This window comes from Escherichia sp. E3659, from assembly GCF_005781135.1.
Classification (GTDB): domain Bacteria; phylum Pseudomonadota; class Gammaproteobacteria; order Enterobacterales; family Enterobacteriaceae; genus Escherichia.
In genome coordinates this window covers 86,891-143,767 of record NZ_VATQ01000002.1, presented here as the reverse complement: position 1 = coordinate 143,767, position 56,877 = coordinate 86,891, and the positions used below count along the sequence as shown (strand labels likewise).

The 56,877-nt window shown below is 50.5% G+C and carries 58 protein-coding genes and 2 tRNA genes (1 of these 60 running past the window's edge); 31 read left to right on the top strand and 29 right to left on the bottom strand.

The window, feature by feature from the left end:
• The 9 genes from menI to ldtE all read left to right on the top strand — a co-directional run.
• On the top strand, positions 1-338 hold the 3' portion of the coding sequence (gene menI, locus FEK47_RS01395) for a 1,4-dihydroxy-2-naphthoyl-CoA hydrolase (RefSeq protein WP_000637986.1). The gene continues 73 nt to the left of window position 1, outside the view; the window shows 338 of its 411 coding nt (coding positions 74-411); the start codon falls outside the window, past its left edge; it ends in the stop codon at positions 336-338.
• 98 nt (positions 339-436) lie between these two features.
• Positions 437-625 carry a YdiH family protein gene (locus tag FEK47_RS01390; protein WP_088376204.1) on the top strand — a complete coding sequence of 63 codons (189 nt, stop codon included), beginning with the start codon at positions 437-439 and terminating at the stop codon, positions 623-625.
• 553 nt (positions 626-1,178) lie between these two features.
• Positions 1,179-1,547, top strand: coding sequence for a Fe-S cluster assembly scaffold SufA (sufA, locus tag FEK47_RS01385; RefSeq protein ID WP_135487723.1), 369 nt, complete (start codon positions 1,179-1,181; stop codon positions 1,545-1,547).
• 8 nt (positions 1,548-1,555) lie between these two features.
• On the top strand, positions 1,556-3,043 hold the full coding sequence (gene sufB, locus FEK47_RS01380; protein WP_135487724.1) for a Fe-S cluster assembly protein SufB: 1,488 nt from the start codon (positions 1,556-1,558) through the stop codon (positions 3,041-3,043).
• Between the two features lie 9 nt (positions 3,044-3,052).
• Positions 3,053-3,799: a Fe-S cluster assembly ATPase SufC gene (gene sufC / locus FEK47_RS01375; protein ID WP_135487725.1), complete on the top strand. Its 747-nt coding sequence runs from the start codon at positions 3,053-3,055 to the stop codon at positions 3,797-3,799.
• Complete coding sequence (gene sufD / locus FEK47_RS01370) at positions 3,774-5,045, top strand: Fe-S cluster assembly protein SufD (RefSeq protein ID WP_135487726.1); 1,272 nt, start codon at positions 3,774-3,776, stop codon at positions 5,043-5,045. Before sufC ends, sufD begins: the two co-directional genes overlap by 26 nt.
• Positions 5,042-6,262 (top strand): cysteine desulfurase SufS, encoded by a 1,221-nt coding sequence (sufS, locus tag FEK47_RS01365; RefSeq protein WP_135487727.1) that lies wholly within the window; start codon positions 5,042-5,044, stop codon positions 6,260-6,262. Before sufD ends, sufS begins: the two co-directional genes overlap by 4 nt.
• Positions 6,263-6,274: 12 nt before the next feature.
• A complete protein-coding gene (gene sufE, locus FEK47_RS01360) occupies positions 6,275-6,691 on the top strand; it encodes a cysteine desulfuration protein SufE (RefSeq protein ID WP_130257781.1) in 417 nt (138 codons plus the stop codon).
• 148 nt (positions 6,692-6,839) lie between these two features.
• Complete coding sequence (gene ldtE, locus FEK47_RS01355) at positions 6,840-7,844, top strand: L,D-transpeptidase LdtE (RefSeq protein ID WP_135487728.1); 1,005 nt, start codon at positions 6,840-6,842, stop codon at positions 7,842-7,844.
• Positions 7,845-7,907: 63 nt separating this feature from the next.
• Here ldtE and lpp read toward each other — a convergent pair whose 3' ends face one another.
• The 3 genes from lpp to FEK47_RS25625 form a co-directional block, all read right to left on the bottom strand.
• Complete coding sequence (lpp, locus tag FEK47_RS01350; RefSeq protein WP_000648420.1) at positions 7,908-8,144, bottom strand: murein lipoprotein Lpp; 237 nt, start codon at positions 8,142-8,144, stop codon at positions 7,908-7,910.
• A 310-nt stretch (positions 8,145-8,454) separates the two neighbouring features.
• Positions 8,455-9,867, bottom strand: a complete 1,413-nt coding sequence (gene pykF / locus FEK47_RS01345; RefSeq protein WP_135487729.1) for a pyruvate kinase PykF — start codon at positions 9,865-9,867, stop codon at positions 8,455-8,457.
• A gap of 7 nt (positions 9,868-9,874) precedes the next feature.
• On the bottom strand, positions 9,875-10,069 hold the full coding sequence (locus tag FEK47_RS25625) for a hypothetical protein (protein WP_242664678.1): 195 nt from the start codon (positions 10,067-10,069) through the stop codon (positions 9,875-9,877).
• 350 nt (positions 10,070-10,419) lie between these two features.
• Between FEK47_RS25625 and fumD the strand changes: the two genes are divergently transcribed.
• The 7 genes from fumD (at position 10,420) to ydhT (ending at position 16,831) form a co-directional block, all read left to right on the top strand.
• Positions 10,420-10,629 (top strand): fumarate hydratase FumD, encoded by a 210-nt coding sequence (gene fumD, locus FEK47_RS01340; protein ID WP_000528337.1) that lies wholly within the window; start codon positions 10,420-10,422, stop codon positions 10,627-10,629.
• 459 nt (positions 10,630-11,088) lie between these two features.
• Positions 11,089-11,715 carry a ferredoxin-like protein gene (locus FEK47_RS01335; protein WP_130208224.1) on the top strand — a complete coding sequence of 209 codons (627 nt, stop codon included), beginning with the start codon at positions 11,089-11,091 and terminating at the stop codon, positions 11,713-11,715.
• Positions 11,652-13,838 (top strand): aldehyde ferredoxin oxidoreductase, encoded by a 2,187-nt coding sequence (locus FEK47_RS01330; protein ID WP_240730967.1) that lies wholly within the window; start codon positions 11,652-11,654, stop codon positions 13,836-13,838. Before FEK47_RS01335 ends, FEK47_RS01330 begins: the two co-directional genes overlap by 64 nt.
• A 12-nt stretch (positions 13,839-13,850) precedes the next feature.
• The gene (locus FEK47_RS01325; protein ID WP_135487730.1) at positions 13,851-14,501 is read left to right on the top strand and encodes a YdhW family putative oxidoreductase system protein; all 651 of its coding nucleotides are present in this window, start codon (positions 13,851-13,853) and stop codon (positions 14,499-14,501) included.
• Positions 14,502-14,564: 63 nt separating this feature from the next.
• Positions 14,565-15,233 (top strand): 4Fe-4S dicluster domain-containing protein, encoded by a 669-nt coding sequence (locus FEK47_RS01320; protein WP_135487731.1) that lies wholly within the window; start codon positions 14,565-14,567, stop codon positions 15,231-15,233.
• Positions 15,230-16,015, top strand: coding sequence for a thiosulfate reductase cytochrome B subunit (gene phsC / locus FEK47_RS01315; RefSeq protein ID WP_130218953.1), 786 nt, complete (start codon positions 15,230-15,232; stop codon positions 16,013-16,015). The genes FEK47_RS01320 and phsC overlap by 4 nt, the downstream gene beginning before the upstream one ends.
• Before the next feature lie 3 nt (positions 16,016-16,018).
• Positions 16,019-16,831, top strand: a complete 813-nt coding sequence (ydhT, locus tag FEK47_RS01310) for a protein YdhT (RefSeq protein WP_135487732.1) — start codon at positions 16,019-16,021, stop codon at positions 16,829-16,831.
• Positions 16,832-16,841: 10 nt separating this feature from the next.
• On the opposite strand, the gene FEK47_RS01305 is transcribed toward ydhT, so the two are convergent.
• The 4 genes from FEK47_RS01305 to FEK47_RS01290 form a co-directional block, all read right to left on the bottom strand.
• Positions 16,842-18,446 (bottom strand): FAD-NAD(P)-binding protein, encoded by a 1,605-nt coding sequence (locus tag FEK47_RS01305; RefSeq protein WP_135487733.1) that lies wholly within the window; start codon positions 18,444-18,446, stop codon positions 16,842-16,844.
• A 125-nt stretch (positions 18,447-18,571) separates the two neighbouring features.
• A complete protein-coding gene (locus FEK47_RS01300; protein ID WP_130218959.1) occupies positions 18,572-18,877 on the bottom strand; it encodes a monooxygenase in 306 nt (101 codons plus the stop codon).
• Between the two features lie 113 nt (positions 18,878-18,990).
• Positions 18,991-19,067, bottom strand: a tRNA-Val gene (locus FEK47_RS01295).
• A gap of 4 nt (positions 19,068-19,071) precedes the next feature.
• A tRNA-Val gene (locus FEK47_RS01290) sits at positions 19,072-19,148 on the bottom strand.
• 308 nt (positions 19,149-19,456) lie between these two features.
• Between FEK47_RS01290 and FEK47_RS01285 the strand changes: the two genes are divergently transcribed.
• Positions 19,457-20,713: an AIDA repeat-containing protein gene (locus FEK47_RS01285; protein WP_138183075.1), complete on the top strand. Its 1,257-nt coding sequence runs from the start codon at positions 19,457-19,459 to the stop codon at positions 20,711-20,713.
• 38 nt (positions 20,714-20,751) lie between these two features.
• Here FEK47_RS01285 and mdtK read toward each other — a convergent pair whose 3' ends face one another.
• On the bottom strand, positions 20,752-22,125 hold the full coding sequence (gene mdtK / locus FEK47_RS01280; RefSeq protein ID WP_130218963.1) for a multidrug efflux MATE transporter MdtK: 1,374 nt from the start codon (positions 22,123-22,125) through the stop codon (positions 20,752-20,754).
• 215 nt (positions 22,126-22,340) lie between these two features.
• Here mdtK and FEK47_RS01275 point away from each other — a divergent pair, with 215 nt between their 5' ends.
• Positions 22,341-22,958 (top strand): riboflavin synthase, encoded by a 618-nt coding sequence (locus tag FEK47_RS01275; protein ID WP_064530047.1) that lies wholly within the window; start codon positions 22,341-22,343, stop codon positions 22,956-22,958.
• A 51-nt stretch (positions 22,959-23,009) separates the two neighbouring features.
• Here FEK47_RS01275 and cfa read toward each other — a convergent pair whose 3' ends face one another.
• Positions 23,010-24,158: a cyclopropane fatty acyl phospholipid synthase gene (gene cfa / locus FEK47_RS01270; RefSeq protein ID WP_130208204.1), complete on the bottom strand. Its 1,149-nt coding sequence runs from the start codon at positions 24,156-24,158 to the stop codon at positions 23,010-23,012.
• A 288-nt stretch (positions 24,159-24,446) separates the two neighbouring features.
• Positions 24,447-25,658 (bottom strand): purine nucleoside transporter PunC, encoded by a 1,212-nt coding sequence (gene punC, locus FEK47_RS01265; protein ID WP_130224719.1) that lies wholly within the window; start codon positions 25,656-25,658, stop codon positions 24,447-24,449.
• A 112-nt stretch (positions 25,659-25,770) separates the two neighbouring features.
• Between punC and punR the strand changes: the two genes are divergently transcribed.
• On the top strand, positions 25,771-26,703 hold the full coding sequence (gene punR, locus FEK47_RS01260; protein WP_135487734.1) for a DNA-binding transcriptional activator PunR: 933 nt from the start codon (positions 25,771-25,773) through the stop codon (positions 26,701-26,703).
• Here punR and purR read toward each other — a convergent pair.
• The gene (purR, locus tag FEK47_RS01255) at positions 26,700-27,725 is read right to left on the bottom strand and encodes an HTH-type transcriptional repressor PurR (RefSeq protein WP_000190978.1); all 1,026 of its coding nucleotides are present in this window, start codon (positions 27,723-27,725) and stop codon (positions 26,700-26,702) included. The genes punR and purR overlap by 4 nt on opposite strands.
• A gap of 298 nt (positions 27,726-28,023) precedes the next feature.
• On the opposite strand from purR, the gene cydH reads away from it, so the two are divergent.
• Positions 28,024-28,113 carry a cytochrome bd-I accessory subunit CydH gene (gene cydH / locus FEK47_RS01250; RefSeq protein WP_000102278.1) on the top strand — a complete coding sequence of 30 codons (90 nt, stop codon included), beginning with the start codon at positions 28,024-28,026 and terminating at the stop codon, positions 28,111-28,113.
• 171 nt (positions 28,114-28,284) lie between these two features.
• Positions 28,285-29,454, top strand: coding sequence for an MFS transporter (locus FEK47_RS01245; protein WP_130208198.1), 1,170 nt, complete (start codon positions 28,285-28,287; stop codon positions 29,452-29,454).
• Positions 29,455-29,609: 155 nt separating this feature from the next.
• Here the strand turns inward: FEK47_RS01245 and sodB are convergent, their stop codons facing one another.
• Both sodB and mepH read right to left on the bottom strand, forming a co-directional pair.
• Entirely contained in the window at positions 29,610-30,191 is a 582-nt protein-coding gene (sodB, locus tag FEK47_RS01240; protein ID WP_135487735.1) for a superoxide dismutase [Fe], read from the bottom strand.
• Between the two features lie 127 nt (positions 30,192-30,318).
• On the bottom strand, positions 30,319-31,149 hold the full coding sequence (mepH, locus tag FEK47_RS01235) for a peptidoglycan DD-endopeptidase MepH (protein WP_130208194.1): 831 nt from the start codon (positions 31,147-31,149) through the stop codon (positions 30,319-30,321).
• Between the two features lie 334 nt (positions 31,150-31,483).
• Here mepH and grxD point away from each other — a divergent pair, with 334 nt between their 5' ends.
• Positions 31,484-31,831 carry a monothiol glutaredoxin 4 gene (grxD, locus tag FEK47_RS01230; RefSeq protein WP_000108172.1) on the top strand — a complete coding sequence of 116 codons (348 nt, stop codon included), beginning with the start codon at positions 31,484-31,486 and terminating at the stop codon, positions 31,829-31,831.
• 48 nt (positions 31,832-31,879) lie between these two features.
• Here the strand turns inward: grxD and FEK47_RS01225 are convergent, their stop codons facing one another.
• The 5 genes from FEK47_RS01225 to nemR all read right to left on the bottom strand — a co-directional run bounded on the left by FEK47_RS01225 (position 31,880) and on the right by nemR (position 39,559).
• Positions 31,880-36,496 carry an ATP-dependent helicase gene (locus FEK47_RS01225; RefSeq protein WP_135487736.1) on the bottom strand — a complete coding sequence of 1,539 codons (4,617 nt, stop codon included), beginning with the start codon at positions 36,494-36,496 and terminating at the stop codon, positions 31,880-31,882.
• A 92-nt stretch (positions 36,497-36,588) separates the two neighbouring features.
• Positions 36,589-37,236 carry a ribonuclease T gene (gene rnt / locus FEK47_RS01220; RefSeq protein ID WP_001282281.1) on the bottom strand — a complete coding sequence of 216 codons (648 nt, stop codon included), beginning with the start codon at positions 37,234-37,236 and terminating at the stop codon, positions 36,589-36,591.
• Between the two features lie 102 nt (positions 37,237-37,338).
• On the bottom strand, positions 37,339-37,746 hold the full coding sequence (gene gloA / locus FEK47_RS01215) for a lactoylglutathione lyase (protein ID WP_001237796.1): 408 nt from the start codon (positions 37,744-37,746) through the stop codon (positions 37,339-37,341).
• Positions 37,747-37,826: 80 nt separating this feature from the next.
• Complete coding sequence (gene nemA / locus FEK47_RS01210) at positions 37,827-38,924, bottom strand: N-ethylmaleimide reductase (RefSeq protein WP_135405853.1); 1,098 nt, start codon at positions 38,922-38,924, stop codon at positions 37,827-37,829.
• A 35-nt stretch (positions 38,925-38,959) separates the two neighbouring features.
• On the bottom strand, positions 38,960-39,559 hold the full coding sequence (nemR, locus tag FEK47_RS01205) for a DNA-binding transcriptional regulator NemR (protein WP_130257796.1): 600 nt from the start codon (positions 39,557-39,559) through the stop codon (positions 38,960-38,962).
• 294 nt (positions 39,560-39,853) lie between these two features.
• Between nemR and FEK47_RS01195 the strand changes: the two genes are divergently transcribed.
• From FEK47_RS01195 to sodC, 3 genes are all read left to right on the top strand, one after another.
• The gene (locus tag FEK47_RS01195; protein WP_024258169.1) at positions 39,854-40,093 is read left to right on the top strand and encodes a DUF1289 domain-containing protein; all 240 of its coding nucleotides are present in this window, start codon (positions 39,854-39,856) and stop codon (positions 40,091-40,093) included.
• Positions 40,094-40,141: 48 nt separating this feature from the next.
• On the top strand, positions 40,142-41,038 hold the full coding sequence (locus FEK47_RS01190; protein ID WP_130218984.1) for an aldo/keto reductase family oxidoreductase: 897 nt from the start codon (positions 40,142-40,144) through the stop codon (positions 41,036-41,038).
• Between the two features lie 79 nt (positions 41,039-41,117).
• Complete coding sequence (gene sodC, locus FEK47_RS01185; RefSeq protein ID WP_135487738.1) at positions 41,118-41,639, top strand: superoxide dismutase [Cu-Zn] SodC; 522 nt, start codon at positions 41,118-41,120, stop codon at positions 41,637-41,639.
• Here the strand turns inward: sodC and FEK47_RS01180 are convergent, their stop codons facing one another.
• Genes FEK47_RS01180 through FEK47_RS01170 form a run of 3 tightly spaced genes read right to left on the bottom strand, consistent with a single transcriptional unit; the run spans position 41,640 to position 44,748 of the window.
• Positions 41,640-43,652: an FUSC family protein gene (locus FEK47_RS01180; RefSeq protein ID WP_135487739.1), complete on the bottom strand. Its 2,013-nt coding sequence runs from the start codon at positions 43,650-43,652 to the stop codon at positions 41,640-41,642.
• The gene (locus FEK47_RS01175) at positions 43,652-44,509 is read right to left on the bottom strand and encodes an HlyD family secretion protein (protein WP_135487740.1); all 858 of its coding nucleotides are present in this window, start codon (positions 44,507-44,509) and stop codon (positions 43,652-43,654) included. Before FEK47_RS01175 ends, FEK47_RS01180 begins: the two co-directional genes overlap by 1 nt.
• Positions 44,510-44,511: 2 nt before the next feature.
• Complete coding sequence (locus tag FEK47_RS01170) at positions 44,512-44,748, bottom strand: DUF1656 domain-containing protein (RefSeq protein WP_130208178.1); 237 nt, start codon at positions 44,746-44,748, stop codon at positions 44,512-44,514.
• A gap of 200 nt (positions 44,749-44,948) precedes the next feature.
• Here FEK47_RS01170 and slyA point away from each other — a divergent pair, with 200 nt between their 5' ends.
• Positions 44,949-45,383, top strand: coding sequence for a transcriptional regulator SlyA (gene slyA / locus FEK47_RS01165; RefSeq protein WP_064530079.1), 435 nt, complete (start codon positions 44,949-44,951; stop codon positions 45,381-45,383).
• Positions 45,384-45,429: 46 nt separating this feature from the next.
• On the opposite strand, the gene slyB is transcribed toward slyA, so the two are convergent.
• Positions 45,430-45,897, bottom strand: coding sequence for an outer membrane lipoprotein SlyB (gene slyB, locus FEK47_RS01160; RefSeq protein WP_064530029.1), 468 nt, complete (start codon positions 45,895-45,897; stop codon positions 45,430-45,432).
• A gap of 274 nt (positions 45,898-46,171) precedes the next feature.
• Between slyB and anmK the strand changes: the two genes are divergently transcribed.
• The 5 genes from anmK to pdxY all read left to right on the top strand — a co-directional run bounded on the left by anmK (position 46,172) and on the right by pdxY (position 50,748).
• The gene (gene anmK, locus FEK47_RS01155) at positions 46,172-47,293 is read left to right on the top strand and encodes an anhydro-N-acetylmuramic acid kinase (RefSeq protein ID WP_135487741.1); all 1,122 of its coding nucleotides are present in this window, start codon (positions 46,172-46,174) and stop codon (positions 47,291-47,293) included.
• Between the two features lie 85 nt (positions 47,294-47,378).
• Complete coding sequence (gene mliC, locus FEK47_RS01150) at positions 47,379-47,708, top strand: C-type lysozyme inhibitor (RefSeq protein ID WP_130208174.1); 330 nt, start codon at positions 47,379-47,381, stop codon at positions 47,706-47,708.
• 58 nt (positions 47,709-47,766) lie between these two features.
• A complete protein-coding gene (gene pdxH, locus FEK47_RS01145) occupies positions 47,767-48,423 on the top strand; it encodes a pyridoxamine 5'-phosphate oxidase (protein ID WP_130224736.1) in 657 nt (218 codons plus the stop codon).
• Positions 48,424-48,551: 128 nt separating this feature from the next.
• Positions 48,552-49,826 carry a tyrosine--tRNA ligase gene (tyrS, locus tag FEK47_RS01140; protein WP_053264059.1) on the top strand — a complete coding sequence of 425 codons (1,275 nt, stop codon included), beginning with the start codon at positions 48,552-48,554 and terminating at the stop codon, positions 49,824-49,826.
• A 61-nt stretch (positions 49,827-49,887) separates the two neighbouring features.
• A complete protein-coding gene (gene pdxY, locus FEK47_RS01135) occupies positions 49,888-50,748 on the top strand; it encodes a pyridoxal kinase PdxY (RefSeq protein WP_130219000.1) in 861 nt (286 codons plus the stop codon).
• A 44-nt stretch (positions 50,749-50,792) separates the two neighbouring features.
• On the opposite strand, the gene gstA is transcribed toward pdxY, so the two are convergent.
• From gstA to FEK47_RS25285, 7 genes are all read right to left on the bottom strand, one after another.
• Positions 50,793-51,398 carry a glutathione transferase GstA gene (gstA, locus tag FEK47_RS01130; RefSeq protein WP_130219002.1) on the bottom strand — a complete coding sequence of 202 codons (606 nt, stop codon included), beginning with the start codon at positions 51,396-51,398 and terminating at the stop codon, positions 50,793-50,795.
• A 105-nt stretch (positions 51,399-51,503) separates the two neighbouring features.
• Complete coding sequence (dtpA, locus tag FEK47_RS01125) at positions 51,504-53,006, bottom strand: dipeptide/tripeptide permease DtpA (RefSeq protein WP_064530078.1); 1,503 nt, start codon at positions 53,004-53,006, stop codon at positions 51,504-51,506.
• Positions 53,007-53,615: 609 nt separating this feature from the next.
• A complete protein-coding gene (gene nth / locus FEK47_RS01120) occupies positions 53,616-54,251 on the bottom strand; it encodes an endonuclease III (RefSeq protein WP_130257801.1) in 636 nt (211 codons plus the stop codon).
• Entirely contained in the window at positions 54,251-54,946 is a 696-nt protein-coding gene (gene rsxE / locus FEK47_RS01115) for an electron transport complex subunit RsxE (RefSeq protein ID WP_064530022.1), read from the bottom strand. The genes nth and rsxE overlap by 1 nt, the downstream gene beginning before the upstream one ends.
• 3 nt (positions 54,947-54,949) lie before the next feature.
• On the bottom strand, positions 54,950-55,570 hold the full coding sequence (gene rsxG / locus FEK47_RS01110) for an electron transport complex subunit RsxG (RefSeq protein ID WP_135487742.1): 621 nt from the start codon (positions 55,568-55,570) through the stop codon (positions 54,950-54,952).
• Positions 55,571-55,573: 3 nt separating this feature from the next.
• Positions 55,574-56,632: an electron transport complex subunit RsxD gene (rsxD, locus tag FEK47_RS01105; RefSeq protein ID WP_135487743.1), complete on the bottom strand. Its 1,059-nt coding sequence runs from the start codon at positions 56,630-56,632 to the stop codon at positions 55,574-55,576.
• Positions 56,633-56,877, bottom strand: a 245-nt coding sequence (locus FEK47_RS25285; RefSeq protein WP_240730966.1) for a hypothetical protein, incomplete at its 5' end; no start/stop codon positions are given.

Genomic DNA, 56,877 nt, shown 5'->3' with positions numbered 1-56,877 from the left:
ATATTCGTTTTGAACATATTGGTGATGACACCCTTGAAGCGACAATGCCAGTAGACTCGCGGACAAAGCAGCCTTTTGGGCTGCTACATGGCGGGGCATCCGTGGTGCTGGCCGAAAGTATCGGTTCCGTTGCCGGGTATTTATGTACCGAAGGCGAGCAAAAAGTGGTTGGCCTGGAAATCAATGCTAACCACGTCCGCTCGGCACGAGAAGGGCGGGTGCGCGGCGTATGCAAACCGTTGCATCTCGGTTCGCGTCACCAGGTCTGGCAGATTGAAATCTTCGATGAGAAAGGGCGTTTGTGCTGTTCGTCACGATTGACGACCGCCATTTTGTGACGTTGTCACCAGAAAAGTGTGATGCATATTGCTTTTGGTTATTATCTGCGCAGTAAACGGTGGTATACTGTGCAGGTCTTGTCTAAAGCGAGGATGCTATGTCTACTCAACTTAATCCCACCCAGCTGGCTATCGAATTTTTACGCCGTGACCAAAGCAATCTTTCACCCGCTCAATATCTCAAGCGTCTGAAACAACTAGAACTTGAATTTGCTGATCTGCTTACTCTTTCGTCTACGGAACTGAAAGAAGAAATCTACTTCGCCTGGCGTCTGGGCGTGCATTAATCCCTACTGAACATAGTCTGAACGCCCATCGACCTGGATTAACATCTGTCCAGGTCTGACGATTATTTTCTGACCGTCCTCCCGTTGTTACCTGCCTGATATTGCTCAAAAATAATACAAATCGCAGTTTGTGTTAAAACGGCGACGTAGTCTTATGAGATTATTCTTATCGCCCCTTCAAGAGCTAAGCCACTATGAGTGCCGGAGATAAGCGCCGGATGGGGTAGAAGCCCTTAAGCCTGTGATGCACAGACTTAAGGGTTTTCTTATTTCTGAACTCGCCACTTTTTTACCTATCTCTTAAATAGTCATTTTCGATACAACTTTTTCTTTTCCATCACAGCCTTAACGCCAGTTCGATAATAATCATTATCTAACAATGAGATACCTAATTCTTAGCATGCCTGTTAACCCTCTCATCAGGGTCTATGCTTATTAAATACAGGAAAAAAGCATGTTTTACGCTAAAGCCCCTGCGTTTGTTGGGTTGAACTGATAATCATTATCACTAACATGCTGTTATACGCTGAAAGCGATGAAGTGAGGTAAATCGATGGACATGCATTCAGGAACGTTTAATCCACAGGATTTCGCCTGGCAAGGCTTAACGTTAACACCCGCAGCCGCGGCGCATATACGTGATTTAGTCGCGAAGCAGTCGGGCATGGTTGGCGTGCGTTTAGGCGTCAAACAAACAGGCTGCGCGGGCTTTGGCTATGTGCTCGACAGTGTTTGCGAGCCAGAGAAAGATGATCTGCTGTTTGAACACGACGGCGCGAAGCTGTTCGTTCCGCTGCAAGCGATGCCGTTTATTGATGGCACGGAAGTCGATTTCGTTCGCGAAGGACTCAATCAGATATTCAAATTTCACAACCCGAAAGCCCAGAATGAATGTGGCTGTGGCGAAAGCTTTGGGGTATAGGCGGTACTATGTCTCGTAATACTGAAGCAACTGACGATGTCAAAACCTGGACCGGCGGCCCGCTGAATTATAAAGAAGGATTCTTCACCCAGTTAGCCACCGATGAGTTGGCAAAGGGGATAAACGAAGAGGTGGTGCGCGCAATTTCGGCGAAGCGTAATGAGCCGGAGTGGATGCTGGAGTTTCGTCTCAGCGCCTATCGCGCATGGCTGGAGATGGAAGAGCCGCACTGGCTGAAAGCGCACTACGACAAGCTGAATTATCAGGATTACAGCTACTACTCGGCACCATCGTGCGGTAATTGTGACGACAACTGCGCGTCTGAACCCGGCGCGGTGCAGCAAACTGGCGCGAACGCCTTTTTAAGTAAAGAGGTGGAGGCGGCGTTTGAGCAGCTAGGCGTTCCCGTGCGGGAAGGCAAAGAGGTGGCGGTGGATGCCATTTTCGACTCTGTTTCGGTTGCCACCACTTATCGCGAAAAGCTGGCGGAGCAGGGAATTATCTTCTGTTCCTTTGGCGAGGCGATTCACGATCACCCGGAACTGGTGCGTAAATATCTCGGCACCGTGGTGCCGGGGAATGACAACTTCTTTGCCGCGCTTAATGCGGCGGTAGCCTCTGACGGTACGTTTATTCATGTGCCTAAAGGCGTGCGCTGCCCGATGGAGCTCTCCACCTATTTCCGCATTAACGCGGAAAAAACCGGGCAGTTTGAGCGCACCATTCTGGTGGCCGATGAAGACAGCTACGTCAGCTACATTGAAGGCTGTTCCGCTCCGGTGCGTGACAGCTATCAGTTACACGCGGCGGTGGTGGAAGTCATCATCCATAAAAACGCCGAGGTGAAATATTCCACGGTACAAAACTGGTTTCCTGGCGATAACAATACCGGCGGTATTCTCAATTTCGTCACCAAGCGTGCTTTGTGCGAAGGCGAAAACAGCAAAATGTCATGGACGCAATCAGAAACCGGGTCAGCGATTACGTGGAAATATCCCAGCTGCATTTTGCGCGGCGATAACTCCATTGGTGAGTTTTACTCAGTTGCGCTGACCAGCGGTCATCAGCAAGCGGATACCGGTACCAAGATGATCCACATCGGTAAAAACACCAAATCGACCATTATCTCGAAAGGGATCTCTGCCGGACATAGTCAGAACAGTTATCGCGGCTTAGTGAAAATCATGCCGACGGCAACCAATGCGCGCAATTTCACTCAGTGCGATTCAATGCTGATTGGCGCTAATTGTGGGGCGCATACCTTCCCGTATGTCGAATGTCGCAATAACAGCGCACAACTGGAGCACGAGGCAACGACATCACGTATTGGTGAAGATCAACTGTTTTACTGCCTGCAACGCGGGATCAGCGAAGAAGACGCTATCTCGATGATTGTTAACGGCTTCTGCAAAGACGTATTCTCGGAACTGCCGCTGGAATTTGCCGTTGAAGCACAAAAACTCCTCGCCATCAGTCTTGAACACAGCGTCGGATAAGGAATAAACATGTTAAGTATTAAAGAGTTACACGTCAGCGTGGAAGATAAAGCTATCCTGCGTGGATTAAGCCTCGACGTTCGTCCCGGTGAAGTTCACGCCATTATGGGGCCAAACGGTTCGGGTAAAAGTACCTTATCGGCAACGCTTGCCGGGCGCGAAGATTATGAAGTGACGGGCGGCACGGTTAAGTTTAAAGGCAAAGATTTGCTTGCGCTGTCGCCGGAAGATCGTGCAGGTGAAGGCATTTTTATGGCCTTCCAGTATCCGGTGGAAATTCCCGGCGTCAGTAACCAGTTTTTTCTGCAAACGGCACTTAATGCGGTGCGCAGCTATCGCGGCCAGGAAACGCTCGACCGCTTTGATTTTCAGGATTTGATGGAAGAAAAAATTGCTCTCCTGAAGATGCCGGAAGATTTACTCACGCGTTCGGTCAACGTTGGTTTTTCTGGTGGTGAGAAAAAGCGCAACGATATTTTGCAAATGGCGGTGCTGGAACCGGAACTGTGCATTCTTGATGAGTCGGACTCCGGGCTCGATATCGACGCATTAAAGGTGGTCGCCGATGGCGTGAACTCGCTGCGTGACGGCAAGCGTTCATTCATCATTGTTACGCACTACCAACGCATTCTTGACTATATCAAGCCTGATTACGTCCATGTTCTGTATCAGGGGCGAATTGTGAAATCCGGTGATTTCACGTTGGTCAAACAACTGGAGGAGCAGGGTTATGGCTGGCTTACCGAACAGCAGTAACGCGCTGCAACAGTGGCATCACTTGTTTGAAGCTGAAGGGGCGAAACGTTCTCCAGAAGCACAGCAGCATTTACAACAATTGCTGCGTACCGGGCTGCCGACACGTAAACATGAGCACTGGAAATATACGCCGCTGGAAGGGCTGACCAATAGCCAGTTTGTCAGCATTGCGGGTGAGATATCCCCGCAACAACGCGATGCCTTAGCGTTAACGTTAGACGCCGTGCGGCTGGTGTTTGTCGATGGACGTTACGTGCCCGCGCTGAGCGATGCAACCGAAGGCAGCGGGTATGAAGTGAGCATTAACGACAACCGTCAGGGATTGCCTGATGCCATTCAGGCGGAAGTGTTTCTGCATCTGACGGAAAGTCTGGCACAAAGCGTTACGCATATCGCTGTCAAGCGCGGTCAACGGCCTGCGAAGCCATTGCTGTTAATGCATATTACCCAGGGCGTGGCAGGTGAAGAGGTAAACACTGCCCATTACCGGCATCATCTGGATCTGGCGGAAGGTGCCGAAGCAACGGTGATTGAACATTTTGTCAGTCTTAATGATGCTCGTCATTTCACCGGCGCACGGTTCACTATCAACGTCGCAGCGAACGCCCACTTGCAGCATATCAAGCTGGCGTTTGAAAACCCGGTCAGCCACCACTTTGCGCATAATGACTTGCTGCTGGCAGACGATGCCACGGCATTTAGCCACAGTTTCCTGCTTGGCGGCGCCGTGTTACGACACAACACCAGTACGCAACTCAATGGCGAAAACAGCACGCTGCGCATCAATAGCCTGGCGATGCCGGTGAAAAACGAAGTGTGTGATACCCGCACCTGGCTGGAACACAATAAAGGTTTTTGCAATAGCCGCCAGCTGCACAAAACTATCGTCAGCGACAAAGGTCGCGCGGTGTTTAACGGTTTGATCAACGTCGCGCAGCACGCCATCAAGACTGATGGCCAGATGACCAACAATAATCTGCTGATGGGTAAACTGGCGGAAGTGGATACCAAACCACAGCTGGAAATCTATGCTGATGATGTGAAATGCAGCCACGGTGCGACGGTGGGGCGTATTGATAACGAACAGATGTTCTATCTGCGTTCGCGCGGGATCAATCAACAGGATGCCCAGCAGATGATTATCTACGCCTTTGCCGCCGAACTGACGGAAGCATTGCGTGATGATGGGCTCAAACAGCAGGTGCTGGCCCGAATCGGTCAACGGCTGCCGGGAGGTGCAAGATGACTTTTTCCGTCGACAAAGTGCGGGCCGACTTTCCGGTGCTTTCGCGTGAGGTGAACGGTCTGCCACTGGCTTATCTCGACAGCGCCGCCAGTGCGCAGAAACCGAGCCAGGTGATTGACGCCGAGGCCGAGTTTTATCGTCACGGCTACGCGGCGGTGCATCGCGGTATTCATACCTTAAGCGCCCAGGCGACCGAGAAAATGGAGAACGTGCGCAAGCGTGCGTCGCTGTTTATTAATGCTCGTTCGGCGGAAGAGCTGGTGTTCGTCCGCGGCACGACGGAAGGGATTAACCTGGTCGCCAATAGCTGGGGCAACAGCAATGTGAGATCAGGCGACAATATCATCATTAGTCAAATGGAACATCATGCCAATATTGTTCCCTGGCAAATGCTTTGCGCCCGTGTTGGCGCAGAGTTGCGTGTGATCCCGCTTAACCCTGACGGCACGCTGCAACTGGAGACGCTGCCTACGCTGTTTGATGAGAAAACTCGCCTGCTGGCAATTACTCATGTCTCCAACGTGCTTGGCACAGAAAATCCGTTGGCGGAAATGATCACGCTTGCGCACCAGCATGGCGCAAAAGTGCTGGTGGATGGCGCTCAGGCGGTGATGCATCATCCGGTGGATGTTCAGGCACTGGATTGCGATTTTTACGTGTTTTCCGGGCATAAACTGTATGGTCCCACCGGCATTGGCGTGCTGTATGTCAAAGAAGCCTTGTTGCAGGAGATGCCGCCGTGGGAAGGTGGCGGTTCTATGATTGCCACCGTCAGCCTGAGTGAAGGCACTACCTGGACCAAAGCGCCGTGGCGGTTTGAAGCCGGTACGCCCAATACCGGAGGTATTATTGGCCTTGGCGCGGCGCTGGAGTATGTTTCGGCGCTTGGGCTTAATAACATAGCCGAGTATGAACAAAATCTGATGCATTATGCATTGTCGCAGTTGGCTGTGGTGCCGGATCTTACGCTCTATGGTCCGCCGGACAGACTTGGCGTTATTGCCTTTAATCTCGGTAAACACCACGCCTATGACGTCGGCAGTTTTCTTGATAACTACGGTATTGCTGTGCGTACCGGACATCACTGCGCAATGCCATTAATGGCCTATTACAACGTCCCCGCGATGTGTCGGGCGTCGCTGGCAATGTACAACACCCATGAAGAAGTGGATCGTCTGGTAACTGGATTGCAACGTATTCATCGTCTACTGGGGTAAAAGGGAGGCTCTATGGCTGTATTGCCGGATAAAGAAAAATTGCTGCGTAACTTTTTACGCTGCACCAACTGGGAAGAGAAATATCTCTACATTATTGAACTGGGACAGCGTCTGCCGGAATTAGGCGACGAAGACAGAAGCCCGCAAAATAGTATTCAGGGATGCCAGAGTCAGGTATGGATTGTAATGCGCCAGAATGCGCAGGGAATTATTGAATTGCAGGGCGACAGCGATGCGGCCATTGTGAAAGGGCTTATTGCGGTCGTTTTTATTCTCTACGATCAAATGACGCCGCAGGATATTGTTAATTTCGATGTGCGCCCGTGGTTTGAAAAAATGGCGCTCACCCAACATCTCACTCCATCACGCTCACAAGGTCTGGAAGCGATGATTCGCGCAATTCGCGCCAAAGCCGCTGCACTTAGCTAAACTAAAGGAACAGCTTTCATCCGGTAGGCTCACTTTGCCGGGTGGTCGATGTTTACACTGGCCTGCACAGGAGTGTTTCGGTTTCAGGTAAACATAAGCGCCATCCGTCGTTTCAGCGTGAGCCACCGGCAAATACAGGAGGTTTACAATGAAACGCGCGTCTTTACTAACACTGACTCTTATCGGCGCTTTCAGCGCCATTCAGGCAGCCTGGGCGGTAGATTACCCGCTCCCACCAACCGGAAGCCGACTGGTTGGGCAAAATCAAACCTATACGGTGCAAGAGGGGGATAAAAACCTTCAGGCTATTGCCCGTCGTTTTGATACTGCGGCAATGTTGATCCTTGAAGCCAATAACACAATTGCTCCGGTGCCAAAACCAGGCACGACAATAACCATTCCTTCGCAACTGTTATTACCTGATGCACCGCGCCAGGGGATAATTGTGAACCTTGCGGAACTGCGTCTTTATTATTATCCGCCGGGAGAAAATATCGTGCAGGTCTACCCGATAGGCATTGGCTTGCAGGGGCTGGAAACGCCAGTGATGGAAACACGGGTAGGGCAGAAAATCCCCAATCCTACCTGGACGCCCACGGCGGGTATTCGTCAGCGTTCACTGGAGCGAGGCATCAAATTACCGCCAGTTGTTCCAGCCGGGCCGAATAACCCTCTGGGACGCTACGCACTGCGCCTGGCGCACGGCAACGGCGAATACCTCATTCATGGCACCAGTGCGCCGGACAGCGTCGGTTTGCGCGTCAGTTCAGGCTGTATGCGTATGAACGCGCCGGACATTAAAGCACTGTTCTCCAGTGTGAGAACGGGAACGCCGGTAAGAGTGATCAACGAACCGGTAAAATACTCTGTAGAACCGAACGGGATGCGTTATGTTGAAGTGCATCGACCGTTATCGGCAGAAGAACAGCAGAACGTTCAGACAATGCCGTACGCACTGCCTGCAGGCTTCACGCAATTTAAAGACAATAAGGCTGTAGATCAGAAGTTAGTCGATAAAGCATTGTATCGTCGGGCAGGGTATCCGGTTGCGGTAAGCAGCGGGGCGACACCCGCAGCCAGCAATGCGCCTGCAGTAGAGTCTGCGCAGAATGGTGAACCAGAGCAAGGAAATATGTTACGAGCGACGCAATAGGCGTAATTAGCAGGCAAAAAAAATGGCGCACAATGTGCGCCATTTTTCACTTCACAGGTACTATTACTTGCGGTATTTAGTAGCCATGTTGTCCAGACGCTGGTTAGCACGAGCTGCGTCATCTTTAGCAGCCTGAACGTCGGAACGCATTGCGTTCACGTCGTTGCTCAGCTGGTCAACTTTAGCGTTCAGAGTCTGAACGTCAGAAGACAGCTGATCGATTTTAGCGTTGCTGGAGCAACCTGCCAGCAGAGTAGAACCCAGGATTACCGCGCCCAGTACCAGTTTAGTAGCTTTCATTATTAATACCCTCTAGATTGAGTTAATCTCCATGTAGCGTTACAAGTATTACACAAAGTTTTTTATGTTGAGAATATTTTTTTGATGGGAAGGCACTTATTTTTGATCGTTCGCTCAAAGAAACATCGAACGCTTGGTTTTAGATAAAAAAATTGAGAGAAAACAGGATGGTTCCATCGGATTCATCTTAGATAAAGTGAGATTATATAGTGAAATCCGATTTGATTTTTTATTGCTTCTGGTTATCGATTAAATAAAAAAAGCGCCCATCAGGGCGCTTCGATATACAAATTAATTCACAAAAGCAATATTACACGACGTGAACAGATGCGGTGTTAGTAGTACCGCTCGGTACCAGCGCGCCAGAAACCATGACTACGACGTCGCCTTTGTGCGCCAGACCGCTCTGCAGCGCCAGTTCTTTACCCAGACGGTAGAAATCATCAGTAGAGGTAATTTCTTTAACCAGCTGCGGTACAACGCCTTTGCTCAGTACCAGCTGATGAGCCGTTTTTTCGTTGGTGGTCAGCGCCAGAATGGTTGCATCCGGGAAGTATTTACGTACTGCACGAGCAGATTTACCACCCTGGGTCGCTACGACGATCAGCGGAGCATCCAGTTTTTCAGCAGTTTCAACTGCGCCACGGCAAACCGCTTCGGTGATACGCAGTTTACGGTTGTCGTTGTTGAACTCGAGACGGCTGTTCATCACGCGATCGGTACGTTCGCAGATGGTCGCCATGATAGAAACAGCTTCCAGCGGATATTTACCTTTTGCGGATTCACCAGACAGCATTACTGCGTCGGTGCCGTCGAGGATGGCGTTGGCTACGTCACCGGCTTCTGCGCGAGTCGGACGTGGGTTTTTGATCATGGAATCCAGCATCTGGGTCGCAGTGATAACGACTTTACGTGCACGGATACATTTTTCGATCATCATCTTCTGGGCGAAGATAACTTCTTCAACCGGAATTTCTACACCCAGGTCGCCACGTGCAACCATGATGCCATCAGATGCTTCGAGGATTTCGTCGAAGTTATTGAGGCCTTCCTGGTTTTCGATTTTGGAGATGATTTGGATGTTTTCGCCGCCGTGCGCTTTCAGGTGCTCACGGATTTCGACAACGTCAGAACGTTTACGGATAAAGGAAGCAGCAACAAAGTCTACGCCTTGTTCGCAACCGAAGATCAGGTCCTGTTTGTCTTTTTCTGCCAGTGCCGGCAGGGCGATGGAAACGCCAGGCAGGTTCACACCTTTGTTCTCGCCCAGGTCACCGTTGTTCAGTACTTTACAGATAACTTTGTTACCTTCGATAGCGGTAACTTCCATACCGATCAGACCATCGTCAACCAGTACAGTGTTGCCGACGGACAGGTCGGTGGTGAAACCTTCATAAGTTACCGCAACCATTTCGCTGTTGCCGATAACAGATTTGTCAGTGGTGAAAGTAAAGGTCTGGCCTGCTTTCAGAGAAACGTCGTTACCGCCTTCCAGTTTCATGGTGCGGATTTCCGGACCTTTGGTATCGAGCAGGATAGCGGCAGTTTTACCGGTTTTGCTCATCACGTTGCGCAGGTTCTGAATGCGCTGACCGTGTTCTGCATAGTCACCATGAGAGAAGTTCAGACGCATGACGTTCATGCCCGCGTCCAGCATTTTAGCTAACATCTCTTCAGATTCGGTTTTTGGGCCGATGGTGCAAACAATTTTGGTCTTTTTCATGACAGTCTTAGTCTTTAAGTTGAGAAGGATAGGAGAAACTTGCTTTCTGGGCGCACTGCCGGAAAGCGAATCCGGTATTACGAAAGTGATGGTGCCTCGCTCTAAGGATAGGTGACATCGAAAAAGCGTGCAGAGGAATGTGTGCTTGTGTCTCAGCCCAACGTGAGTGCCTGTTTTTGAGTCGTTGAGTTCTACAGTCCAAAGTGCTGAAACCATTCAAGAGTCAATTGGCGCGGATTATACGCTGAATTTAATCAAAAAGGAAAACAAAAACAGCGTTTCAAAAACATTCATGCATATACACAATAAACTGTTATCAAAGATTTAACGTCCTCGATAGCAGATTACGCAAAATCATCGCTGTTTGCGCAAAGGGAAGGAGATGGTTGGAAGGTAGAGGATGACTGGAGTAAAGACAGAGTGCATACCCTCGTTACACAACAGATGCAATTATAATAATTTATCGAGTTATTTGTTTGATTTTGTTTGTTTTTTGTTTAAGTAATGAGATTGATATATGCTGATAACTGGCATGATAAATGGGTGTGAATAATGGGCAACCGGACAAAAGATGATGAGCTGTACCGCGAAATGTGCAGAGTGGTAGGGAAAGTGGTGTTGGAGATGCGTGACCTGGGCCAGGAGCCAAAACACATCGTCATCGCTGGTGTGCTGCGTACAGCATTAGCAAATAAACGCATCCAACGCAGCGAATTAGAAAAGCAGGCGATGGAAACAGTCATTAATGCACTGGTGAAATAATTGTTCGGGGATAGCGCGTAACGCCTTATCCCCTCTGTTTTATTATATCGTCACATGTAAGTTTATTTTTATAAATGGATGTAAGGCAACCATATTAATTGCGATATGTATTTAATTTTATAGCGAATTAACTATTTCTATATTCTGGAATGTATATCACAAATTATTGTAGAGTAAATGAAATTCATTTCAAATGATAACAAATATCACTCCGCTTTTAATCTTCTGCTTTCCGTTTTTAATTGATAACGATCAATGTTAAGGACTAAGAATAATCACATTATTTTTTCTCCTAACCATAAAGGATTAGTTTACTTGCGTTAAATCATGTCTCATACGCTATCGGGTTAGGACAAAAATATCTGGTGTTGGAGGCATAGTCAGCAGCGTATTAGTTGAATGCTTAATATCAGGCTGCTGAATTGTCAGCACTGTGTTTGCGAAGAGGATGCGAAATAAATGAACCCGGTTGAACGTCCACTATTAGATATTGGCTTAACGCGATTAGAGTTCTTGCGTATATCAGGAAAAGGTCTTGCTGGTTTAACAATAGCCCCTGCGTTATTGTCACTTTTGGGCTGTAAACAGGAAGATGTCGATAGCGGCACGGTGGGGCTAATAAACACGCCCAAAGGCGTGTTAGTTACCCAGCGTGCGCGTTGCACCGGCTGCCACCGCTGTGAAATCTCCTGTACCAACTATAACGATGGCGCCGTTGGTACTTTTTTCTCCCGCATCAAAATCCATCGTAATTATTTCTTTGGCGACAAAGGCGTAGGTTCCGGTGGCGGCTTATACGGCGATCTGAATTATACCGCCGACACCTGCCGCCAGTGTAAAGATCCTCAATGCCTGAAGGTCTGCCCGATTGGCGCGATTACCTGGCAGCAGGAAGAGGGATGTATAACCGTCGATCATAAACGTTGCATTGGTTGTAGCGCCTGTACTACTGCGTGTCCGTGGATGATGGCCACCGTAAATACTGAAACTAAAAAATCCTCGAAATGTGTGTTGTGCGGTGAATGCGCAAACGCCTGCCCGACAGGGGCGTTAAAAATTATCGAGTGGAAAGATATTACTGTGTGAATCTTGCAAAGGAAAAAATCATGGCTAACGGTTGGACTGGTAATATATTAAGAGTCAATCTTACGACAGGAAATATTACCCTCGAAGATTCCAGTAAGTTTAAAGATTTTGTCGGTGGTATGGGCTTTGGCTACAAAATTATGTATGACGAAGTACCTCCAGGCACCAAACCTTTCGATGAAGCAAATAAATTAGTTTTTGCTACGGGGCCGTTGACAGGGTCTGGTGCACCCTGTAGTTCTCGCGTAAATATCACATCACTTTCCACATTTACCAAAGGAAATTTAGTCGTCGACGCCCATATGGGCGGCTTTTTTGCTGCACAAATGAAATTCGCCGGATACGACGTCATTATTATCGAGGGTAAAGCGAAATCACCGGTCTGGCTAAATATAAAAGATGACAAAGTTAGCCTGGAGAAAGCCGATTTCTTGTGGGGGAAAGGGACGCGTGCAACCACGGAAGAAATTTGCCGTTTAACCAGCCCTGAAACCTGTGTAGCGGCTATTGGTCAGGCGGGTGAAAATCTTGTGCCTCTCTCTGGCATGCTGAATAGTCGTAACCACAGCGGTGGAGCGGGAACTGGCGCAATAATGGGCTCCAAAAACCTGAAAGCGATTGCGGTTGAAGGGACAAAAGGAGTCAACATTGCCGATCGCCAGGAGATGAAACGGCTCAATGACTATATGATGACCGAACTTATTGGCGCTAATAACAATCATGTCGTGCCAAGTACGCCGCAATCGTGGGCAGAGTACTCTGATCCCAAATCACGCTGGACGGCACGTAAAGGGCTGTTTTGGGGTGCAGCGGAAGGCGGCCCGATTGAAACAGGAGAAATCCCGCCTGGCAATCAAAACACGGTCGGTTTCCGCACCTATAAATCCGTCTTTGACTTAGGTCCGGCAGCAGAAAAATACACCGTCAAAATGAGTGGCTGCCACTCATGCCCAATTCGTTGTATGACCCAGATGAACATTCCTCGGGTTAAAGAGTTTGGTGTACCCAGTACAGGTGGTAACACCTGTGTCGCTAACTTTGTCCATACCACCATCTTCCCGAACGGGCCGAAAGATTTTGAAGATAAAGATGATGGCCGAGTGATTGGTAATCTGGTTGGTCTGAATCTGTTCGATGACTACGGGCTGTGGTGTAACTACGGGCAGTTGCATCGCGACTTTACCTATTGTTACAGCAAAGGTGTGTTTAAGCGCGTTCTGCCTGCTGAAGAGTATGCGGAAATTCGTTGGGATCAACTGGAAGCTGGTGACGTTAATTTCATTAAAGATTTTTACTACCGTCTGGCGCACCGCGTGGGTGAGTTGAGTCATCTGGCTGATGGCTCGTATGCCATTGCTGAACGCTGGAATTTGGGTGAAGAGTACTGGGGCTACGCAAAAAATAAACTCTGGTCGCCGTTTGGTTATCCGGTTCACCATGCCAATGAAGCATCGGCGCAGGTCGGTTCTATTGTTAACTGCATGTTCAACCGTGACTGTATGACGCATACGCACATCAACTTTATTGGCTCCGGTTTGCCGTTGAAACTGCAGCGGGAAGTGGCAAAAGAGCTTTTTGGCTCTGAAGATGCTTACGATGAAACCAAAAACTACACGCCGATCAATGACGCAAAAATTAAATATGCCAAATGGTCGCTGTTGCGGGTTTGTTTGCATAACGCCGTCACCCTGTGCAACTGGGTCTGGCCAATGACTGTTTCGCCACTGAAAAGCCGCAATTATCGTGGCGACCTTGCGCTAGAAGCCAAATTCTTTAAAGCAATCACTGGCGAAGATATGACGCAGGAAAAATTAGATTTAGCTGCTGAGCGTATCTTTACGTTACATCGTGCCTACACGGTAAAACTGATGCAAACCAAAGATATGCGTAATGAGCATGACCTGATTTGTTCCTGGGTATTTGATAAAGATCCGCAGATTCCGGTCTTCAGTGAAGGTACTGACAAAATGGACCGCGATGATATGCACCAGTCACTCACGCTTTTCTACAAGGAAATGGGCTGGGACCCACAGCTTGGTTGTCCAACGCGAGAAACGCTTCATCGACTCGGGCTGGAAGATATTGCCGCCGATCTGGCGACACATAACCTGCTACCAGCATAAGGAACCGGCGTAATGAGCCAGCAGGAGGAAATGACACAACTGGAAGCACCTGATATTGACGTGACTAAGCGTCAATGGTTGCACAGTATGCGTCAGCCCGATGACACTGCGAACGATGCGGTTACAGGGCCTGAACCGGCTGAAATTCTGGCGGAGTTTATCCGCCAGCATTCGACGGCGGGTCAACTGGTTGCACGTGCCGTGTTCCTGTCACCGCCATATTCGGTTGCTGAAGAGGATCTTTCTGCATTGCTGGAAAGCATACGGCAGAGTTCAGATTTCGCAGATATCGCCTGTATGACGGGCAGTAAAGATGATTATTACTACTCAACGCAAACCATGAGCGAAAACTATGCCGCTATGTCTTTGCAGGTTGTTGAGCAGGACATCTGTCGGGCCATTGCACACGCAGTTCGCTTCGAATGCCAGACGTATCCCCGGCCTTATAAGGTCGCCATGCTGACGCAAGCGCCATATTGCTACCAGGAAGCGCAGATTGAAGCCGCGCTCGCCGCGATGGATATCGCTCCTGAGTATGCCGATATACGCCAGGTGACGTCATCGACGGCTGTGTTGTACCTGTTTAGCGAGCGTTTTATGAGCTATGGCAAAGCTTATGGCTTATGTGAATGGTTCGAGGTTGAGCAGTTTCAGAATCCCTGAAGTTTCAGGGAGATATCATGGATAGGGTGGACAGTCGCAGCCACAGCATTAGAGGATAATAAGATGTCCTTCACTCGACGCAAATTTGTTCTGGGGATGGGAACGGTAATCTTTTTTACCGGTTCAGCACCTTCTTTGTTAGCGAGCACCAGACAAGGAAAGGAAGTTCGATATGCCATGATTCACGATGAATCACGGTGCAATGGCTGTAATATTTGCGCCAGAGCATGCCGTAAAACTAACCATGTACCGGCACAGGGAAGTCGTTTGTCTATCGCGCATATCCCGGTCACCGATAACAATAACGAAACGCTGTATCACTTTTTTCGCCAGTCATGCCAGCACTGTGAAGATGCTCCTTGCATCGACGTTTGCCCCACAGGGGCATCGTGGCGTGATGAACAGGGGATCGTGCGGGTAGAAAAATCACAATGCATTGGCTGTGGCTACTGCATCGGCGCATGCCCGTATCAGGTTCGTTACCTTAATCCACTGACCAAAGTGGCGGATAAATGTGATTTCTGTGCCGAGTCTCGGCTGGCAAAAGGTTTTCCGCCCATCTGCGTTAGCGCCTGTCCGGAACATGCGTTGATCTTTGGTCGCGAAGATAGCCCAGAAATTCAGGCGTGGTTACAGGAAAATAAATACTATCAATATCAGCTGCCTGGTGCCGGGAAACCGCATCTGTATCGCCGGTTCGGTCAACATTTGATTAAAAAGGAAAATGTATGAACCCGTCGCAAAATGCTGAACAATTTCATAACCAGTTGGCAAACTATGTACCGCAGTTTTCTCCCGAATTTTGGCCTGTGTGGTTGGTCATTGCCGGGCTGCTGCTGGTCGGGATGTGGTTAGTGTTGGGGCTTCACGCCTTACTTCGCGCTCGTGGTAAAAAGAAATCCTCCACTGGTCATGGCGAGAAGGTTTATCTCTACAGCAGGGCGGTGAGATTATGGCACTGGTCGAATGCGTTACTCTTTGTCTTGTTGCTGGCAAGTGGGCTAATCAATCACTTTGCGCTGGTGGGCGTTGCTGCAGTCAAAAGTCTGGTTGCCGTACATGAAGTTTGTGGATTCCTGCTACTGGCATGCTGGCTTGGCTTTATTCTCATTAATGCCGTTGGGGGTAATGGTCATCACTACATTATCCGCCGTCAGGGCTGGCTGGGGCGAGCGGCTAAACAAACGCGGTTTTATCTGCTTGGAATTATGCAAGGGGAAGATCATCCATTTCCTGCAACAACACAGTCTAAATTCAATCCATTGCAGCAGGCAGCTTATGTTGGTGTGATGTATGGATTGCTGCCGCTGTTATTGTTGACGGGGCTGCTATGTCTTTACCCGCAAACCGTGGGGGACGTGTTCCCTGGCGTAAGATACTGGTTATTGCAGGCGCATTTTGCTCTGGCAGCTATAAGCCTCTTTTTTATCTTCGGCCATCTCTATCTTTGCACCACGGGGCGTACTCCGCACGAAACCTTTAAATGTATGGTCGATGGCTATCACCGGCATTAACGAATGATCATTACACGAACTGACCTGCAAGAGTGGCGTGTAGGAGCGGTTATGTACCGCTGGTTTCTGCGCCGTTTTCCGCAAGGTGGAATTTATGCAGATATTCACCACGCCCTGATTGGCGAAGGATTTACTGACTGGGCGGAAAGTCTGGTTGAGTACGCCTGGAAAAAATGGCTGGCAGACGAAAATTTCGCCCGTCAGGAAGTTTCCTCAATGCAAAAACTGGCCAGGGACCCCGTAGAGATACCCTTTTGCAGTCAGTTCGCCCGGGCCGACGATCACGCACGCGTCGGCTGTTGTGAGGATAACGCCAGAATCGCCACCGTGGGGTATGCTGCGCAAATTGCCAGCATGGGTTATAGCGTGCGGATTGGCAGTGTCGGTTTTAACAGCCATATCGGTAGCTCAGGTGAACGTGCCCGTGTTGCTGTAACCGGTAATTCCTCGCGGATAAGCAGCGCCGGAGACAGCAGTCGTATTGCGAATACCGGAATGCGAGTACGCGTTTGTACATTGGGTGAACGGTGTCATGTCGCCAGTAATGGCGATCTGGTGCAAATCGCCAGCTTTGGCGCAAACGCCAGAATTGCCAACAGTGGCGATAACGTTCATATCATCGCCAGCGGTGAAAATTCAACGGTAGTGAGTACGGGCGTGGTGGATTCAATTATTCTCGGGCCAGGAGGCAGCGCCGCGCTGGCGTATCATGACGGCGAAAGAGTGCGCTTTGCCGTAGCCGTTGAAGGTGAAAATAATATTCGCGCCGGAGTTCGCTATCGTCTGAATGAGCAACATCAATTTGTGGAATGCTGACTCTTTTACCTTAATCAAACGACAGACGTCGGCGTGCGCGGGATGCTGGCTTCACGACGGCCTGCGCCATAGCCTCGCCAATTTCAGCACAAGCCGTAAGCCCCTGAACGAAAGGCCGATCGTGCATTAGCCAGGGCAACGCGCCGAACGCCACGCGACCACGAACGTCTTCCGGTTGCTGTAGCGTATAATCTTCACCGACATCAGGGATTTCATCGCCTGTTTTCTGTAGTTGTGCACGTAGTCCAGGGAAAGGAATGTCTTTCACTTTGAGCGGGCGTTGCCCACGAGCATCAATAAAAACGTCAAACGAGTAGCTGTTGTCCGCTGTTTTCAGCATTGTGTGCGTTTTGTCGATTTCCATATCGTAGTCCTCACCGAGAGCGAGAATATGGATAATTCCCGCCTCGCGCAAAGCCAGTAAGCGCTTTATAGATTCAGAAGGAATAGCCGCATAATTGTCGATAAATACTCTGGCAAGGCCTTTACTGAACCGTTTATGGTCGTGCTCATTCAGATGCGGAACAATTTCCTGTACGGCTTCATGCAGGCGAAGAATGACATAACGCCAGGGAACGGTATGTTTTTCACGTTTATTTCGCTCGACTTCTGCTAAGTTTTTTTCTGCCCAGGCAAATGGATCATGCTGTTTACGGTCGGCAAACCAGGCTTGCGCGAAGGTATCGACATTCAGACTCTCTATCGCAATATGTCGGCTCCAGTCAGGATCAGCCGAAGTAATCTCTCGCACTATAAGTTTAAATACCCGTTCCAGAAGGCCCTGTGCACCTTTTTCAATTTCCGAGTTCAGGGCCTGTTCAGTGACAATGCATAGAGGTTCGTAGGGAATTGGGCAATAGAAATCGGCTTCTGGCAAAATACCTGTGCGTGACATCAATGTAATACTGAGTTTTTCACTGTCGCTATCGCGCTGAAACAGAATGCGTTGATTATCTTTTTCAATAAAGGAACCATGCTGGATAGCAACCGCCATTGCGGCATCCAGTCCGCTCAAGGATGTTCCCATAATGCCCACGCGACAGGCTGCAATTTTCGCTTCCATTAACCCTGACCACGGGCTGGGGAAATATGTTCGGCTTGCCTGTTCTTCGTCAGGCCAGACGTGACCGGTGGCTATTACGGCTAAATCAAACGTCTCAACTGGCAAATCCCGATCTGTGAAGATAAGCACGCCAGAGTCTGTGACTTGCAGATCGGTCACCTGGCAAGATTCATAAACGTTGATTTCAAATTGCTGCAGTCGTGCTTGCTCTACCAACCGTAAAAAGCGATCACGGAAATATTCTCCTAACAAAATCCTCGGCAAAAACTGACGATCGTGCAAGCTTTCCTTTTTAACGCCATAACGTTGCAGATGGCTGGCCTCTTGCTCTTGCAACCATTCCAGATAAGTACAATAAATCGGCGGTATTTCAATGCTGGCAATATTTGCCAGCATCATTTTAGAGTTTTCTTCATCATTGTACGGCATACCGACACCCGCTTCGTCGGCTTGCTCGAAGAGAGAAATGGAGAGTGGCGTTTGTTGCTGCAAAAGCGAGAGGAAAGTGTAGATCCCTGTTGGTCCGGCACCCAAAATGGCAATTTTTTTCATTGTTACTTACCTGTATGCATTTTTTTGAATTTGGTGTTATCAGGTAAGTGTGGTGGAAATATTTAGAAAAGGAGAAATTTCAGACAGGGACGAAAAGGGCGCGTATCGCCCTTCATTAATCTCTGTCAGGCGAGTTTTGCCTGATTGATTTGACTCAGTGGCTCATTGACATCGAAAACTTTGGCAATAACTTCTGCGACACCAAGATTTTTCAGGCGGGCCGTATGTTTGTCCAGATAAGCCAGGGCGCTTTTTTCATCGGTAAAAAGGTAGATCCCACCGGCTTCATGGTTCTTTTCACTTTCTGTCCACACCTTCCACAGAAAACCGGGTTCCTGATTAATCGACTCGGCAAGCGGTTTAAGTTGCTCAGCCATTTCGTCGCCAAACGGGCCATTAAAAGCAAAATGAAGTTGTAATAAAGTTGCCATAGCTATTCTCCTTCTGATAACGCATAAGAGGATAGTGTAAATCTTTTAACGTATTGGATACAGAGAAGAAACAGGAGAAACAAAAGGGAAGAGAAGACCAGATTAAGAAAATCTGGTGCGTCCGAGTGGACTCGAACCACCGACCCCCACCATGTCAAGGTGGTGCTCTAACCAACTGAGCTACGGACGCAGGATGGTGCGTTCAATTGGACTCGAACCAACGACCCCCACCATGTCAAGGTGGTGCTCTAACCAACTGAGCTATGAACGCAACGTTGTAGGTGACAACGGGGACGAATATTAGCGGCAGAGCGTGAAGGTGGCAAGAGGCAAATCGTAATTTTCTGCGGTATTTCTATCGTTTGCAGAGCTTTTAAGCAAATTGGCGATATTTTGTTGATTTGCAAGGGCGATTTTTGGCCAGAGATCATATTTAGATCTCATACAGCCGATTATCCCTCGACTCACAATGTAAAACAGAGACTTTGCCACCATATCAATTCTATCGTGGATAAATCCTTCGTAGCCTTTACACTTAGGTAGCGATAAAGGCACACAGATGCAGCAAAGGAATAAGTCATGGGATCTGATGCAAAAAACTTGATTAGCGACGGGAAAGTGCAAATTGTTCATGCTGGAGACGTTATCGGCGCGACTCAACTTACTGATGGCGAGTTGATTGTTGAGGCAGGCGGAAGAGCAGAAAATACCGTGGTCACAGACGCTGGCTGGCTGAAAGTTGAAACTGGTGGAATCGCCAAATGTACACAGTACAGCAACAATGGCACGTTATCAGTCGGTGACGGCGCAATAGCCACTGACATTGTTCAGTCAGACGGTGGAGCGATTAGCCTCTCAACGCTCGCGACTGTTAATGGCCGCCATCCCGAAGGTGAATTTAGCGTTGATCAGGGCTATGCCAGCGGTTTATTGCTGGAGAATGGCGGTAATCTGCGGGTACTGGAGGGCCATCGCGCGGAAAAAATCATTCTGGATCAGGATGGTGGTTTGTTGGTCAACGGAACAGCATCAGCAGTTGTTGTAGATGAAGGTGGTGAACTGTTGGTTTACCCTGGTGGAGAAGCCATCAATGGTGAGATAAACCACGGCGGCGTTTTTATGCTGGCAGGTAAAGCCAGTGATACGTTGATAGCGGGTGGCACCATGAATAATCTCGGCGGCGAAGACATTCATACCATCGTTGAGAATGGCGCCGTTTATCGCCTGGGGACAGACGGTCTGCAACTCTACAGTTCTGGTAAGACTAAAAACCTGACAGTTAAAACCGGTGGGCGGGCTGAAGTGCATGCCGGTACGCTGGAAAACGCAGTGGTACAAAGTGGGACAGTGATTGTGATGTCTCCCACCAGTGCGGACGAAAAATTTGTCGTAGAAGAAGACTGCGCACCGGTTGAACTTACGGGGAGCGTTGCCTTACAGGACGGCGCTTCTATGATTGTTGGTTATGGCGCTGATCTGAAACAATCAACGATTACAGTCCAGCAGGAAGGCGTGTTGATCCTCGATGGCAGTACGGTTAAAGGTGACAATGTCACTTTCTATGTTGGCAACCTGAATCTCGATGACGGAAAAGTGTGGCTGATAACGTCAACAGCAACGTCTGTGCAGTTGAAGGTGAAACGTCTGCGAGGAGAAGGAACGATTTGCCTGCAAACCAGTGCGAAAGAAATTTCTCCAGAATTCATCAGTGTGAAAGGGGAAGTCAGCGGCGATATTCACGTTGAGATAACGGATGCCAGTCGGCAGCCTATTTGCAGCACACTTAAATTGCAGCCGGACGAAGATGGCATTGGCGCAACGCTCCAGTCAGCCTAAAATTAAGGCGCAATCTTTGCGGATTGCGCCTCTTTTTTTTATCGAGATGCACGTTGCAAAATGATAGCCGATGGTAGACGTTGCAAGAAACGCATACGTAGCATCATCATAATGGCAGCAGAAGTCAGACCGATAATAAAGCCTATCCAGAAACCTGCCGGCCCCATCGGCTCAACTACCAGATTGGTCAATGCCAGGATATAACCACTTGGTAAACCCAACACCCAATACGCGATAAAGGTAATATAAAAAATAGATCGCGTATCTTTATAACCACGCAAAATCCCGCTACCGATTACCTGTATCGAGTCAGAAATCTGATACACCGCCGCCAGTAACATCAGGTGTGCAGCCAGTGTCACAACTTCTGGATTATCGTTATACAGAAGAGCGATCTGCTCCCGCAGTGAGATTGTAAAAATTGCCGTCATCGTTGCCATACAGACGCCAACCATAAGCCCGGTTCGTGCCGCAGTTTGCGCATCCAGCGTGGAACCCTGACCCAGACGATAACCCACACGGATAGTCACAGCCGCTGCCAGTGACATCGGAAGAACGAACATCAGCGAACTAAAGTTCAGGGCAATCTGGTGGCCTGCCACATCGACAATACCGAGCGGAGATACCAACAGCGCAACCACCGCAAACAGTGTTACTTCAAAGAACAGTGCCAGCGCGATAGGTAAACCCAGTTGCACAAGTCTTTTCATTACTGCCGGGTCTGGTTTAGCGGTGCCTTTTTCGTTGCGGATATCGCGCATAGAACGGGCATGTTTAATATAAGAAACCATAGCAAAGAACATTACCCAGTACACCGCCGCAGTCGCCACACCACAGCCGACGCCACCGAGTTCAGGCATGCCGAAGTGACCATAAATAAAGATATAGTTAACCGGAATGTTCACCAGCAGGCCAATAAAGCCCATTACCATGCCCGGCTTGGTTTTTGCCAAACCTTCACACTGGTTACGAGCGACCTGGAAGAACAGATAGCCCGGAGCCCCCCACAATAGTGCACGCAGATAACCCACTGCTTTATCGGCGAGGGCCGGATCGATATTTTGCATGGAGCGGATGATATAACCCGCATTCCACAGCACCAGCATAATAAGCACGGAGACGAAACCGGCCAGCCAGAAACCTTGTCGCACTTGATGCGCAATACGTTCACGGCGACCGGAACCATTCAATTGCGCGATGACTGGCGTCATTGCCAGCAGCAGTCCGTGACCGAAAAGAATCGCCGGGAGCCAGATAGAAGTACCAATGGCGACTGCCGCCATGTCGGTGGCGCTATAGCCGCCCGCCATGACGGTATCGACAAAACCCATCGCTGTTTGGGCGATTTGCGCGAGAATCACCGGGATTGCTAATGCTAATAACAGACGCGCTTCACTAATGTATTTCTGCACGTGAACACCTTTTATATTGTTGTTATATGAGAGACTAAAAAACCGCCTGAATGGGCAGCAAAAAGAAGAAGCAGGGGAAATTCAGTCTATTGTAGCGAGGATTTATTAATTCTCCAGTGAAAAAATAACCACTCAACCCCCTTTACTGGTAAGGACGTTTCCCACCTGCTATTGTGCTGAACAGAATGTCCTAACTGATTTCAGGAGTTGTAAGTATGTTTACGGGGATAGTGCAGGGCACCGCGAAGTTGGTGTCGATTGACGAGAAAGCAAATTTTCGAACCCATGTAGTGGAATTACCTGATTACATGTTGGATGGTCTGGAGACAGGCGCTTCTGTCGCGCATAACGGTTGCTGCCTGACTGTAACGGAAATTAACGGCAACCGTATCAGTTTTGATCTGATGAAAGAAACGTTACGAATAACAAACCTTGGCGATTTAAACGTTGGGGATTGGGTAAACGTAGAACGAGCTGCTAAATTCAGCGATGAAATCGGCGGACATTTAATGTCAGGTCATATTATGACCACCGCAGAAGTATCGAAAATAATAACATCAGAAAATAACCACCAGATCTGGTTCAAAGTACAGGATGAGCAGTTAATGAAATATATCCTGTATAAAGGGTTTATTGGTATTGATGGTATCAGCCTGACGGTTGGTGAAGTGACAGCGACCCGCTTTTGTGTGCATTTAATTCCGGAAACGCTGGAACGTACCACTCTCGGTAAGAAAAAACTCGGTGCACGCGTCAATATCGAAATCGATCCGCAAACTCAGGCCGTGGTAGATACTGTTGAACGTGTGTTGGCGGCACGGGAAAAGAAATAAAGCTGCGTTTGAAATGACATCGCCCCCAAAATGGGGGCGATGAAATAACACTTAACGCGCAACGCGAAGGCCGCTTTCGACCCCACGTGAGAACACCACTTGCCAGAGCTGGATATCGCGGGCGCGGAAGGCACCAGCGCAAGCATTCAGATAATACGTAAACATCCGTTTAAAGCGTTCACTGTAGTTATCGGCAATTTCCGGCCAGGCGGCGAGGAATCGCTCATACCAGGCCATCAACGTCGTGTCATAGTCAGCGCCAAAGTTATGCCAGTCTTCCATCACAAAGTGTGGTTCACTGGATTGCGCAATCTGGCGTACAGAAGGCAGGCAACCATTCGGGAAAATATATTTGTTAATCCACGGGTCAACATTCAGATCGGTTTTTTTCGAGCCGATAGTATGTAGCAGGAAAATGCCTTCTGGCTTCAGATTACGATCCACTACCTCAAAATAGGTATCGTAATTTTTCGGTCCGACGTGCTCGAACATACCAACCGAAACAATACGGTCAAACTGGTCGTTCAGGTCACGGTAATCCTGTAGCAAAATGGTGACATCCAGACCTGCGCAGCGTTCCTGGGCCATTTTCTGTTGTTCGGCAGAAATCGTGACACCAACCACACTTACGTCATAATTAGACGCCATGTAATGCGCCAGTCCGCCCCAACCGCAGCCGATATCCAGAACCCGCATTCCCGGTTTTAACTGCAATTTTTCACAAATCATTTTGAGCTTCGCTTGTTGGGCAGATTCCAGATTATAGGCATCTTTCCAGTAAGCGCAGGAATACTGCATGAAGGGATCCAGCATACGGCTGAACAGGTCATTACCAAGGTCGTAATGCTCTTTACCTACTATCCAGGCACGCTTTTTACTTTGCAGATTGAAGAGCCGTGCTCCAGCAATGCGTAGTGTGTCTTTGAAATGATGGGGGAGTTGGTTTTCAAGCCCAGCGCGTAAGACTTTGCTAAAAAACATATCCAGTCGGTCACATTCCCACCAGCCATCCATATAACTTTCGCCTAACCCCAACGATCCTTCCTGTAGAACGCGTTTAAAAAAATCGGGGTTTTTAACTCGAATATCTGCCGGGGCAGAGCCATTAATGGCGATGCCTGCACGGCTAAGTAATTCATTGGCGATACGGTACCAGTTGTCATCCGGTACGCTGACTTCTTCTATACACGATGAACTCATAGTTTCTCCATCACTGGTCGGTGATCAGAACCTTAAAACAGCGTAGACGCTTTTTGGGCTTTGTGAGAAATCTCGCAGGAAAACCGCGAGTCTATAATCCGACGTAGAACAGAGGAAAGGAGGAACCCTTGCCGAAATGACCATCCATAGTGACCCGGGAACGCTCCTGTCCCCGTAAAAACATAATATTTATCGTAATATTAACAACTGGAACTCAGTATAGGCTGCTAATCTCAATCATACAACAAAATTTTGTTAGCAGCCTAAGTATAACGATATCGCTATAGATCAATGTGATTCACTATGTGCGACTTCCGTCTCGCCATGATTCTGGCAGTGAGATTCAGGTTGATGTTGCATCTTATAGCCGATGGCAACCAGCACCACGGTCGATAACATCACGCTGGTGGTGGTGAACAGCGGCGTGCTGACGCTGATGAGCCAGGAAACCCCCAGGCTTGCGAGGAAGCACAGACCCAATTGCAGGGTATTCTGTAATGCAGCAGCGCGGCCAGTCGCATGCGGGAAGGGGCGTAGCGCCTGGGCGACCACAATCGGGTAGATTGCCCCGTTGGCAATGGCCATCACACAGAATGGGATCAGAATTTCGGCCAGCGACACATGACTAATGAAGCCCGCAGCCCAGGTGGCTACCACGCTGACGGCAAACAGCGCCAGTAGCCACGGTAACAACTGCTTACCCTGCCATTTCTGCAATGCGGCGCGACAGCCGTAACCACCAATAAGAAACGCGATGGTTTGCGGAACATAACTTAATCCGATTACTGCCGGACTGTAGCCCATTTCGCTGAGGATAAACGGTGAACCGGTTAGCCAGGCAAAGAAACTGGCTGAACAGGCCGCATAAATCAGCACATTCCCGCGATAGGTTTTTGAACGCAGCAGATCGGTAAAGGTCAGTCCATCCTGACTATTATTGCGTGCTTTCGTGGTGGGTTTAAGCCAGAAAATGGGCAGAATCAGCACTACGGCAATGGCAAACAGAGTGGCGAAAATCGCCTGCCAGGAAAAATGGACCAGCAGCCAGCTACCTAACAGCGGAGCAAGCGCCGGAGAAAGCCCCACTAAAGGCATAATGGTCGCGAAAATACGGTTAACTTTTTGTGAAGGATAGTAATCCGTCACCAATGCCTGCCAGATAACGGCCGCGGCACAGACACCAACAGCTTGCACAAAACGCAATACCAGCAGCGTGGCAGCGTTTTCCACCCATAACATCCCCAGACTACCCAGCGCAAAAATTGTCAGGCCGATCAATAACACAGGTTTACGACCATAACGATCGGAGAGCGGCCCCCACAGGAGCTGGGCAGCGGCAAAACCGGCAAGGAACAGACTAAGGCTGGCACTGACAGCAGACGCAGGCGTTTGCAGGTCGGCCTGAATGGCGGCGAAAGCGGGCAGATACATATCGGTTGCCAGAAAACCGAGTACGCTCAAACCCGCCAGCCAGACTAAAAATCTTTTCCCAGGTTGCATGTATATTCTCTAAATTCCTCAATTAAACACCGTCGCAAAGTGTAGGGAGTGAAATTCCTGTTGTGAAACGGTAATATTTGATGACTGGTTTCAAAAATTTTGCAGGCAAACTATGTGGTCTGAGTATTCTCTCGAAGTGGTTGATGCAGTGGCGCGAAATGGCAGCTTCAGCGCTGCAGCCCAGGAGTTGCATCGCGTTCCTTCTGCGGTCAGCTATACCGTACGTCAGCTGGAAGAGTGGCTGGCGGTGCCGCTTTTTGAACGGCGTCATCGTGACGTGGAACTGACCGCTGCCGGGGCGTGGTTTCTCAAAGAAGGGCGATCTGTTGTCAAAAAAATGCAGATCACTCGCCAACAATGTCAGCAGATAGCGAACGGCTGGCGCGGTCAGTTAGCCATCGCGGTAGATAATATTGTCAGGCCAGAACGCACGCGGCAGATGATTGTTGATTTCTATCGCCATTTTGATGACGTCGAACTTCTGGTTTTTCAGGAAGTGTTCAACGGCGTCTGGGATGCGCTTTCCGATGGGCGCGTGGAACTGGCGATTGGCGCGACACGAGCGATTCCGGTCGGTGGCCGTTACGCCTTCCGTGATATGGGGATGTTGAGCTGGAGTTGTGTTGTTGCCCACCACCACCCGCTTGCGTCGATGAATGGGCCGTTCAGCGATGACACGTTGCGCAACTGGCCGTCGCTGGTGCGCGAAGACACGTCGCGGACGTTACCCAAACGAATTACCTGGCTGCTGGATAACCAAAAAAGGCTTGTCGTACCTGACTGGGAATCATCGGCAACCTGTATCTCGGCCGGTTTATGCATTGGCATGGTGCCGACGCATTTCGCCAAACCGTGGCTTAATGAGGGAAAATGGGTGGCGTTAGAACTGGAAAATCCATTCCCTGATTCGGCATGTTGCCTGACATGGCAGCAGAATGATATGTCGCCAGCGTTAACCTGGTTGCTGGAGTATCTCGGCGATAGTGAGACGCTGAATAAGGAGTGGCTGCGGGAGCCGGAAGAGACTCCCGCAACGGATGATTAACGACGATAGTCGCGGAACGGACCGTCAGCCACGGAGCGGCGTTCAATAAGCCGCGGATGAACTTCGATAGATTGCGGTTCTTCGCGTTTGTTGACGATACGGTCCAACAGCATGTTGAACGCCGTTTCGCCCAGCGAATCTTTTGGCTGATGGATAGTGGTCAGCGCCGGGGTAAAGTAGCGGGCGTTGCGCACGTTATCATAACCGATCAGCGAAACATCCTGTGGTACGCGCAAACCCATTTCATCAGCAGCGCAAAGTGCGCCCATTGCCATGATATCGCCACCACAGAAGACCGCAGTAGGGCGGTGTGGCTGCGACAGGATTTGTTGCATGGCGCGATAACCCGATTCAGGTTCAAAGTCACCCTGCACAATCCAGTTTTCTGGCACCTTGATCATCGCTTCTTCCATCGCCTTCATAAACCCTGCCAGACGACCCGCGCCGGTATTACGTTCCAGAGGGCCAGGGATGACACCAATTTCGCGATGACCGCGTTCGATCAGATAGCGTCCGGCCATGTAGCCGCCTTCAAACGCGTTATCGATGACTGCATCGGTAAAGTCGGCTTTTGCTTCGCCCCAGTCCATTACCACCATCGGGATATGGCGATACTCTTCCAGCATCGCCAGCAACGGTTCCGGATACTCAGAACACATGACCAGCAGGCCATCGACGCGTTTTTGCGCCATCATCGACAGATAGGCTCTCTGTTTCTCCAGATTGTTCCACGCGTTGCCGAGGATCAGCGTGTAACCTTTCTGGAAGCAATTTTTTTCAACCGCTTCGATGATCTCCGCGAAATAGGCTGCTTCGCTGCTGGTCGCCAGCAAGCCGATAGACTTGGTATGGTTAACCTTCAGGCTACGCGCTACCGCGCTAGGGGAGTAGTGTAATTCTTTAATCGCTGCCCACACGGCGTTGCGCGTTTCTTCAGCGACGAAACGAGTTTTGTTTATAACGTGTGACACAGTTGTAGTGGAAACGTTTGCTCGCTTCGCTACATCTTTTATTGTTGCCATTCCATTTCACTCCAGACCCTAACTTCAGCTCCTGCAAAATCGCAAGGTAAACGTTTGCCTTTACACACCTTACGCGCAACAAAAGTGTTGCGGTACGCCGGAAAAACGACACAGAGCGTCAGGAAGGGGTCAATGGCCAGTACGCAAATAGTGTAAGCGTGGAATTTTGGCCGATCTTGATGAAAAGGGGAAGTGGTAAAAACACTTATCATTATAAATGGCGGGAGATTTTTTCTTCACAGTGTGTAAAAATGCGTAATATCACTTTTTGTAGGGTAATAAAAAAGGAGAAAACTTGATGAGTACCGACCTTAAATTTTCACTGGTAACAACCATTATTGTCCTCGGTTTGATCGTGGCCGTAGGTTTGACTGCCGCGCTGCACTGATTTCCCTTCGAGGGAGCGCATCCTCCCTCGCACTCTCTTCCCTTTTGTTAGCAAAATGGCAAAAGTGTTTTCTCTTTTTGTTATTTTCAATTTTTTGTGATTGCTGTCATGCTTTCGCCACTTTGATGAATATCGTGATCGTGTAATGACGCGAAGAAGTGGAGATTAGGCATGAAAATTAACTATCCGTTGTTGGCGCTGGCCGTTGGCGCGTTTGGTATCGGGACAACGGAGTTCTCGCCAATGGGCCTGTTACCCGTCATTGCGCGCGGTGTGGATGTCTCGATTCCTGCTGCGGGCATGTTAATCAGCGCCTATGCGGTTGGCGTGATGGTTGGCGCGCCGCTGATGACATTACTGCTGTCTCATCGTGCCAGGCGCAGTGCGCTTATTTTCCTGATGGCCATTTTTACTCTTGGCAACGTGCTTTCCGCCATCGCGCCGGATTATATGACGTTGATGCTTTCACGCATTCTGACCAGTCTGAATCACGGGGCATTCTTTGGTTTGGGTTCAGTCGTGGCCGCAAGCGTTGTGCCTAAACACAAACAGGCCAGCGCCGTCGCCACTATGTTTATGGGCTTAACTCTGGCAAATATTGGCGGTGTTCCTGCGGCGACCTGGCTTGGCGAAACTATTGGCTGGCGGATGTCGTTTCTGGCAACGGCGGGGCTGGGCGTGATTTCAATGGTTAGCCTGTTCTTCTCGTTACCGAAAGGCGGCGCAGGAGCGCGACCGGAAGTGAAAAAAGAGCTGGCGGTATTGATGCGTCCGCAGGTGTTATCAGCCTTGCTGACGACGGTACTGGGGGCTGGCGCAATGTTTACGCTCTACACCTATATTTCACCAGTACTGCAAAGTATCACCCATGCAACGCCGGTGTTCGTAACAGCCATGCTGGTGCTGATTGGCGTCGGGTTTTCTATCGGTAACTATTTAGGCGGTAAACTGGCAGATCGTTCGGTCAACGGCACGCTGAAAGGCTTTTTGCTGCTGCTGATGGTGATTATGCTGGCGATCCCGTTCCTGGCGCGTAATGAGTTTGGTGCGGCTATCAGCATGGTGGTGTGGGGCGCAGCAACCTTTGCAGTGGTACCACCATTACAGATGCGTGTGATGCGAGTTGCCAGCGAAGCGCCAGGGCTGTCTTCCTCAGTGAATATCGGTGCCTTTAACCTGGGTAATGCTCTGGGTGCCGCGGCAGGTGGCGCAGTGATTTCGGGTGGTCTGGGGTACAGTTTTGTGCCGGTGATGGGGGCGATTGTCGCAGGACTGGCATTATTGCTGGTGTTTATGTCAGCCAGAAAACAACCTGAAGCAGTTTGCGTTGCCAACAGCTAATAAAACAAAACGCAGAAGGGGATACCTTCTGCGTTACAGTTTGCAGGCAAATTACGTTTTATCTTGCCGCAAGCGCCTTAACCGACCTACATTGATGATCCGCGTAGGCCAGATAAGCGTAGCGCATCAGGCAATGTTGCATTTGCCATCAGTTATTATGCAGCGAGATTTTTCGCTACGAATTCCCAGTTAACCAGCGCCCAGAAATGCTCCAGGTAACCAGGACGCGCATTGCGATAGTCGATGTAGTAAGCGTGTTCCCAGACATCAACGGTCAGCAGCGGGGTCGCATCGGTGGTCAGCGGAGTACCAGCATTAGAGGTAGAAACGATAGCCAGTTTGCCATCGCTGTTTTTCACCAGCCAGGTCCAGCCAGAACCAAAGTTTTTGATCGCAGCGTCAGTAAACTGTGCTTTGAAATCGGCAAAGCTACCGAAAGATGCGGCGATAGCTTCAGCGACTTTGCCAGTCGGTTCGCCGCCAGCGTTTGGTGCCAGGCAGTTCCAGTAGAAAGTGTGGTTCCAGACCTGAGCTGCGTTGTTGAATACGCCACCTTCAGAGCTGCGAATAATCTCTTCCAGTGATTTACCTTCAAACTCGGTGCCTTTAATCAGGTTGTTCAGGTTAGTGACATAAGTCTGATGATGCTTGCCGTAGTGATACTCGATGGTTTCCACAGAAATGTGCGGGACCAGAGCGTCTTTAGCATATGGTAGTGCAGGTAATTCGAATGACATTGCTACTCTCCTTTATTATTCATTGGTATACGCACAATAGCCTTATTGTGAGTACGGATAGGGTAGCAAATTAAAAGGTGATACAAAAGATGAACTTACCCTGTTGCCGTAACAACAGGGTAAAGTTTTAGCGAAGTGTTTTTGGGGTCATTACCCGACGAGCGCCAACATAGTGACGTTGCCAGTAATCTTCACTTAACGACGTGATTTGAATTTCCTGGCCACTGCGTGGTGACTGAATAAATTTACCATTGCCAACGTACACGCCTACGTGATCGGCAGTCCCACGCCCTTGCGTGCGGAAAAAGACCAGGTCGCCGTTTTTCAGTTCACTGCGATCGATAGGTGCCGCATCGCGCAGGTGATACATTTCGTTTGCTGTGCGCGGAATACGGATCTTAACCAGGTCTTTATAAGCGTAATAAACCAGTCCACTGCAATCAAAACCGGTACGCGGTGAACTCCCGCCCCAACGATATGGCTTGCCAATTTGCTGCATCAGTTTATTCATCGCCACTTTAGTGGCTTTCTGAACTTTGGCTTTGTGCGCGTCGGCAATAGTGCCAGGGGCGGCATTTTTGACTTTCACGCAATGTGACTTATTGCCCTTACGTTTGGTGCACTTTTCCGTAAAGCTGGCAGACGCCGTTTTAGTGACAACATTTTTGCTGCGAGTTTTAGCGTTTTTAGAAGCGGTAATGGAGGATTTTTTAACGGAAGAAGCGGTTTTGCTTTTGGTCGTACTTTTACTGGCGACTTTTTTGGCGGTTTTCTGACTGGCTTTATTATTGGTCTTTTTGGTGGTTGCCGTGCTTTTCTTTTTATCTGCTTTTTTGGTGATATGAGTGGTAGCAGAACTCTCCCTGGCTTGCTTGGAAGCATAGGCCATAGGCATTAAAGGCAGGGTGGTAAAAAGTAAAGCACAGAGCGTGATCGAAATACGGTTTATCCGCGCCACTGAGCGTCCCTCTGTTAAGGCAGGTCTATCATGCCTGCGTCTGATTTACAAAACTTGATGATTCTAATGCATAGAAGAAGGGAAAGTTAATAGCTTTTATTGTTAAAAAATACGTTTCGTTGGCGAGCGCAAAAAAAAGCAGCAGTGAAAGCTAAAAATGGTCACAAATACGCCAGCTTGCAGCGTGGCAGAGAAGAAACGAATATTTGAAATGCAACAAATAGAGCAAAGGGATAAAATAGCAAAAGCGTGATGAAAATGTTATTTTCCGATGCCGCACTGACCCGCTACAATGTCAGATTACTGCCGTAAAGAAGTTTGAGGAAGCAAGACAATGAGCACCACTATCGAAAAAATCCAACGCCAGATTGCTGAAAACCCGATCCTGCTGTACATGAAAGGTTCACCGAAACTGCCGAGCTGCGGTTTCTCTGCCCAGGCAGTCCAGGCGCTTGCCGCTTGTGGCGAACGTTTTGCCTACGTTGATATCCTGCAAAATCCGGACATTCGTGCGGAACTGCCGAAATATGCGAACTGGCCGACTTTCCCGCAACTGTGGGTTGACGGCGAGCTGGTAGGCGGTTGTGATATCGTGATTGAAATGTATCAGCGTGGCGAACTGCAGCAGCTGATCAAAGAAACTGCTGCTAAATACAAGTCTGAAGAGCCGGATGCTGAATAATCCGTTCTGCAATACTGACGGATGCTAACCGGCATCCGTCAGTGCTTTTTATCCCCAATCCAGCCCTTGTGGCGAACTTGAAAATCCCGCCTCACGCAGCAGCGTAAACATCGGCGTTTGCCGGATCGGTTGGTCATTCACTTCTGTCAACGTAAACCGTAGCCGTGGTTCTCGTCGCAACGCGGTGGTTAGCGCCAGGAAAACCTCCGGTGGTAATAATTCATCTTTTTCCTGCCAGACCAGCATTTTTTTGCCACCTTGCGCCAGATAAATCAATAATTTGCCGCCAGAAATGACCACCAGCGCGCCTGCCCGACGAGTCGGAACCAGCGTCGCCGGATGTGCAGGCCAGGGTAGCAGATTCCCCCACAAATTGGCCGGATCGTTGGCACTAAGGGCCACGGGCATATATTGTCGCGTCTGCGTGGCATGGGGCGCCAGGTCGCGCAGACGGTCAATGGTCTGGCGATCAGCAAATTGAGCACCACCCAAACCTTCAACAAATCGACCCCGCATAATTCGCCCGGAATCTTCCATACTGCGGCAAAGCGTTTGCATCGACGGAAATCCGCCAGGAATATTTTCAGCAATCACCGCCTGACGACTGATGATTCCGTAGCGGTCGAGCATATTTTCCGCCAGCGCCAGCATCCTTTCGGTATCGTTTAGTGGCTCCACCTGCAATAACGACCAGCGTCCAGCCAGCTTTGGTGTGTTGTAAGATACCAACGGCACAGCTGACGGTGCATAAACCGGACGTCCACGACGAGCCCGGCTACTACGGCGAGTTGAAGGGCGTGCGCTGGTACTACTGCGGGTAAGGGCGCGCAACGGTGCCCAAATATCACAGGTGATGACGCCTTGCCAGACCAGTTCCCAAAGCGCCTCTTGCAGGGCTGAAGGATCTACTGGCTCGCCGATTATCTCGCCTGTTCGTTGGCTGATTTGTTGCGCAAACCAGGCGCCCCCGTCAGTCAGAACCGCGATAATTGCTTGCTGAAGCGCTGAACGTTTCGCGTGATCATTTTCTGCAGGAATATACGATTCGGCGGCATATTCCTGTAAATGCAGTGCCACCAGGCCGTCATCTTCACCCAGCTTTTTTTGCCCCGACCAGATAACCGCTCCGGTTGCCAGTAATTCATCGAGCATTTCTGGCGAATAGTCGCGTACGCGGGCAGGCAGGATCTGACTTTCCCAGAGTGAGGCGGGTAAACCGACTCCGGCAAGCTGTTCGATCACCCGTATTACACCATCTACGCCCTCATAAACGCCTGCCGATGTTGAGGCAAAGAGCGCCGGGCTACCATCGGTGGCGGGTAATACGCCCTGACGTTCCAGCAGCAATCGCGCATAGGTCGTGGCTGCAACGGGACGCGTCGCTTCTCTGGCGGCTTGCAGCGAGCGCAAACGCAGACGACGAAATACTTCATCGCTCACCCAGATGTCTTGTTGCAGATTCATCACCAGACCCTGTTCGCGCAGTTGCTGAAGCTGCTCTTCGACAATGGCAATACCGAGACTAAACTCATGAGCCAGTTGTTCAGCCGTGACCAGAGCATGAGCCCGGAGATAGCGCAGAAAGAGGTCGCGAAGCGGGTAACTGACTCTATGCAAATAAATCTCTGGCAGAGACTCTGGTAGTTGTACGCCGAGGGCATCGCGCAGCCTGGCGGCATCATCCATACAGGCAAGACGCTCCTGTCCGCTAATCATCGCCGGGAAGATTCGTTTTACTGCAAGAAGATTTTCCAGATACGACGCAATCACTTCACTACTGCCTGTATGCCGTTGCGCCAGGTCTTCAACGGTCATTGGCCCTAGTTCGCGCAGCAGGTCGAACAATCCTTCTTCACCTTTCGCTCTTCTGCCAGTAGCCAGTCGTTGCAACTCTTCTTCCACCTGGCGAATGACCTGCGGGTCGAGTAATTCCCCCGGATCAACCTGACCGAGTAGATTGCGCAGTAACTCGCTGTCCAGCGACAGTACGGATGCCCGGCGTTCTGCCAGCGGGGCGTCGCTCTGATACATAAATTCCGCCACATAACCGAACAATAAACTGGCGGCAAAAGGTGAGGGCGTCGCGGTGGTGACATCGGAAATTTGAATTTCGCCACTGTTCAGGCGACGCATCAAACGCTCCAGCGCGGGAAGATCATAAACATCTTGCAGACATTCGCGTAGGGTTTCGAGAATGACTGGAAAATCCGGATATCCCCGGGCGATTTCCAGTAACTGGCTGGCACGCAGCCGTTGTTGCCAGAGCGGGGTGCGATGGCCCGGCGTGCGGCCCGGCATTAATAATGCCCGCGCGGCGCATTCGCGAAAACGGGCGGCGAAAAGTGCCGAGTTGCCCACCGCCTCGCGGACAATTTGCAGCAGCTTTTCCGGTTCAAACAAAAAAACCGCGGCGTCAGGCAATTTACCATCGGTGTCAGGAATGCGGGCGACAATACCGTCATCGCTGGCGACTACCGAGGCATCAGCGCCCCATAGCGCATGCAGTCGCCCAGCAATCGCCAGCGCCCACGGTTCATGCACTCGTCTTCCATAGGGAGAGTGTAAAATAATGCGCCAGTCGCCAATCTCATCACGGCAGCGTTCGAGAACCAGGTGGCGGCTTCCAGGGACAACGCCCGTGGCGTTACGCTGTTCGTCAATCAGCCCCTGAATATTGGCGAGTGTATTTTCTTCTGCCAGCCACGGCGGGATATTTCCGGAAAAGAACGCGCCATCCGCCAGCAAATGGAGAAAATCGCCGATCATTTCCCCCAATTCAGCGGGGCGTCCATTACCTTCGCCACGCCAGAAGGGAAGTCGGGCAGAGCGACCTGGCGCAGGTGTCACAATGACCTGATCGCGGGTGATTTGTTGGATCCGCCATGAGGTAGCGCCGAGAGTGATGATGTCATTCACTCGCGATTCATACACCATTTCTTCATCCAGTTCGCCCACCCGCCGCGAGCCTGTCTGTTCTTCACCTTCGGGTAATAACACACTGTACATGCCACGATCCGGAATGGTGCCACCGCTGGTAACAGCCAACAGCTGAGCGCCCGGTCGGGCGGTCAATATCCCCGTCTCCCTGTTCCAGACCAGTTTTGGTCGAAAAGCAGAAAAATCGCCAGAGGGATAGCGCCCGGAAAGCATATCCAGCGTGGCGTCAAACACGCGTCTTGGCAGATCTTTCCACGGTGCAGCACGGCGTACGCGGGAGTACCATTCGTCTACCTGTAATTCATCCATCGCCGCGGCGGCAACGGTTTGCTGCGCAAGGACGTCGAGTGGATTATGCGGTGGCGTCAGGTTTTCCAGCCTGCCTGCAAACATACACTCGACAATGACGGCGGAATCGACTAAATCACGCCGGGTACGGGGGAAAAACAGCCCTTTAGATACACCGCCAACCTGATGTCCGGCGCGACCAATGCGCTGTAGCCCGCTGGCGACAGAAAGCGGCGTCGCCACCTGAATCACCAGATCCACCGCGCCCATATCAATCCCCAGTTCGAGACTGGAAGTCGCGACCACACAGCGCAATTCGCCTGATTTCAGGGCTTGTTCGGTTATCGCCCGTTGTTCTTTAGAGACGGAACCGTGGTGCGAGCGGGCAATGAAAACGTCGCTACTTTGTACGCGGTTTGAGGTTGCGCCGGAGGTCGACTCGAAATGAGTGGCGTCTATGGCGATGGCCGGGGAGCGCTGTAAGCGTGCGGCGTAAAGCTCATTCAGCCGTGCCGTCAGTTTTTCCGCCAGGCCGCGTGAATTTGTAAAGACGATGGTCGAGCGATGGCGCAACACTTCATCAAGAATGCCGGTTTCAATATACGGCCAGATTGAGCCTTCTCTGCCCGCATGGCTGTCTTCGCCAGTGCCGCTGGCGACCGATGAGACATCATCCATATTGGCGACCGGGACGACAATCCGTATCTGCGGATGGCGCATTGCGGGCGGGTTGACTACCGTAACCGGGCGATCGCCACCAAGAAATGCTGCCACATCGCTGGCTGAGCGTACAGTCGCGGAAAGGCCAATTCGCTGTGCTGAGGTGTGGAGCAGCGCATCGAGCCGCTCCAGACTTAACGCCAGATGCGCACCACGTTTACTGCCCGCTACCGCGTGGACTTCATCAATAATTACCGTTTCGACGCCGCGCAGCGTCTCGCGTGCGCGGGAGGTCAGCATCAGATAGAGTGATTCGGGTGTGGTGATCAGAATATCCGGCGGATTGCGGGTCAGTTTGCTGCGTTCCTGCGCGGGCGTATCACCAGTCCGGATGCCCACGCGGAGGTTGACTTCCATTTCGCCGCGCCGCCGCCGTTCCTCTGCAATGCCTTGTAACGGGATCTGCAAATTGCGCTGAACGTCGGTGCCTAAGGCTTTTATCGGTGAAATATAGAGGATGCGTGAGGTTTTACGTTTATGCGCCTCGCGGGTATCTTCGCCGCCTTCGCGGAAGAGCTGATCGAGGGCGTAGAGAAATGCTGCCAGCGTTTTCCCTGAGCCTGTCGGTGCAATCACCAGTGCATGTTCGCCTCGCGCCGCTACATGCCAGGTTTGTGACTGGACAGCGGTCGGCTGTTTAAAGGCACGACGAAACCAGTCGCGGGTCGCCGGTGAAAACACGTCCGGCAGGGGCGATGAAGGGGTTGGATTATCTGCCATTAACGCTATTCCCCGTGAATATCATGCATGATGCGTGGAATAGCCTCACTATAGATGCCTGAATCATTGCATGTCATCAGGCATCGACTCGATTACACCTCTTCGGCGGCAGGCAGCGGCCAGCCTCCCAGACGTTTCCAGCGATTGACGATTTCACAAAACAGCACAGCAGTGCGTTCGGTGTCGTACAGCGCGGAGTGCGCCTGGGTGCTGTCGAAGTCCATCCCCGCGGTCTGGCAGGCTTTTGATAATACGGTTTGTCCGAGTGCCAGCCCGGCCAGTGCCGCGGTGTCAAAAGTGGCGAAAGGGTGGAATGGGTTACGTTTCAGTGAGGCGCGTTCTGCGGCGGCCATCATAAAGCTGTGATCAAAATTGGCGTTGTGCGCCACCATAATGGCGCGGTTACAGCCGCTCGCTTTAATGCCTTTACGTACAACTTTAAAAATTTCGTGCAGCGCCTCGTATTCGCTGACCGCGCCGCGATCGGGATCGTTCGGGTCAATGCCGTTGAAGGCGAGGGCCTCTGGCTGCAAATTTGCGCCGACAAATGGTTCGACGTGGAAATGTAATGTGGTGTCCGGCATCAGCCAGCCTTGTTCATCCATTTTCAGGGTGATGGCGGCAATCTCAAGCAGCGCATCGGTTTTGGCGTTAAATCCGGCTGTTTCAACATCGATCACAACAGGATAAAAACCACGAAAACGGTCGCACAGACCGGTAAGTTGAGCGTTATCGGACATCTGATTCTCTTAATACGGATAAATTGCAGCGCGCATTATGACAAATATTGCTTGTCGATGCAGTAAAGATGCGGGCGCGAAGAGTTCGCGCCCGGCAGGAGATTAGTTGCCCAGACCGCGACCGGCGTCTTTCTCTTCGATTAACTCAATTTTGTAACCATCCGGATCTTCCACAAACGCGATAACCGTAGTACCGCCTTTTACCGGACCCGCTTCACGGGTGACGTTACCCCCGTTCTGACGGATTTTTTCGCACGCTTCAGCGGCGTTATCTACGCTAAGCGCGATGTGACCATAAGCAGTGCCGAGTTCGTATTTATCCACGCCCCAGTTGTAGGTCAGTTCAATCACCGCTTCTTCGGTTTCCGGGCCGTAGCCAACAAACGCCAGTGAGTATTTGTATTCCGGGTTTTCGCTGGTACGCAGCAGTTTCATGCCCAGCACTTTGGTATAAAAATCGATGGAGCGTTGCAGATCGCCAACGCGCAGCATGGTATGAAGAAGACGCATCTTTATATCCTCAAAATGGCTAACAGATTCAAAATGTTGTTTTAGTATAGCGGCGGCTTTACGCCGCTCGCAATGTTGGATTATAGCGTCGGGTAATCGGTATAGCCTTCCGCACCGCCACCGTAGAAACTTTCAGCACGCTGTGGGTTAAGCTCGGCTTTGCGCTGCAAGCGGGCGACCAGATCCGGGTTCGCAATCCAGTCACGCCCAAATGCCACCGCATCAATTAACCCTTTACCGATCAGCATTTCTGCTTTTTCTACCGTGTATGCACCTGCGCCGATAATCGGACCGTGGAAACGGGCGCGTACTTTTTCGCGAAACGCCTCGGTATATGGTTTGCCGCCTGCCCAGTCTGGTTCTGACATATGCAGGTAAGCAATGCCGCGTTTGCCCAGTTGTTCAATCAGATACAGCGCATCGGCTTCTTCATTCGGGCCGTTATCCGTATTCTGGAACGTACCGATTGGCGAAACGCGAATGCCAATGCGATCGGCTCCCCATTCTTCAATCCCGGCATCAACGACTTCCAGCACCAGACGTGCGCGATTTTCCACGCTGCCGCCGTACTGATCGGTACGATGGTTTGAAGAAGGGGAAAGGAACTGATGCAGCAAATAACCGTGAGCAGAGTGGAGCTCCACCAGATCAAACCCGGCTTCACGCGCGTTAGCGATGGCCTGACGGAAATCATTGACGATACCCGGAATTTCTTCCAGTTCCAGTGCCCGCGGCGTGGATGTTTCAACACGGATTGCCTGACCATTTTCATCGCGCAGAGAAGTACGTGTTCCCGCGCTAAGTGCTGAAGGCGCTACCGGTGCCTGGCCGCCAGGTTGCAGGCTGGCGTGAGAAATGCGTCCGGTGTGCCACAGCTGTACGGCCATATGACCATTTTCAGCATGAACGCCAGCGGTGATTTTTTTCCATGCGGCAATTTGCTCCGGGCTATGGATGCCAGGCGCGCCTGCATATCCTTTTGCCTGAGCGGAAATTTGCGTGGCTTCGCTAATAATTAAACCAGCACTGGCACGTTGGCGATAGTATTCCGCCATCAACGGGGTAGGGATGTCACCCGGTTCAATACTGCGCAGACGCGTTAGTGGTGCCATAAAAATACGGTTTGCCGCCGTGATCGCGCCCACTTTCAGTGGGGAATACAGTTTTTCAGATGACATAAAGGCTCCCGGTCGTCTGGTGATAAAAAAGCCTACTAAACGGCAGGCGTCGCAATAATGGTTTTTACATGTGCCAGCGCGTTTTCCAGTGGCTCGGAATTACGCGAAATTTTGGCCTGCAGATTCGCGCCAAGCCACAGTGCGTAAAGCACTTGTGCCTGTTGCAGCGGTTCGCCACAAAAGGTTAAACAATGGCTATCACGGCCATTTTCCAGCGCCTGCGAGAGCAGGGCGATCACGCCGCTAGCGCCTTTATCCATCGCGCTGCGCATATCTTCTGACAGATCGCACACTTCGGCAGAGAGTTTTACTGTCAGGCAACCACTGATGGTTCCGTGTTGGCAAAACTGGTTCAGTGTTTGCTGGTAATAAGCCAGTATGCGGTCGCGGTAATTACCTTCGCCGGATTGCAGTAACTCTGTTAGTCGCTGGTGATATGCGGCGTAATGACGTTCAAGCATGGCAACGCCAAACGCTTCTTTAGAGCGAAAGTAGTGATAGAAGGACCCTTTCGGCACTTCAGCGGTTTTTAGTAATTCGCTGAGCCCCATCCCGGTGAATCCACGTTGCAGGCAAAGTTGCTCGCCCGTCGCCAGGAGATGTTCGCGAGTATCATGTTCGGTGTGTTTGTTCATGCGTTCGAGTGTAGTAGACCAGTCGGTCTAGTGCAAGCAAAGTTGCTACTTTGGGCATTAACAGCTTCAATAGTGGTAATACACTCGTCATACTTCAAGTTGCATGCGCTGCGACCACGTTCACTCACCCCAGTCACTTACTTTAGTAAGCTCCTGGGGATTCATTCACTCGTCGCGTTACTCGGCCTTCGGCCTCGCCCTTTCAGGGCCAACGCAAGCGTTGTTCAAAACGCACTTGGCGTTTTGTCCTGCAACTCGAATTATTTAGAGTAAAACTTATCTGAGGAGGGCGAGGTGGCGGAGCAATTAGAGTTCTTTCCCGTCCAGAGCCCGTGCCGGGGAATTTGCCAGTCTGACGAACGCGGGTTTTGTCGCGGCTGTTTTCGAAGCCGGGACGAGCGTTTTAACTGGAATAATATGAGCGATGGCGAAAAACAAGAGGTGCTGCGCCTTTGTCGGCAACGGCTGATGCGTAAATTACGCGCAAATAAGCCAACGTCATCAGATGAACCGGAGCAACCATCACTCTTTTGAGCATAATCTTGCGTATACTCCTCTCATATCTGATAAGAGGAAGCGATTATGGTTCAGCGTATTACTATTGCGCCGCAAGGCCCGGAGTTTTCCCGTTTTGTGATGGGCTACTGGCGACTGATGGACTGGAATATGTCTGCCCGTCAGTTGGTTAGCTTTATTGAGGAGCATCTGGATCTCGGCATTACCACTGTGGACCATGCTGATATTTATGGCGGCTATCAGTGCGAAGCAGCGTTTGGCGAGGCGCTGAAGCTGGCGCCTCATCTGCGTGAACGGATGGAAATCGTCAGCAAATGTGGCATCGCAACGACCGCGCGTGAAGAAAACGTCATTGGTCATTACATCACTGACCGCGACCATATTATTAAAAGCGCCGAACAGTCGCTGATTAATCTCGCGACCGATCATCTGGATCTGCTGTTAATCCACCGTCCCGACCCGTTAATGGATGCCGATGAAGTGGCGGATGCGTTTAAACATCTGCATCAGAGCGGCAAAGTGCGCCATTTTGGCGTCTCCAACTTCACGCCTGCGCAATTTGCTCTGTTGCAATCACGCCTGCCATTTACCCTTGCCACTAATCAGGTGGAAATATCCCCGGTGCATCAGCCGTTGCTGCTGGATGGCACGCTCGACCAACTGCAACAACTGCGTGTTCGTCCGATGGCGTGGTCGTGCCTTGGTGGTGGACGTCTGTTCAATGATGATTTTTTCCAGCCGCTGCGTGATGAACTCGCTGTGATAGCCCAGGAATTAAACGCGGCCACTATTGAGCAGGTTGTTTATGCCTGGATATTACGTCTGCCGTCGCAACCGTTGCCGATAATTGGTTCCGGTAAAATTGAGCGCGTACGGGCTGCTGTAGAGGCAGAAGCCCTGAAAATGACGCGTCAGCAGTGGTTCCGTATCCGTAAAGCTGCATTAGGTTACGACGTACCGTAAGCACTTTTAGGATTAGCCTCCGTTCAAATATGTGTCACTGGTTTACACTTAACGGGTATGCACAATGAACGGAGGTCCTATGAAGCGTTTTAGTCTGGCTATTCTGGCGCTGGTTGTTGCGACCGGCGCACAAGCTGCCAGTGAAAAAGTCGAGATGAACCTCGTTACGTCGCAAGGGGTTGGGCAGTCAATAGGTAGCGTAACTATTACTGAAACCGATAAAGGTCTGGAGTTTTCACCCGATCTGAAAGCATTACCTCCCGGTGAACATGGCTTCCATATTCATGCCAAAGGAAGCTGCCAGCCAGCCACCAAAGATGGCAAAGCCAGCGCCGCGGAATCCGCAGGCGGGCATCTTGATCCACAAAAAACCAACAAGCATGAAGGGCCGGAAGGTACGGGACATTTAGGCGATCTGCCTGCGCTGGTGGTCAATAATGACGGCAAGGCGACCGATGCCGTTATTGCGCCTCGTCTGAAATCACTCGATGAAATCAAAGACAAGGCGCTGATGATCCACGTTGGCGGCGATAATATGTCCGATCAGCCTAAACCGCTGGGCGGTGGCGGTGAACGCTATGCCTGTGGTGTTATTAAGTAGTTAAGAGGCCAGCGTACCTTGCGGCGGTGCTTGCTCAAGTTGCGAAAGCGAGCAGTATAGTCGCCAGACAATCGCTGCCAGCTCACGGGCAGCAGGCTGATGATGCCGGGCAAGGCTGTCGCAAATCCGCTGTAATTCTTCAAGTGTGGCTGCCAGCGATTTTTGCTGAACGCCACGCTCACTCATCACTCCCCGCAACAGCGAAATACAGTTATCCCGCACTTGTGATAACGGATCAGAACGCGACTCCCACTCGCGTAATTGCCAGACAACATGCGAACAGTTCAGTAGCACCACCCCCCAACGTAATAACCAGCGGCGCGCCAGCGCATCCTGGCTGTTGCTCAACTGACTGACGTGATGATAAGTGAGCGATTCAAATTCGCTTTCACTCAGTGTTGGATGGCGGCTTAGTTGATCGACAAAATCCCGGCGCAGCGCGCGAATATGGCGACGGCTTTTGCGGGCATCCGACCCAGGTCGCAGAATGGCGAACGCTAACCACGCCAACGCCACGCCAACGATTTTTGCCAGATTATCGTTAAGAAAATCAGCAAAATCATACACCGGGGGATTAGTGACAGCGATAAACGATCCCATAAAAACAATCAGTTGCCCCCATAATGCAGCTTGTTTTGGCAATTGTATTTTGAGTAGCTGCATCGTTGCCAGCAGGGGGAAAAGAAACAGCAAAAATTGCCACAGCTCGCTAATTTGGACCATCAGGCCAAATTTAACCACAAAGCTAAAGAACGAAAGCAATACCAGCGTGCGCATCAGCAGCGACAATGACTTAAACGGTGCTGCGACGGCGGAGTAAAGGACGCAGCTAATCGCAGCCAGGGTTAATGCATTGGCTCCGGCATCCCATTGCGAGGCAATACTCCACGCACCAATCATCATCAACGTACAAAATGTCCGCAGCCCGCTCCACATGGCTTCTGCATTATCGGTATGACGTGCCAGCCCGGACGCGCGAGGGAGTCTGGTTTGATCATCTACGCCGCTTTGCAGACGATGTAATTCCTGACTACTTTGCAGATAAAGGCGGCAAAAATAACGTAGTCGATGCCAGAAAGCAACGTGCCGATAGTCAGCCGAGTTCGTCGGGCGTAGCGGGGCAATAATGCGTGCGACGGTGTAAAAATCCGTTTGCCCGCTGGCGAGGGCCGTTAGCAACTGTTCAAGAATTTCCCGTATAGCACCAGGGGGTGATGGCCAGTTGAGCAACATACGCCGCAAGCTCGAAATTACGCTGGTCATGCGCAATTGCTGGTGGAGTAACGCATTGAGGCGCGCGTTTTGCTGGCGGAAGCGATAGTGGCTCCAGAAAGCCTGGATACGCAGCAAATTCATGGTCAGTATCTGCCCAATCACCCCTTCATGTGCGGTACGAATGGCATCGGTTGTTTCAGGCTGCCAGAGTAAACTGGCATGTTCCAGTAAACGGGCGTGCATGTTTTTCAATGCGGTTAAAAGGGCAGTGGCATCGGAAGTGCTCGGCAGAATCATCATCATCATCCCACCGCAGAGAATACCGACGATCACTTCGCAAACGCGCGCCTGGGCGATGTCCCACAACTGGCTTGCTTCAGTGATATTGACCATCGGGAAGGCGATAATCGCGGCTGTGTAACCCGCCAGTTGAAACGCATAGGCCACGTTATTCGTGAAATGCGCGCAGGCCCAGGTACAAAAACCAAGCCATGCCGACATGCTCAACAGGAAGAACCACGGCTCGTTGAGAGTATGCCCGGCAAGGATTAGCGCCGCGATAGCCCCCAGCAAACTGCCAGCGATGCGCCCCAGGCTTTTGCTGATGACACCGCCAACTGTCGGAAAGCTCACTACCGCGGCTGACGTCATCGCCCAATAGGGCTCGTCCAGATTTAAATAATAAGCAACAGTCAGCGCCAGACACATGGCAAGGGTATTGCGCAACGCATAGCGCCATTGTGCCAGCGTGGCCTTAAACCAGGGCAGATTGCGCAGAGACCATGACCAGGCGTTCATTACTGACCTACTGCGATACTACAGGTTGTGCCGGATACCAGCGTGACATCGCCGGGAACATTATCAAGGGCAAAGCGAACCGGGACGCGCTGGGCGAGACGAACCCAGGGAACGTTAGGTTTAACGTCTGGAATCAGGCTGGAATCGTTTTCCACACTCTGATCATAAATTGCCCGACCGATACTGGAGACGTGACCCTGTAACGTTTTGTTGTCGCTATAGAGCGTAATGTGTGCTGGCGCACCGTCGCGGATATGCCGCAATTTGGTTTCTTCAAAATAACCAATGACGTAAAACGAGTGGCTGTCCACCAGGGCAAACAGCGGTTTTCCTGTGTCGGCGTAGTCGCCGATGCGGGTAGTGAGGTTGGTGACCCATCCGCTGACCGGGGCGCGAATTTCCGTTTGTGCCAGTTGCCATTGTGCCTGTTTCAGCGTTGCTTGTGCGGCATCGACACTGGCCTGCATCGCTTTAACATTGAGGTTTGCCGTATCCAGTTCTTCGGCAGAGATAAAATTTTGCGAGAGATGACGGCGGCGATTGGCCTCATTATTGGCTCTGGCAAGATCAGATTGCGCTTTCGCCAGTTGGGCCTGGGCATTCAGTTCGGCAATCTGGAAGGGTGTTTTATCGATAGTGAACAGAATATCGCCAGCGTTAACCAACTGGTTGTCTTTTATATTCATCTCAACAATACGTCCGGACACTTGTGGGGTGATAGCGACCTGTTCCGCGCGTATTTTGCCATCCCGCGTCCACGGTGACTGCATGTAATAGTTCCAGAGCCACCACCCGGCGAGAACGGCAACTACTGCTACAATTATTGTTGAGAAATACTTAATGGTTTTAATTGACATAGTTACCACGCAATCAATATTGCCAGGGCGGAGCATACGCAGATCGCAAACAGCGACAAATCCATTAACAAGGGATGCCAGATGTCGCCCGCGTAGATCCAGTCGCGAAGCAGGCGGTGCAGGACAAGCCATACGACGAATCCAAGCGCGAAGGCTTTGAAAAACGGAGGAAAGTAGACGGATGCACCGAACACCAGATCTTGTAGGGGCAATCCTGTTGCACTATGCATAAACTTCACAAAATAGATTCCTTTGAGGCTGAGTTTATTGCTTTAGATTAATAAATATTGTTTATGTGAGAGAAAATTACTCGCTATTTCTGAAAAGCATGTCTGACGGTAAGCAAATGCAGCAATCCATTTGTTTTAGCAATACAATTGCTGCACACTATTCTAAAAGCCGTATAATATCTTAGCAAGCTAATTATAAGGAGATGAAATTGGAATCGCCACTAGGTTCTGATCTGGCACGGTTGGTGCGCATATGGCGTGCTCTGATAGACCATCGCCTGAAACCCCTGGAGTTAACGCAAACCCATTGGGTGACGTTGCACAATATACATCAGTTACCTCCAGACCAGTCGCAAATTCAACTGGCAAAAGCGATCGGCATTGAGCAGCCATCACTGGTTCGTACGTTGGACCAACTGGAAGAAAAAGGGTTAATTTCGCGTCAAACTTGTCCCAGCGATCGGCGGGCCAAACGTATTAAACTGACGGAAAAGGCGGAGCCGCTGATTAGCGAAATGGAAGCTGTTATTAACAAGACCCGGGCGGAAATTTTGGATGGAATTTCAGCAGAGGAACTGGAACAACTGATTAGGCTCATTGCAAAACTTGAGCATAATATTACTGAGTTACAGGCCAAAGGGTGAAATAAAGGGGGCGTGTGGCCAGGTAGCTGACCACACGTCAACTTGTTTAGCGCGGGGAAACCGTCACCTGGCTGCCGTTGCTGGCCAGAACCACACGTTGTCCCGGAGAGAAATGGGTATTGCCCTGTTTCTGAACCACCATGATGGTGTTGCCATCATCTTTACGAATTTCCAGCTCCACACCCTGTGTTTTGTTCATTGCGCTCTGTACACCCTGACCGGCTACGCCACCCGCGACGGCACCTGCTGCGGTAGCCAAAGAGCGTCCCGTACCACCACCAACGGTATTACCAAGAAAACCACCGAGAACTGCACCGCCAATTGCGCCGATGACGTTGGAATCATCACCGCCCTGAATTTGTACCTGCCGTACGTTAACGATTGTGCCGTAGCTGACATTCTGCACTTGCTTCGCTTCAGAGGCAGTATATACATCACCAGATAGGGTATCGTTGTTAACACAACCAACAAGAGAAAGACCTACCATTGATACAACCAGTACGCGTTTAATCATTGAAAAATCTCCTGATTACCATGAAACGCCTCACAAGCATCCCTAATGGTCAAAGTTATTCGCATTAGTATAACCATGATTACATGTTCCACTAAAACATGATTAAATCATAATTAGAGTAGGGTTAACCAAGTATAAACAAAACATTCATATTAGTTATTGATGTGAATATAATCTTTTACTACCAACGATAAAAATCGGCTCTTATGCATGGAATTCGCGAAAGGTTTGTGTTTGAGTGGAACGCAAACATCAGGTTGAAAAAGGATGAACTATGAAATCAGGCCGCTTTATTGGTGTTATGTCAGGTACTAGCCTGGATGGTGTCGATGTTGTGTTGGCGACGATCGATGAACACCGGGTGGCGCAGCTGGCTAGTTTGAGCTGGCCGATTCCCCCATCAATCAAACAGGCGGTGCTGGATATTTGCCAGGGGCAACAGCTTACGCTCTCCCAGTTTGGTCAACTGGATACCCGACTTGGCTGCTTGTTTGCGGATGCCGTTAATGCACTATTAAAAGCAGAAAATTTACAGCCGAAAGATATCGTAGCTATCGGTTGTCATGGCCAGACCGTCTGGCACGAACCCACGGGCGTCGCGCCACATACGCTACAGATAGGTGATAACAATCAAATTGTTGCGCGGACTGGAATTACCGTCGTCGGGGATTTTCGCCGTCGAGATATCGCCTTAGGTGGCCAGGGCGCACCGCTGGTACCTGCTTTTCATCACGCATTGCTGGCCCATCCAACTGAGCGGCGAATGGTGCTTAATATTGGTGGTATTGCCAATCTGTCACTACTCATTCCAGGAATGCCGGTAGGTGGCTACGATACCGGACCGGGCAACATGCTAATGGACGCATGGATCTGGCGTCAGGTCGGTAAACCTTACGATAAAGACGCTGAGTGGGCGCGGGCGGGCAAGGTTATTCTGCCGCTGCTGCAAAAAATGCTTAGCGATCCCTATTTTTCCCAGCCAGCACCCAAAAGCACCGGGCGCGAATACTTTAACTATGCCTGGCTGGAGCGCCATCTACGCGAGTTCCCTGGCCTGGATGCGCGAGATATCCAGGCAACACTGGCGGAACTCACCGCCGTGACCATTTCTGAACAAGTCTTGTTGAGCGGTGGCTGCGATCGATTGATGGTATGTGGTGGCGGAAGTCGCAATCCGCTGCTTATGGCGCGTCTGGCTGCATTACTGCCAGGTACTGAAGTGACCTCCACCGATGCCGTTGGCATTAGTGGCGATGATATGGAAGCGTTAGCCTTCGCATGGCTTGCCTGGCGAACGCTGGCTGGGCTGCCCGGCAATCTACCTTCCGTTACCGGCGCAAGCGAGGAGACGGTGCTGGGCGCTATTTTCCCTGCAAACCCGCGATATCAGAGTTAACTGAATTTTTCTTACTGCGTCTGCCGTTACACTTGGAAGTTGAGGAGGGCGTTTTTGCCCTCCGGACCAGGAAAGTCTTCGGGATATGTTTATGAAAAAACTGTTACTACTTTGTCTGCCGCTATTTCTTACCGGCTGTGGCGCGTTTAATCAACTGGTTGAGCGCATGCAAACTGATACGCTGGAATACCAGTGTGATGAAAAACCGTTGACGGTCAAACTGAATAATCCGCGTCAGGAAGTTAGTTTTGTTTACGATAATCAACTGCTGCACCTTAAACAGGGTATTTCAGCGTCTGGCGCACGTTATACCGACGGTATCTACGTTTTCTGGTCAAAAGGTGATGAGGCGACGGTCTATAAACGTGACCGCATCGTCTTGAATAACTGTCAGTTACAAAATCCGCAGCGTTGAGATTTTTCCAGGGGCGGCGCACAATAGCGTCACCCACTGACAATTTGTAAAGAAAACCATGGCTGATAACGACGAATTGCAGCAAATCGCGCATCTGCGCCGCGAATACACTAAAGGCGGTTTACGCCGCCGCGATCTTCCCGCCGATCCTTTAACCCTTTTTGAACGCTGGCTTTCTCAGGCCTGTGAAGCCAAACTGGCCGATCCTACTGCGATGGTCGTCGCCACCGTTGATGAACATGGCCAACCTTATCAGCGCATTGTTTTACTAAAACATTACGATGAAAAAGGGATGGTGTTTTACACCAACCTTGGCAGCCGTAAAGCACACCAAATCGAAAATAATCCGCGCGTTAGCCTGCTTTTTCCGTGGCATACCCTGGAACGCCAGGTGATGGTTACCGGTAAAGCGGAACGTCTTTCGACTCTCGAAGTGATGAAATATTTTCATAGCCGCCCGCGTGATAGCCAGATTGGCGCGTGGGTATCGAAGCAATCCAGCCGTATTTCTGCGCGTGGGATCCTTGAAAGCAAATTCCTGGAATTGAAGCAGAAGTTTCAGCAGGGCGAAGTGCCGTTGCCGAGTTTTTGGGGCGGTTTTCGCGTCAGCCTTGAACAGATTGAGTTCTGGCAGGGCGGTGAGCATCGATTGCATGACCGCTTTTTGTACCAGCGTGAAAACGAGGCGTGGAAAATCGATCGCCTCGCACCCTGAAAAGATGCAAAAATCTTGCTTTAATCGCTGGTACTCCTGATTCCGGCACTTTATTCTATGTCTCTTTCGCATCTGGCGAAAAGTCGTGTACCGGCAAAGGTGCAGTCGTTATATACATGGAGATTTTGATGGCAAGCAGTAACTTGATTAAACAATTGCAAGAGCGGGGGCTAGTGGCCCAGGTGACGGACGAAGAAGCGTTAGCAGAGCGACTGGCGCAAGGCCCGATCGCGCTCTATTGCGGCTTCGATCCTACCGCTGACAGCTTGCATTTGGGGCATCTTGTTCCATTGTTATGCCTGAAACGCTTCCAGCAGGCGGGCCACAAGCCGGTTGCGCTGGTAGGCGGCGCCACGGGTCTGATTGGCGACCCGAGCTTCAAAGCTGCCGAGCGTAAGCTGAACACTGAAGAAACTGTTCAGGAGTGGGTGGACAAAATCCGCAAGCAGGTTGCCCCGTTCCTCGATTTCGACTGCGGAGAAAACTCTGCTATCGCAGCGAACAACTATGACTGGTTCGGCAATATGAATGTGCTGACCTTCCTGCGCGATATCGGCAAACACTTCTCCGTTAACCAGATGATCAACAAAGAAGCGGTTAAACAGCGTCTCAACCGTGAAGATCAGGGGATTTCGTTTACCGAGTTTTCCTACAACCTGTTGCAGGGCTATGACTTTGCCTGCCTGAACAAACAGTACGGTGTGGTGCTGCAAATCGGCGGTTCTGACCAGTGGGGTAACATCACCTCTGGTATCGATCTGACCCGTCGTCTGCATCAGAACCAGGTGTTTGGCCTGACCGTTCCGCTGATCACCAAAGCAGACGGCACCAAGTTCGGTAAAACTGAAGGTGGCGCAGTATGGCTGGATCCGAAGAAAACCAGTCCGTACAAGTTCTACCAGTTCTGGATCAATACTGCTGATGCTGACGTTTACCGCTTCCTGAAGTTCTTTACCTTTATGAGCATTGAAGAGATCAATGCCCTCGAAGAAGAAGACAAAAACAGCGGTAAAGCGCCACGCGCTCAGTATGTGCTGGCGGAACAGGTGACGCGTCTGGTTCACGGTGAAGAAGGTCTGCAAGCTGCGAAACGTATTACCGAGTGCCTGTTCAGCGGTTCTCTGAGTGCGCTAAGTGAAGCGGACTTCGAACAACTGGCGCAGGACGGCGTACCGATGGTAGAGATGGAAAAAGGCGCTGATCTGATGCAGGCGTTGGTTGATTCTGAACTGCAACCTTCTCGTGGTCAGGCGCGTAAAACTATCGCCTCTAATGCCATCACCATTAATGGTGAAAAACAGTCCGATCCAGAATACTTCTTTAAAGAAGAAGATCGTCTGTTTGGTCGTTATACCTTACTTCGTCGCGGCAAAAAGAATTACTGTCTGATTTGCTGGAAATAATGCATTAAGTGGAAAGGGGGGGTGAGAAATCACTCCCCCTGATTTTTATACAGGGAACACGATGAAAAATATTCTCGCTATCCAGTCTCACGTTGTCTATGGTCATGCGGGTAACAGCGCGGCAGAGTTTCCAATGCGCCGCCTGGGCGCAAATGTCTGGCCGCTCAACACCGTTCAATTTTCTAATCACACCCAATACGGCAAATGGACCGGCTGTGTTATGCCGCCCAGCCATTTAACCGAAATTGTGCAAGGCATTGCTGCCATCGATAAGTTGCACACTTGTGATGCTGTATTAAGCGGCTATCTGGGGTCGGCGGAGCAGGGCGAGCATATCCTCGGTATTGTCCGTCAGGTGAAAGCGGCGAACCCGCAGGCGAAATATTTTTGCGATCCGGTAATGGGACACCCCGAAAAAGGCTGTATCGTTGCGCCAGGTGTGGCGGAGTTCCACGTGCGTCACGGTCTTCCTGCCAGCGATATCATCGCGCCTAATCTGGTTGAGCTGGAAATCCTCTGCGAGCATCCGGTACACAACGTCGAAGATGCGGTTAAAGCTGCGCGCGAACTTATTGCTCAGGGGCCTGAAATCGTACTGGTGAAACATCTGGCGCGTGCCGGTTACAGCACAGAACGTTTTGAAATGCTGCTGGTCACTGCCGATGAAGCATGGCATATCGACCGTCCTCTGGTAGATTTTGGCACGCGTCAGCCAGTAGGTGTTGGTGATGTGACGAGCGGGTTACTGCTGGTGAAACTACTACAGGGCGCAACGTTGCAGCAGGCGCTGGAGCATGTGACCGCGGCGGTATACGAAATTATGGTAACCACCAAAGCAATGCAGGAATATGAGCTGCAAGTTGTAGCTGCCCAGGATCGTATTGCTAAACCAGAACACTACTTCAGTGCGACGAAGCTCTGAAAAGTGTCTTGTCGGCCCACAGTATCCTGCGGGCCGATAAACCATTACTGCAAGCCTTCTGCTGTTAGCGCGGCTTTTACCGTCGGACGTTCAGCCATACGCTGCATATAGGCGGCAATATGCGCTAAACCTTCCAGATTCAATTTCACCCCATATGCCCAGCGCAGTACAGTAAACAGATAGGCGTCAGCAATAGTAAAACGTTGCCCGCAAATCCAGTTATCCTCTTTCAGCGCATCGTTAACGTACTGCAGTTTTTTCTCCAGCTGTGCGCGTGCAGTCGGCTTGAACTCTTCCGGTGTAGCCGGGTGAAACAGCGGAGTAAAGCCTTTATGCAACTCAGTGGCGATATAGTTCAGCCATTCGATGGTTTTATAGCGAGAAATACTGTTTACCGGAGCCAGTAACTGGCGGTCGGGGACGCTGTCGGCAAGATACTGCATAATGGCCACGCCTTCCGTGAGCAGAGTGCCATCGTCCAGCAGCAGAGCAGGAACCTGCCCTTTAGGATTAATCGCAAAGTAATCATCGCCGTTTTCCAGACGTTTTTTCATTAAATCCACACTGGTGAGCGTAAAGTCCTTTCCGCTCTCACGCAGGATGATATGGGAAGCAAGAGAGCAGGCGCCCGGTTTGTAGAACAGTTTCATCGGTAACTCCTTTTGGCTGTGGTTTAAAGTATGGTAGTGCGTTGCTGAACAAAAAAAAAGCCGCTAACGAAAAGTTAGCGGCTTGTAAAAGAGTTTCCCTGAAATTTACGCTACGGCAGCTTTCGCCGCTTTATCAGCAGCATCGTCCTGAGTCATACGATGCAGTTTCGGCGCGGTCAGCAGCATCAGCACTGCAATAACGGCAGTGGCGACACCAATCTGTAAGAACACGCGGCCATAGACTTCCAGCGACATCAGCGGATCGGTTACGTTATCCGGTACAGCCATCATGCCCGCAACATAACCACCAATCAGGTTCGCACCGGCAGTGGTCAGGAACCAGCTACCCATAATAAAGCCCATCAGACGCTGTGGAACGAGTTGCGCAACCATAGCCAGACCCAGACCGGAAATCATCAGTTCACCGATACTCTGCAGGCCATAGCTTGCTACCAGCCAGCTAACAGACACGATACCGGCGTCAGAGGCAAATTTTGCGCCCAGTGGCAGGATCAGGAACGCGCCAGAGCACATCACCATACCGATTGCGAATTTGGTCGGCATCGGCAGGGTATCGCCCATCTTGTTATAGATAGCGGCGAGAATCGGGCTACCAATGATGATCCAGAACGGGTTCAGTGCCTGATACTGTTCAGGTTCTACCGCCAGGCCCAGAATGGTGTGCTCAACGTTACGGATTGCAAAGAAGTTCAGAGACGTCGGCATCTGGCTGTACAGCACGAAGAAGATAATTGCTTCAAGCATCAGGATGAAAGCAACGATCATTTTACGACGTGCAGCACCTTTCATTGCAAAGGCTTCTTTACCGAAGATAACCACGATACCAAAGGCAACAACGCCCAGCGCCATACGCGCAACGTCCTGGTTGTGCAGCAGCCAGGTGGCAATCGCAATCAGCGCGACAACACCAATAATGGTTAACAGCAGGTTGCGGTAGTTGATCGGCTCAAAGTCAGGTTTTGAACCGTACTGCTTAACCCAGCGTTGGCAGAAGGCGAAGTTAACGATGGTGATCAACAGACCGACTACGCTAAGGGCGAATGCGACGCTCCAGCCATACTTGGCTGCTAACCACGGTGTTGCAATCATAGAGAAGAACGAACCGATGTTGACGGACATGTAGTACATGGTAAATGCACCGTCCAGACGTGGATCGTTTTTCTCGTAGCAAGTTGACAGCAGTGAAGACGGGTTGGCTTTAAACAGGCCGTTACCGACCGCAATCGCCGCCATACCCATATAGACGATACCGGCATCGTGACCAGACCAGGCAACCAGCGCATAACCAATCGCCAGCACAATAGCGCCAAGCATAATGACGCGTTTTGTACCCAGTACTTTATCGCCTAACCAACCACCGATAGCGACAAGACCATAAACCAGGGCGCTAAAGGAAGAGAAAAGTGTGATTGAATCCGCTTCAGACATACCCAGTTGTTTAACCAGGTAGACAGCCATAATTCCTTGTAGGCCGTAATAACCAAAACGTTCCCATAACTCGATCGAGAAGATGAGATAGAACGCCTTCGGTTGTTTGAAAGCGTTCAAACTAACGCTTTCTGTTGGTTTTTGGTTTGCAGTGGACACTTTTACCTCTTTTTTTACATCCCATATTAACGGGGGTGCTTTCTCGCGTGATGTCTAATAAACATACGCGCAATTGTTATAGTGGGAGGGGAAACGGCAGGTAATGTTCACTATCTTGCACTTTCAGACAAGTCCTTTGTAATAATATGTTACATATAACTGGCATGGAGAAATCATCGGCCCATTGAAATGTTATCCAGCGTTAAATTTTTCAAAAAACGTAACGGCAGATTTTTTCACTACCAGAAGAGGGGGGATACTGATATTTGGCGATATGTTCTACTGTAAGGTGTTTTATGTAGTGAGATAGTCCATTATCTGAAAAATAGACAGTGTAATGTTTTGTAGGTTTATGCCCTGGTTGAATCAATGCCTTGTCAAATTTAACTTAAATAGAGCAATATTTTTACATTATGACATCAGTGTGATCTTGATCACGAATAGATAGAAAATTTCGCTATTAAAAAAACAATTAACCTGCATTTTTGGTTATTCACAAACGGATTGCCTGATAATGATGCCGCGAGGCGGCATCATTGACGTTAACAAGATGTTTTATAAGAGGATGAGAAATAGTTATGAATGGGATAACGATGTTACCCCTTTTCGTCAGATGTCAACTTTCTCTTTGTATTCACAAAGATCTTCAATAATGCAGGAGCCACAGCGAGGCTTGCGGGCAATACAGGTGTAACGCCCGTGGAGGATTAACCAGTGGTGGCAATCGACTTTGAATTCTGCCGGAACCACTTTGAGTAGTTTTTCTTCAACCTGTTCGACATTTTTCCCCGGTGCAAATTGGGTGCGATTACAGACGCGGAAAATGTGCGTATCTACAGCAATGGTCGGCCAACCGAAAGCAGTATTCAATACCACGTTTGCTGTTTTACGCCCTACACCGGGCAGGGCTTCCAGCGCAGCGCGATCTTCCGGAACTTCGCCATTATGCTGTTCGAGCAAAATACGGCAGGTTTTGATGATATTTTCTGCTTTGCTGTTATATAGCCCAATGGTTTTGATATACGCTTTAACCCCATCGACGCCCAGTTCGAGCATTGCGGCAGGTGTATTGGCCACCGGGTAAAGCTTTGCCGTCGCCTTATTGACGCTGACATCGGTCGCCTGGGCGGAAAGCAGTACAGCAATCAATAATTCAAAAGGCGAACTGAAATTAAGTTCGGTTGTAGGATGAGGGTTGTTCTCACGCAGGCGAGTGAGGATCTCCAGTCGTTTTGCTTTGTTCATCAGACATTCCCTGTTTCACCGTTTGGCAACTCGCGTGTAGCAGCTGCTTCAGCGCGGCGCTTTTTCATTCTTTCATCAATCAGATATTTTCCCGCCAGCATCAGCCCCAGACCAATGAATGCGCCTGGCGGTAACATTGCTAACAGGAAGGGAGAATCGGTATGGAAGATCTCTACCCGCAGTACTTTGGCCCAGCTACCCAACAGCGCATCTGCACCGTCAAACAACGTGCCATTGCCGATAATTTCGCGTAGTGAACCCAGTACGAACATGGCGCAGGTTGCGCCCATACCAATTGAAAAGCCGTCCAGTGCCGAAAGCGCCGGACCTTTTTTGGCAGCAAAAGCTTCAGCACGGCCAACAACGATACAGTTAGTGACAATCAGAGGAATAAAAATCCCTAACGATTGATACAGGCCAAAGGCGTATGCGTTAATCAGCATTTGTACGGCGCTGACCACCGAGGCGATGATCATCACGTAAATCGGGATTCGGATTTCGGCTGGCGTCCAGTGACGCAGCGTCGAGATGGTCAGGTTGGTGAGAGTCAACACCAGCGTTGTCGCAAGCCCTAAACCCAGTGCGTTGGTGGCAGTGGAAGTGACCGCCAGCAGCGGACAGAGGCCAAGTAACTGGACCAGCGCGGAGTTGTTCTTCCATAACCCCTGAACAATAACGTCTTTAATTTCGCTCACGGTTTATTCTCCACAGGCAGGAAGTTGAGAAAGTTGTGCTGGCAACGTTTGGGCATACAATCCGGCGCGTTTTACCGCATTCACCACCGCGCGAGGCGTAATGGTCGCCCCGGTGAACTGGTCGAAATCACCACCATCTTTCTTCACCGCCCAGTGAGCGTCATCCGCACCGCTGATTTGTTTACCCGCAAAATGGGTGATCCAGTCAGAAAGTCGCAGTTCGATTTTGTCGCCAAGTCCCGGCGTTTCGTGATGTTCTGTCACGCGGGTGCCAAGTACCGTGCCGTTAAAATCGGCCCCAACCAACAACTGAATCGCACCGGAATAACCATCCGGCGCAGTGGCCTCCAGAACGGCAGCTACCGGTTTATCATCCTGTTTCGCGATGTAAATCCGATGTTCACCTTTTCCTAACTCTGGCGCAGTCACTATATAGCAACTTTGGGCCAGCTCGTTGTTATAGCGATCGGCTGGTAACACCTGATCAAATAACGCTTTTTGTTGCAGGCCAGCCTGTTCAGCAATCGTGGCTTTGGTCATCTGGTTGATGGCAGCCGTTAAACCTGTTGAACCAGCGGCGAACAGCGCCAGCGTAATACCGTGTTTTCGGATAGTCTTCAGCATGGTTTATCCTTTGCGATGGCCGTATACGCGTGGACGCGTGTAGTAATCGATCAGAGGAACCGTGATGTTCGCCAGCAGGACAGCAAAGGCAACGCCGTCAGGATAGCCACCAAAACTGCGGATCAGCCAGACTAATAATCCCGCCAGTGCACCGAAAATCAGACGACCACGATTGGTGGTAGACGCGGTTACTGGATCGGTCAGAATAAAGAATGCACCGAGCATGGTCGCGCCAGACAGCAGATGAATCTGCGGCGAAGCTAATGTTTCGGGGGCGAACAACCAACCCAGCGTTGCGCACAGGGCCAGTGTCACTAAGAAACTGACGGGAATATGCCAACGAATCGCTTTCTGCCATAGCAGCCACACGCCACCAACCAGCCAGGCGAGGTTTACCCATTGCCAGCCAGCACCCGCGAGAACACCGCTGTAGATTGGATACTGCATAATCTGTTCAACCGAATGACCGGCGCGTACTGATGTTTTGAACGTATCCAACGGTGTCGCCTGGCTAATGCCATCGATACCTAAGCGAAGTGTGTTCATATCACCACCACTGGCAGTATGACCGCTGAAGATAATCTGTACAGCGTCAATGAATCCAGGGATGTTGACCGCAATCTCATGCGGCGGCAACCAGCTGGTCATCTGTACCGGGAAGGAGATCAGTAATACCACATAACCAATCATTGCCGGGTTAAACGGATTTTGCCCCAGACCGCCATACAGCTGTTTAGCGATGATTACGGCAAACACCGTGCCGAGTACCACCATCCACCACGGCGCAAGAGGCGGGATACTAACCGCCAGTAATAAGCCCGTTAGCAATGCTGAGTTATCTTTTAAGGTTGCAGCTACAGATTGCTTGCGCAGTTTGAGTACGAGGGCTTCGGCTAAGAGTGCACTGACCGAGGCCAACAGGATTTGAACGAGAGTACCCCAGCCAAAAAACCACAGTTGCGCAGCGATACCTGGGACGGTTGCGACCAGCACCAGCAGCATGATGCGCGATGTCTGGCGCTGGTTATGGGTATAAGGGGAGCTAGCTATTCTGAATACCATTTAGTCCTCGTTTACAACCTTTTGCTGAGCGGCTTTTTTTGCCTGAACCCGGGCGATAGCCGCGGCAACTGCAGCTTTGCGGGGATCAACCTGTTCTTCCTGCTCTCCGTTGGCCTGCTGCTGTTCCAGCTTGCGCGCTTTAGCACGGGCGATAGCGGCTTCAACGGCAGCTTTACGCGGGTCAATCTGTTCCTCTGGCTCTTCGTTAGCAGGCTGTTGCTCCTGCTTGCGCGCTTTAGCACGGG

What these genes read in the sequence shown, in the direction of transcription:
- FEK47_RS01325 (WP_135487730.1), top strand. Translation starts at nt 13,851, where the DNA reads ATGAGCCAGCAGGAGGAAATGACACAACTGGAAGCACCTGATATTGAC.
- FEK47_RS01285 (WP_138183075.1), top strand. Translation starts at nt 19,457, where the DNA reads ATGGGATCTGATGCAAAAAACTTGATTAGCGACGGGAAAGTGCAAATT.
- sufB (WP_135487724.1), top strand. Translation starts at nt 1,556, where the DNA reads ATGTCTCGTAATACTGAAGCAACTGACGATGTCAAAACCTGGACCGGC.
- grxD (WP_000108172.1), top strand. Translation starts at nt 31,484, where the DNA reads ATGAGCACCACTATCGAAAAAATCCAACGCCAGATTGCTGAAAACCCG.
- sodC (WP_135487738.1), top strand. Translation starts at nt 41,118, where the DNA reads ATGAAGCGTTTTAGTCTGGCTATTCTGGCGCTGGTTGTTGCGACCGGC.
- anmK (WP_135487741.1), top strand. Translation starts at nt 46,172, where the DNA reads ATGAAATCAGGCCGCTTTATTGGTGTTATGTCAGGTACTAGCCTGGAT.
- pdxH (WP_130224736.1), top strand. Translation starts at nt 47,767, where the DNA reads ATGGCTGATAACGACGAATTGCAGCAAATCGCGCATCTGCGCCGCGAA.
- sufS (WP_135487727.1), top strand. Translation starts at nt 5,042, where the DNA reads ATGACTTTTTCCGTCGACAAAGTGCGGGCCGACTTTCCGGTGCTTTCG.
- rsxD (WP_135487743.1), bottom strand. Translation starts at nt 56,632, where the DNA reads ATGGTATTCAGAATAGCTAGCTCCCCTTATACCCATAACCAGCGCCAG.
- ldtE (WP_135487728.1), top strand. Translation starts at nt 6,840, where the DNA reads ATGAAACGCGCGTCTTTACTAACACTGACTCTTATCGGCGCTTTCAGC.
- sufC (WP_135487725.1), top strand. Translation starts at nt 3,053, where the DNA reads ATGTTAAGTATTAAAGAGTTACACGTCAGCGTGGAAGATAAAGCTATC.
- FEK47_RS01245 (WP_130208198.1), top strand. Translation starts at nt 28,285, where the DNA reads ATGAAAATTAACTATCCGTTGTTGGCGCTGGCCGTTGGCGCGTTTGGT.
- nemA (WP_135405853.1), bottom strand. Translation starts at nt 38,924, where the DNA reads ATGTCATCTGAAAAACTGTATTCCCCACTGAAAGTGGGCGCGATCACG.
- nth (WP_130257801.1), bottom strand. Translation starts at nt 54,251, where the DNA reads ATGAACAAAGCAAAACGACTGGAGATCCTCACTCGCCTGCGTGAGAAC.
- slyB (WP_064530029.1), bottom strand. Translation starts at nt 45,897, where the DNA reads ATGATTAAACGCGTACTGGTTGTATCAATGGTAGGTCTTTCTCTTGTT.
- nemR (WP_130257796.1), bottom strand. Translation starts at nt 39,559, where the DNA reads ATGAACAAACACACCGAACATGATACTCGCGAACATCTCCTGGCGACG.
- FEK47_RS01275 (WP_064530047.1), top strand. Translation starts at nt 22,341, where the DNA reads ATGTTTACGGGGATAGTGCAGGGCACCGCGAAGTTGGTGTCGATTGAC.
- lpp (WP_000648420.1), bottom strand. Translation starts at nt 8,144, where the DNA reads ATGAAAGCTACTAAACTGGTACTGGGCGCGGTAATCCTGGGTTCTACT.
- fumD (WP_000528337.1), top strand. Translation starts at nt 10,420, where the DNA reads ATGGGCAACCGGACAAAAGATGATGAGCTGTACCGCGAAATGTGCAGA.
- pykF (WP_135487729.1), bottom strand. Translation starts at nt 9,867, where the DNA reads ATGAAAAAGACCAAAATTGTTTGCACCATCGGCCCAAAAACCGAATCT.
- FEK47_RS01330 (WP_240730967.1), top strand. Translation starts at nt 11,652, where the DNA reads ATGCGCAAACGCCTGCCCGACAGGGGCGTTAAAAATTATCGAGTGGAA.
- punR (WP_135487734.1), top strand. Translation starts at nt 25,771, where the DNA reads ATGTGGTCTGAGTATTCTCTCGAAGTGGTTGATGCAGTGGCGCGAAAT.
- cfa (WP_130208204.1), bottom strand. Translation starts at nt 24,158, where the DNA reads ATGAGTTCATCGTGTATAGAAGAAGTCAGCGTACCGGATGACAACTGG.
- punC (WP_130224719.1), bottom strand. Translation starts at nt 25,658, where the DNA reads ATGCAACCTGGGAAAAGATTTTTAGTCTGGCTGGCGGGTTTGAGCGTA.
- sodB (WP_135487735.1), bottom strand. Translation starts at nt 30,191, where the DNA reads ATGTCATTCGAATTACCTGCACTACCATATGCTAAAGACGCTCTGGTC.
- FEK47_RS01225 (WP_135487736.1), bottom strand. Translation starts at nt 36,496, where the DNA reads ATGGCAGATAATCCAACCCCTTCATCGCCCCTGCCGGACGTGTTTTCA.
- FEK47_RS01175 (WP_135487740.1), bottom strand. Translation starts at nt 44,509, where the DNA reads ATGTCAATTAAAACCATTAAGTATTTCTCAACAATAATTGTAGCAGTA.
- FEK47_RS01335 (WP_130208224.1), top strand. Translation starts at nt 11,089, where the DNA reads ATGAACCCGGTTGAACGTCCACTATTAGATATTGGCTTAACGCGATTA.
- rsxG (WP_135487742.1), bottom strand. Translation starts at nt 55,570, where the DNA reads ATGCTGAAGACTATCCGAAAACACGGTATTACGCTGGCGCTGTTCGCC.
- rnt (WP_001282281.1), bottom strand. Translation starts at nt 37,236, where the DNA reads ATGTCCGATAACGCTCAACTTACCGGTCTGTGCGACCGTTTTCGTGGT.
- FEK47_RS01390 (WP_088376204.1), top strand. Translation starts at nt 437, where the DNA reads ATGTCTACTCAACTTAATCCCACCCAGCTGGCTATCGAATTTTTACGC.
- pdxY (WP_130219000.1), top strand. Translation starts at nt 49,888, where the DNA reads ATGAAAAATATTCTCGCTATCCAGTCTCACGTTGTCTATGGTCATGCG.
- ydhT (WP_135487732.1), top strand. Translation starts at nt 16,019, where the DNA reads ATGATCATTACACGAACTGACCTGCAAGAGTGGCGTGTAGGAGCGGTT.
- FEK47_RS01300 (WP_130218959.1), bottom strand. Translation starts at nt 18,877, where the DNA reads ATGGCAACTTTATTACAACTTCATTTTGCTTTTAATGGCCCGTTTGGC.
- FEK47_RS01190 (WP_130218984.1), top strand. Translation starts at nt 40,142, where the DNA reads ATGGTTCAGCGTATTACTATTGCGCCGCAAGGCCCGGAGTTTTCCCGT.
- mliC (WP_130208174.1), top strand. Translation starts at nt 47,379, where the DNA reads ATGTTTATGAAAAAACTGTTACTACTTTGTCTGCCGCTATTTCTTACC.
- FEK47_RS01305 (WP_135487733.1), bottom strand. Translation starts at nt 18,446, where the DNA reads ATGAAAAAAATTGCCATTTTGGGTGCCGGACCAACAGGGATCTACACT.
- gloA (WP_001237796.1), bottom strand. Translation starts at nt 37,746, where the DNA reads ATGCGTCTTCTTCATACCATGCTGCGCGTTGGCGATCTGCAACGCTCC.
- sufD (WP_135487726.1), top strand. Translation starts at nt 3,774, where the DNA reads ATGGCTGGCTTACCGAACAGCAGTAACGCGCTGCAACAGTGGCATCAC.
- FEK47_RS01320 (WP_135487731.1), top strand. Translation starts at nt 14,565, where the DNA reads ATGTCCTTCACTCGACGCAAATTTGTTCTGGGGATGGGAACGGTAATC.
- FEK47_RS01180 (WP_135487739.1), bottom strand. Translation starts at nt 43,652, where the DNA reads ATGAACGCCTGGTCATGGTCTCTGCGCAATCTGCCCTGGTTTAAGGCC.
- gstA (WP_130219002.1), bottom strand. Translation starts at nt 51,398, where the DNA reads ATGAAACTGTTCTACAAACCGGGCGCCTGCTCTCTTGCTTCCCATATC.
- cydH (WP_000102278.1), top strand. Translation starts at nt 28,024, where the DNA reads ATGAGTACCGACCTTAAATTTTCACTGGTAACAACCATTATTGTCCTC.
- sufE (WP_130257781.1), top strand. Translation starts at nt 6,275, where the DNA reads ATGGCTGTATTGCCGGATAAAGAAAAATTGCTGCGTAACTTTTTACGC.
- purR (WP_000190978.1), bottom strand. Translation starts at nt 27,725, where the DNA reads ATGGCAACAATAAAAGATGTAGCGAAGCGAGCAAACGTTTCCACTACA.
- sufA (WP_135487723.1), top strand. Translation starts at nt 1,179, where the DNA reads ATGGACATGCATTCAGGAACGTTTAATCCACAGGATTTCGCCTGGCAA.
- tyrS (WP_053264059.1), top strand. Translation starts at nt 48,552, where the DNA reads ATGGCAAGCAGTAACTTGATTAAACAATTGCAAGAGCGGGGGCTAGTG.
- phsC (WP_130218953.1), top strand. Translation starts at nt 15,230, where the DNA reads ATGAACCCGTCGCAAAATGCTGAACAATTTCATAACCAGTTGGCAAAC.